Source organism: Providencia sp. (assembly GCF_052096715.1).
Classification (GTDB): domain Bacteria; phylum Pseudomonadota; class Gammaproteobacteria; order Enterobacterales; family Enterobacteriaceae; genus Providencia.
Map to the genome: position 1 here is coordinate 245,636 of NZ_JBQDNB010000001.1, position 57,671 is coordinate 303,306.

At 39.8% G+C, this 57,671-nt stretch carries 48 protein-coding genes (1 of these 48 cut by a window edge); 19 read left to right on the plus strand and 29 right to left on the minus strand.

The annotated features are described in order from the left end of the window. Positions 1 to 55: 55 nt before the first annotated feature. Together dxs and caiF are read left to right on the plus strand one after the other, a co-directional pair. Positions 56 to 1,924: a 1-deoxy-D-xylulose-5-phosphate synthase gene (dxs, locus tag ACTH6U_RS01140; protein ID WP_294109102.1), complete on the plus strand. Its 1,869-nt coding sequence runs from the start codon at positions 56 to 58 to the stop codon at positions 1,922 to 1,924. 613 nt (positions 1,925 to 2,537) lie between these two features. Beyond that, positions 2,538 to 2,939: a carnitine metabolism transcriptional regulator CaiF gene (caiF, locus tag ACTH6U_RS01145; RefSeq protein WP_294108426.1), complete on the plus strand. Its 402-nt coding sequence runs from the start codon at positions 2,538 to 2,540 to the stop codon at positions 2,937 to 2,939. Between the two features lie 79 nt (positions 2,940 to 3,018). Here the strand turns inward: caiF and caiE are convergent, their stop codons facing one another. The 6 genes from caiE to caiT all read right to left on the minus strand — a co-directional run bounded on the left by caiE (position 3,019) and on the right by caiT (position 10,124). Then, on the minus strand, positions 3,019 to 3,612 hold the full coding sequence (caiE, locus tag ACTH6U_RS01150; RefSeq protein WP_434720758.1) for a carnitine operon protein CaiE: 594 nt from the start codon (positions 3,610 to 3,612) through the stop codon (positions 3,019 to 3,021). A 24-nt stretch (positions 3,613 to 3,636) separates the two neighbouring features. Next, a complete protein-coding gene (gene caiD, locus ACTH6U_RS01155; protein WP_294108421.1) occupies positions 3,637 to 4,422 on the minus strand; it encodes a crotonobetainyl-CoA hydratase in 786 nt (261 codons plus the stop codon). 83 nt (positions 4,423 to 4,505) lie between these two features. Then, on the minus strand, positions 4,506 to 6,062 hold the full coding sequence (gene caiC / locus ACTH6U_RS01160; RefSeq protein WP_441828684.1) for a crotonobetaine/carnitine-CoA ligase: 1,557 nt from the start codon (positions 6,060 to 6,062) through the stop codon (positions 4,506 to 4,508). A 72-nt stretch (positions 6,063 to 6,134) separates the two neighbouring features. Next, positions 6,135 to 7,355 (minus strand): L-carnitine CoA-transferase, encoded by a 1,221-nt coding sequence (caiB, locus tag ACTH6U_RS01165; RefSeq protein WP_441831407.1) that lies wholly within the window; start codon positions 7,353 to 7,355, stop codon positions 6,135 to 6,137. Positions 7,356 to 7,425: 70 nt separating this feature from the next. Continuing rightward, complete coding sequence (gene caiA, locus ACTH6U_RS01170; RefSeq protein WP_294108415.1) at positions 7,426 to 8,568, minus strand: crotonobetainyl-CoA dehydrogenase; 1,143 nt, start codon at positions 8,566 to 8,568, stop codon at positions 7,426 to 7,428. 38 nt (positions 8,569 to 8,606) lie between these two features. Next, on the minus strand, positions 8,607 to 10,124 hold the full coding sequence (gene caiT, locus ACTH6U_RS01175) for an L-carnitine/gamma-butyrobetaine antiporter (RefSeq protein WP_294108414.1): 1,518 nt from the start codon (positions 10,122 to 10,124) through the stop codon (positions 8,607 to 8,609). Positions 10,125 to 10,656: 532 nt separating this feature from the next. Between caiT and fixA the strand changes: the two genes are divergently transcribed. The 5 genes from fixA to ACTH6U_RS01200 all read left to right on the plus strand — a co-directional run bounded on the left by fixA (position 10,657) and on the right by ACTH6U_RS01200 (position 15,417). Beyond that, positions 10,657 to 11,430: a putative electron transfer flavoprotein FixA gene (gene fixA, locus ACTH6U_RS01180; protein WP_294108412.1), complete on the plus strand. Its 774-nt coding sequence runs from the start codon at positions 10,657 to 10,659 to the stop codon at positions 11,428 to 11,430. An 11-nt stretch (positions 11,431 to 11,441) separates the two neighbouring features. Beyond that, on the plus strand, positions 11,442 to 12,383 hold the full coding sequence (locus ACTH6U_RS01185; protein ID WP_336430912.1) for an FAD-binding protein: 942 nt from the start codon (positions 11,442 to 11,444) through the stop codon (positions 12,381 to 12,383). 54 nt (positions 12,384 to 12,437) lie between these two features. Continuing rightward, entirely contained in the window at positions 12,438 to 13,724 is a 1,287-nt protein-coding gene (gene fixC / locus ACTH6U_RS01190; protein WP_441831408.1) for an FAD-dependent oxidoreductase FixC, read from the plus strand. After that, positions 13,721 to 14,008, plus strand: coding sequence for a ferredoxin-like protein FixX (gene fixX / locus ACTH6U_RS01195; RefSeq protein WP_336430909.1), 288 nt, complete (start codon positions 13,721 to 13,723; stop codon positions 14,006 to 14,008). The genes fixC and fixX overlap by 4 nt, the downstream gene beginning before the upstream one ends. A gap of 80 nt (positions 14,009 to 14,088) precedes the next feature. After that, positions 14,089 to 15,417, plus strand: a complete 1,329-nt coding sequence (locus ACTH6U_RS01200; protein WP_294109082.1) for an MFS transporter — start codon at positions 14,089 to 14,091, stop codon at positions 15,415 to 15,417. A gap of 210 nt (positions 15,418 to 15,627) precedes the next feature. Here ACTH6U_RS01200 and pgpA read toward each other — a convergent pair whose 3' ends face one another. From pgpA to queA, 11 genes are all read right to left on the minus strand, one after another. Further along, positions 15,628 to 16,128, minus strand: coding sequence for a phosphatidylglycerophosphatase A (gene pgpA, locus ACTH6U_RS01205; protein ID WP_434720753.1), 501 nt, complete (start codon positions 16,126 to 16,128; stop codon positions 15,628 to 15,630). Continuing rightward, a complete protein-coding gene (gene thiL / locus ACTH6U_RS01210) occupies positions 16,121 to 17,110 on the minus strand; it encodes a thiamine-phosphate kinase (protein WP_441831409.1) in 990 nt (329 codons plus the stop codon). The genes pgpA and thiL overlap by 8 nt, the downstream gene beginning before the upstream one ends. A gap of 148 nt (positions 17,111 to 17,258) precedes the next feature. Further along, entirely contained in the window at positions 17,259 to 17,675 is a 417-nt protein-coding gene (gene nusB, locus ACTH6U_RS01215; protein ID WP_294108399.1) for a transcription antitermination factor NusB, read from the minus strand. A gap of 28 nt (positions 17,676 to 17,703) precedes the next feature. Then, the gene (gene ribH, locus ACTH6U_RS01220) at positions 17,704 to 18,174 is read right to left on the minus strand and encodes a 6,7-dimethyl-8-ribityllumazine synthase (RefSeq protein WP_336430905.1); all 471 of its coding nucleotides are present in this window, start codon (positions 18,172 to 18,174) and stop codon (positions 17,704 to 17,706) included. 102 nt (positions 18,175 to 18,276) lie between these two features. Beyond that, the gene (gene ribD / locus ACTH6U_RS01225; protein ID WP_441831452.1) at positions 18,277 to 19,389 is read right to left on the minus strand and encodes a bifunctional diaminohydroxyphosphoribosylaminopyrimidine deaminase/5-amino-6-(5-phosphoribosylamino)uracil reductase RibD; all 1,113 of its coding nucleotides are present in this window, start codon (positions 19,387 to 19,389) and stop codon (positions 18,277 to 18,279) included. Between the two features lie 8 nt (positions 19,390 to 19,397). Next, complete coding sequence (gene nrdR / locus ACTH6U_RS01230; RefSeq protein ID WP_294108395.1) at positions 19,398 to 19,847, minus strand: transcriptional regulator NrdR; 450 nt, start codon at positions 19,845 to 19,847, stop codon at positions 19,398 to 19,400. Between the two features lie 267 nt (positions 19,848 to 20,114). Further along, positions 20,115 to 21,083, minus strand: coding sequence for a protein translocase subunit SecF (gene secF / locus ACTH6U_RS01235; protein ID WP_294108393.1), 969 nt, complete (start codon positions 21,081 to 21,083; stop codon positions 20,115 to 20,117). Between the two features lie 10 nt (positions 21,084 to 21,093). Beyond that, entirely contained in the window at positions 21,094 to 22,941 is a 1,848-nt protein-coding gene (secD, locus tag ACTH6U_RS01240) for a protein translocase subunit SecD (RefSeq protein WP_294108391.1), read from the minus strand. Positions 22,942 to 22,968: 27 nt separating this feature from the next. Next, positions 22,969 to 23,301 (minus strand): preprotein translocase subunit YajC, encoded by a 333-nt coding sequence (yajC, locus tag ACTH6U_RS01245; RefSeq protein WP_294108388.1) that lies wholly within the window; start codon positions 23,299 to 23,301, stop codon positions 22,969 to 22,971. A gap of 293 nt (positions 23,302 to 23,594) precedes the next feature. Next, complete coding sequence (gene tgt, locus ACTH6U_RS01250) at positions 23,595 to 24,722, minus strand: tRNA guanosine(34) transglycosylase Tgt (RefSeq protein ID WP_336430904.1); 1,128 nt, start codon at positions 24,720 to 24,722, stop codon at positions 23,595 to 23,597. A 102-nt stretch (positions 24,723 to 24,824) separates the two neighbouring features. Then, a complete protein-coding gene (queA, locus tag ACTH6U_RS01255) occupies positions 24,825 to 25,895 on the minus strand; it encodes a tRNA preQ1(34) S-adenosylmethionine ribosyltransferase-isomerase QueA (RefSeq protein WP_441831410.1) in 1,071 nt (356 codons plus the stop codon). Positions 25,896 to 26,347: 452 nt separating this feature from the next. On the opposite strand from queA, the gene ACTH6U_RS01260 reads away from it, so the two are divergent. From ACTH6U_RS01260 to ggt, 3 genes are all read left to right on the plus strand, one after another. Then, the gene (locus ACTH6U_RS01260; RefSeq protein ID WP_294108382.1) at positions 26,348 to 26,959 is read left to right on the plus strand and encodes an acyl carrier protein phosphodiesterase; all 612 of its coding nucleotides are present in this window, start codon (positions 26,348 to 26,350) and stop codon (positions 26,957 to 26,959) included. A gap of 180 nt (positions 26,960 to 27,139) precedes the next feature. After that, complete coding sequence (locus tag ACTH6U_RS01265) at positions 27,140 to 27,739, plus strand: peroxiredoxin C (RefSeq protein ID WP_294108380.1); 600 nt, start codon at positions 27,140 to 27,142, stop codon at positions 27,737 to 27,739. A gap of 274 nt (positions 27,740 to 28,013) precedes the next feature. Beyond that, positions 28,014 to 29,795 (plus strand): gamma-glutamyltransferase, encoded by a 1,782-nt coding sequence (gene ggt / locus ACTH6U_RS01270; RefSeq protein WP_294108378.1) that lies wholly within the window; start codon positions 28,014 to 28,016, stop codon positions 29,793 to 29,795. Positions 29,796 to 29,870: 75 nt separating this feature from the next. Here the strand turns inward: ggt and brnQ are convergent, their stop codons facing one another. From brnQ to phoB, 3 genes are all read right to left on the minus strand, one after another. Continuing rightward, positions 29,871 to 31,196: a branched-chain amino acid transport system II carrier protein gene (gene brnQ / locus ACTH6U_RS01275; RefSeq protein WP_294108376.1), complete on the minus strand. Its 1,326-nt coding sequence runs from the start codon at positions 31,194 to 31,196 to the stop codon at positions 29,871 to 29,873. 500 nt (positions 31,197 to 31,696) lie between these two features. Next, entirely contained in the window at positions 31,697 to 32,998 is a 1,302-nt protein-coding gene (gene phoR / locus ACTH6U_RS01280) for a phosphate regulon sensor histidine kinase PhoR (RefSeq protein WP_294108374.1), read from the minus strand. A 23-nt stretch (positions 32,999 to 33,021) separates the two neighbouring features. Continuing rightward, entirely contained in the window at positions 33,022 to 33,711 is a 690-nt protein-coding gene (phoB, locus tag ACTH6U_RS01285) for a phosphate regulon transcriptional regulator PhoB (RefSeq protein ID WP_336430902.1), read from the minus strand. A 344-nt stretch (positions 33,712 to 34,055) separates the two neighbouring features. On the opposite strand from phoB, the gene sbcD reads away from it, so the two are divergent. Together sbcD and ACTH6U_RS01295 are read left to right on the plus strand one after the other, a co-directional pair. Then, entirely contained in the window at positions 34,056 to 35,276 is a 1,221-nt protein-coding gene (gene sbcD / locus ACTH6U_RS01290; RefSeq protein ID WP_336430901.1) for an exonuclease subunit SbcD, read from the plus strand. Next, on the plus strand, positions 35,273 to 38,956 hold the full coding sequence (locus ACTH6U_RS01295; protein WP_441831411.1) for an AAA family ATPase: 3,684 nt from the start codon (positions 35,273 to 35,275) through the stop codon (positions 38,954 to 38,956). Before sbcD ends, ACTH6U_RS01295 begins: the two co-directional genes overlap by 4 nt. Positions 38,957 to 39,018: 62 nt before the next feature. On the opposite strand, the gene ACTH6U_RS01300 is transcribed toward ACTH6U_RS01295, so the two are convergent. Next, entirely contained in the window at positions 39,019 to 40,302 is a 1,284-nt protein-coding gene (locus ACTH6U_RS01300) for a cystathionine gamma-synthase family protein (RefSeq protein WP_294108367.1), read from the minus strand. A gap of 43 nt (positions 40,303 to 40,345) precedes the next feature. Beyond that, positions 40,346 to 41,380: an isopenicillin N synthase family dioxygenase gene (locus tag ACTH6U_RS01305; RefSeq protein WP_441831412.1), complete on the minus strand. Its 1,035-nt coding sequence runs from the start codon at positions 41,378 to 41,380 to the stop codon at positions 40,346 to 40,348. Positions 41,381 to 41,644: 264 nt separating this feature from the next. Between ACTH6U_RS01305 and ACTH6U_RS01310 the strand changes: the two genes are divergently transcribed. From ACTH6U_RS01310 to ACTH6U_RS01320, 3 genes are all read left to right on the plus strand, one after another. Then, complete coding sequence (locus ACTH6U_RS01310) at positions 41,645 to 42,505, plus strand: MetQ/NlpA family ABC transporter substrate-binding protein (protein ID WP_434720742.1); 861 nt, start codon at positions 41,645 to 41,647, stop codon at positions 42,503 to 42,505. Positions 42,506 to 42,914: 409 nt separating this feature from the next. Continuing rightward, positions 42,915 to 43,514 (plus strand): nitroreductase family protein, encoded by a 600-nt coding sequence (locus ACTH6U_RS01315; RefSeq protein ID WP_294108358.1) that lies wholly within the window; start codon positions 42,915 to 42,917, stop codon positions 43,512 to 43,514. 455 nt (positions 43,515 to 43,969) lie between these two features. Beyond that, positions 43,970 to 44,269: a hypothetical protein gene (locus ACTH6U_RS01320; RefSeq protein ID WP_294108356.1), complete on the plus strand. Its 300-nt coding sequence runs from the start codon at positions 43,970 to 43,972 to the stop codon at positions 44,267 to 44,269. 207 nt (positions 44,270 to 44,476) lie between these two features. Here the strand turns inward: ACTH6U_RS01320 and ACTH6U_RS01325 are convergent, their stop codons facing one another. Together ACTH6U_RS01325 and mak are read right to left on the minus strand one after the other, a co-directional pair. Further along, the gene (locus tag ACTH6U_RS01325) at positions 44,477 to 46,429 is read right to left on the minus strand and encodes a bifunctional 2',3'-cyclic-nucleotide 2'-phosphodiesterase/3'-nucleotidase (RefSeq protein WP_294349985.1); all 1,953 of its coding nucleotides are present in this window, start codon (positions 46,427 to 46,429) and stop codon (positions 44,477 to 44,479) included. A gap of 739 nt (positions 46,430 to 47,168) precedes the next feature. After that, positions 47,169 to 48,074: a fructokinase gene (mak, locus tag ACTH6U_RS01330; RefSeq protein ID WP_294108354.1), complete on the minus strand. Its 906-nt coding sequence runs from the start codon at positions 48,072 to 48,074 to the stop codon at positions 47,169 to 47,171. A 211-nt stretch (positions 48,075 to 48,285) separates the two neighbouring features. Between mak and rdgC the strand changes: the two genes are divergently transcribed. Together rdgC and ACTH6U_RS01340 are read left to right on the plus strand one after the other, a co-directional pair. Beyond that, entirely contained in the window at positions 48,286 to 49,191 is a 906-nt protein-coding gene (gene rdgC, locus ACTH6U_RS01335; protein ID WP_294108351.1) for a recombination-associated protein RdgC, read from the plus strand. Positions 49,192 to 49,531: 340 nt separating this feature from the next. Then, a complete protein-coding gene (locus tag ACTH6U_RS01340; RefSeq protein ID WP_294108348.1) occupies positions 49,532 to 50,044 on the plus strand; it encodes a GNAT family N-acetyltransferase in 513 nt (170 codons plus the stop codon). A 68-nt stretch (positions 50,045 to 50,112) separates the two neighbouring features. On the opposite strand, the gene yedF is transcribed toward ACTH6U_RS01340, so the two are convergent. The 4 genes from yedF to exbB form a co-directional block, all read right to left on the minus strand. Next, positions 50,113 to 50,352, minus strand: coding sequence for a sulfurtransferase-like selenium metabolism protein YedF (gene yedF, locus ACTH6U_RS01345; protein ID WP_294108346.1), 240 nt, complete (start codon positions 50,350 to 50,352; stop codon positions 50,113 to 50,115). Further along, a complete protein-coding gene (gene yedE, locus ACTH6U_RS01350; protein ID WP_441831453.1) occupies positions 50,349 to 51,563 on the minus strand; it encodes a selenium metabolism membrane protein YedE/FdhT in 1,215 nt (404 codons plus the stop codon). The genes yedF and yedE overlap by 4 nt, the downstream gene beginning before the upstream one ends. 1,747 nt (positions 51,564 to 53,310) lie before the next feature. Beyond that, complete coding sequence (gene exbD, locus ACTH6U_RS01355) at positions 53,311 to 53,736, minus strand: TonB system transport protein ExbD (protein ID WP_294108344.1); 426 nt, start codon at positions 53,734 to 53,736, stop codon at positions 53,311 to 53,313. A gap of 5 nt (positions 53,737 to 53,741) precedes the next feature. Next, positions 53,742 to 54,698 (minus strand): tonB-system energizer ExbB, encoded by a 957-nt coding sequence (gene exbB, locus ACTH6U_RS01360; RefSeq protein WP_441831413.1) that lies wholly within the window; start codon positions 54,696 to 54,698, stop codon positions 53,742 to 53,744. Positions 54,699 to 55,251: 553 nt separating this feature from the next. Between exbB and metC the strand changes: the two genes are divergently transcribed. Further along, positions 55,252 to 56,436, plus strand: coding sequence for a cystathionine beta-lyase (gene metC / locus ACTH6U_RS01365; RefSeq protein ID WP_434720738.1), 1,185 nt, complete (start codon positions 55,252 to 55,254; stop codon positions 56,434 to 56,436). Positions 56,437 to 56,620: 184 nt separating this feature from the next. Beyond that, entirely contained in the window at positions 56,621 to 57,292 is a 672-nt protein-coding gene (locus ACTH6U_RS01370) for a DedA family protein (protein WP_294108336.1), read from the plus strand. A gap of 98 nt (positions 57,293 to 57,390) precedes the next feature. On the opposite strand, the gene carB is transcribed toward ACTH6U_RS01370, so the two are convergent. Further along, positions 57,391 to 57,671, minus strand: partial view of a carbamoyl-phosphate synthase large subunit gene (gene carB, locus ACTH6U_RS01375; RefSeq protein ID WP_294108334.1) — the final stretch only. It continues 2,941 nt past the right edge of the window; the window shows 281 of its 3,222 coding nt (coding positions 2,942-3,222); the start codon falls outside the window, past its right edge; it ends in the stop codon at positions 57,391 to 57,393.

Here is a 57,671-nt window from a genome sequence, read left to right on the forward strand (position 1 = left end):
CCCTACAGCTTGAAGTATGACGGGTATTTTTTTATTAATTAAAAGTGAGCACCTAATGAGTATCGACATCGCTAAATACCCTACGCTGGCACTAGCCGAGACACCAGATGAACTTCGTCTGCTGCCTAAAGAGAGCTTGCCTAAGCTTTGTGATGAGCTTAGGCAATTTTTACTTAATAGCGTGGGACGTTCAAGCGGTCACTTTGCTTCCGGTCTTGGTGCCGTTGAGCTTACCGTGGCATTACATTATGTGTATAAAACTCCTTTCGACAACCTTGTCTGGGATGTTGGGCACCAAGCCTATCCACATAAGATTTTAACGGGTCGTCGCGATAGAATTGATACTATTCGCCAAAAAAATGGTTTGCACCCTTTCCCTTGGCGCGCTGAAAGTGAATATGACATTTTAAGTGTAGGTCACTCCTCAACCTCAATTAGTGCAGGTTTAGGTATGGCGATTGCCGCCAAAAAAGAGAATAAAAATCGTAAAACTGTCTGTGTAATTGGTGATGGTGCGATTACTGCGGGTATGGCTTTTGAAGCAATGAACCATGCGGGCGATGCAGAAACAGATATGTTGGTGATCCTCAATGATAACGAAATGTCTATTTCTGAAAATGTTGGCGCACTGAATAACCATTTAGCGCACCTACTCTCAGGCAAGCTGTATACTACGTTGCGTGAAGGTGGCAAAAAAGTTTTCTCAGGCATTCCGCCTATTAAAGAATTATTGAAGAAGACTGAAGAGCACATAAAAGGCATGGTAGTACCTGGTACTATGTTTGAAGAATTAGGTTTTAATTATATCGGTCCTGTTGATGGCCATGATGTCGTTGCCTTAACCCAGACCTTAAAAAATATGCGAGACCTTAAAGGTCCTCAATTTTTGCATATTATGACCAAAAAAGGTCGTGGCTACGAGCCGGCAGAAAAAGATCCTATCAGCTGGCATGCAGTGCCTAAATTCGATCCAAGCACATTCACACTACCTAAAAGTAAAGAAACAGGTCCCACATTCTCTAAAATTTTTGGTGACTGGCTGTGTGAAGAAGCGCGAGATGACGAAAAACTGATGGCTATCACACCAGCAATGCGTGAAGGCTCTGGTATGGTTCGTTTCTCAAAAGAATACCCTGACCAATATTTCGATGTTGCGATTGCTGAACAGCACGCAGTTACCTTTGCCGCTGGTCTAGCTATTGGCGGTTATAAACCGATTGTAGCAATTTATTCGACTTTCTTACAACGTGGCTACGACCAAGTGATCCACGATGTGGCTATTCAAAAACTGCCCGTCATGTTTGCTATTGATCGCGCAGGAATTGTTGGCGCTGACGGACAAACCCACCAAGGATCATTTGATATTTCATTCTTACGCTGCATTCCAACTATGATCATCATGACACCGAGTGATGAAGATGAATGTCGCCAAATGTTACATACAGGATATCAATACCAAGATGGCCCAACCGCAGTTCGTTATCCAAGAGGAACGGGAACCGGTGTGGAACTTAAGCCGCTATCGCCGCTACCAATAGGTAAAGGTATTATTCGTCGTCAAGGCGAGAAAATCGCTATCTTATGCTTTGGTACTTTATTAAGCCACGCATTAGAAGCCGCTGAGCAACTCAATGCCACTGTTGTTGATATGCGCTTCGTGAAGCCACTTGATGAGGCACTAATCCTTGATATGGCAAACAACCATGAATTCATTGTGACACTGGAAGAAAATGCCATCATGGGTGGTGCAGGTAGTGGTGTTAATGAATTTTTGATGCGTGAAAAGAAAATTTTACCGGTATTAAATCTTGGATTACCTGATTTTTTTATCTCTCAAGGCAGCCAAGAAGAGCTAATCTCAGAACTTGGTCTAGATTGCGTTGGCATTGTTCGCTCGATCACCACTTATCTCGACAAACCTTAATCTTTAATTCATTAGGCATTGCAATACGCAGTGCCTACTTCTATTTTATTACATAAAAAGCAAACCACACCGAAGAACAGCGTCACACTGCTTATGAGTAATAGTATTCATTTATATTACCATTTAAATATAAATAACTTTAAATCCTTTTTATTTACATTTTAAACGTATCTCAATATCATTCAATCTAATAAAAAAACATAATTAAAATTTATTTATAAGTAAAATAATTATTTTTACTTTTTATTAAAACAAGAACATCTGATTTAAATGTAAATATTACAAATAAAGGCATGCAAATTATTTTAAAATCTATTAGTATGAAGTGTATCACGGTGTTTCATGATAATTTAAATATTGAATTAATCTCATTAAACGCCCGCAGTCTGGGAATGCTTACCTTATGTATGCAGCGGCTTAGACATAAGAAAGCAAATTTATAAAAGTGATAATATTAACCGTGTTAATTTAACAAATTTAACCCGAAATTAATTAATCGATATATTTATATTCTTATTTAATAACTTAATAACAGTTATTCACCAGTCAAACTAAAATTAGCATATAGTTTCTCTTTATTAGAAGAATTTAATTATTAGATTTTGGAGTGCTTATGTGTGGACAATATATTAATGAACCCTTGTATTTATCTATTGCAAGTTGGATCTTAAAGCAAGACCGTTGGACAACAGCCCGAGAAATATCAAATAATTTTGATATTCCGCATCCTAATGCGGTCAATATTATCTCTTATATTCTTTCAGATGTGACTGAGATCCAATGTGAAATTAAAATGATCCCAAATAAACTTGCAGGTAGAGGATGTCAGTGCCAAAGGCTGATTAAAGTCAAAGGTATTGATAACCAACTCTATTCTCGTCTTAGAGGCTATCAATCTGAAAAAGTAACGCTTAGCTCTCCTGCTAAAATGGCAGCGGTTCCGCCTACTGAGCTTAATAGAGAACAAAAATGGCAGTGGATGCTGTCAAAAGCACAGCGCCGTGAAGCGATTTAATATTGATCCTGTAAAACGCAGGTTTATTGAATTTTTATAACTGCGTTTTACATTATCTAATCACGTAGAACTTATTTATTTACTGCCCTTTCGGTTTGACATCTGTTGTGCCGACTAGTAAAGGACGGTTTGCCTCGATCTCAGTTAATGGCATTGTTTCTTGTAATCCTAAATGGTATCGCCCCGCTAAATCTTGATATTCTTTGGTGTTTAAACGCTTCCAATACATTTCATCATCAGTGACTCGGCGAAGATAGCGAGCGGGACTGCCCACAAGAAGCTGCCTTGTTTCCCCAACAAACCCTGCTTTCACAAAGCTCATTGCCGCCACGATACTTTCATCGCCAATAACTGCACCATCCATAATCACACTGTGCATACCAATTAATGTATCACGACCAATAATGCAACCGTGCAGTATTGCGCCATGACCAATATGACCACATTCACGAACTATTGTTTCTACATTGCTGTATCCGTGCATAATGCAACCATCTTGGATATTTGCGCCAGCTTCAATAATTAAGCGTCCATAATCGCCACGTAAAGAGGCATGTGGCCCAACAAATACACCTTCGCCAATAATAACATCCCCAATAATAACAGCTGAGGGATGGATATAAGCGGTTGGATGAACCACGGGGATCACCCCTTCAAATGCATAAAAGCTCATAATGCCTCTATTATTACGTTAAGTTTAACGACCTTTCCAGTTTGGCTCTCTTTTCTCTGCAAATGCTAAAGGTCCTTCGGTCGCATCTTCAGAATGAAGAACATCTGGATAATTTGTTAACGTACCGCTGCGCATCAATTGATAGCCTTCCTCGACAGATAGCTCCGCTGTAGCACGGAAAATCTCTTTTAATGCGGCAACCGCTAATGGCGCACTCTGGGTGATTTGTTCAGCTATCTCACGTGCTTTAGTCATTAATTCATCGATAGGAACAACATAGTTAGCAATACCCCAGCGTAATGCTTCCTGCGCATCCATACGTCTGCCTGTCATCACCATTTCATTCACTATTGGCGCGGGTAATATTTTAGGTAAACGCAGGACACCGCCACTATCTGGTACAATACCTAATTGTGCTTCTGGCAAAGCAAAGCTGGCGTTTTCCGCACAAATAATCATATCAGCCGCGAGCGCAAGCTCAAATCCACCACCAAAGGCATAACCGTTTACCGCGGCAATAACAGGTTTATTCAGATTAAAAATTTCAGTTAACCCTGCGAAACCACCGGGGCCAAAATCTGCATCAGGGGCTTCGCCCTCAGCTGCGGATTTAAGATCCCAACCTGCGGAGAAAAATCGCTCCCCTGCCCCTGTAATAATCGCCACTCTCAGTGTTGGATCATCACGAAAATTCAAAAATACTTCACCCATTTTGAAGCTAGTTTTAGCATCAATCGCATTGGCTTTTGGTCTATCGAGAACAATTTCCAGTACCGATCCATTGCGTGTTACTTTTAATGATTCGCTCATAGTTCAATCCCTTAATTATTAAAATACCTTGTGCGTTAAAATTGAAAACTGACAATTAAAAGTAAAATGATCAGTTCGCTCAATTATTTCAGATGCCTTTTCAACACCTTACCAGAACAGTTACGAGGCAGATCCTGACGAACCTCAACCCATGATGGCACTTTAAATTTCGCCATTTGTTTCTCACAAAAGGCAAAGAACTCTTCCTCAGTCAAAATTGCGCCTTCTTCGAGTACAATAAATGCCTTAATAGCCTCATCACGAATATCATCGGCGACACCAATCACCGCCACATCGACAATAGCCGGGTGTGATGCAATGATATTTTCAATTTCACTACAAGACACATTTTCACCACCGCGTTTAATCATGTTGCAACTTCGATCGACAAAGTAAAAAAAACCGTCATCGTCTTGATAAGCAAAGTCGCCAGTATGTAGCCAATCATCGCTGTCATAAGCTTTTGCTGTTGCTTCGGGATTGTTGTAATAGGCTTTAAATAACGTTTTTCCTCGTTCACCTTTCACACACAGTTCACCAATAACCCCCGTAGCAACGGGCTGATTTTGTTTATCACGAATTTGTGCTTGATAACAAAAACCTACACGGCCAATAGATGGCCAACGACGCTTATCGCCAGGTCTATCTCCAATCAAGCCCACAATGGTTTCGGTCATACCATAAGACGTTAAAAGCCGAACACCAAAACGTTCAATGAACTGGTCTTTTTCTTCATCGCTAAGATTGAGATAAAATAAAACTTCACGTAGTTGATGATTACTTTCATTGTCAGCAATAGGCTGGCTCAATAAAGTTCGCATCATCATAGGAATACATTCAGTCACTGTGGCGCGATATTTGACTATTTGCTGCCAAAAACGACGAGCACTGTATTTTTCTAATAAAACGAAGGTGGCACCAACTGAAAAAGCTGCCATCGATGCAGTACATTGACAATCAATATGAAAAGCAGGCATGACAGTTAAATACACATCATCTGAACGTAGTGCGCACTGCCAAGAAGAGTAATATCCCGCAAAACGTAAATTATAATGGGTGATAACGACACCTTTAGGTTTAGATGTCGTTCCCGAGGTAAATAATATTTCAGCAGTATCACCAACATCGATTTCAATTAATTGCGTTAATTCTGGGGAGTGCTTAGCGAGTTCATGCATAAAATCTGATATGCCATCTTGTGGTTCAAGCGGCGTATCAGAAATAAGAAAAACATGCTCAAGTATTGTGCTGTTGTCATCTAAAATACGCTGATAAATATCAGCAAAATGAGGACGAGTGACGACCATCCGAGCTTGACAATTTTCCATGATCCAAGCACTTTCTTCATATCTAAATCTTGCATTCACCGGCACCATAATTGCGCCTATTTTTGCTAGACCAAACCAGCAAAAGAAAAATTCCGGGCAATTATCTAAATGCAAAGCAACTTTGTCTCCTTTTTGTATACCATGAGCTAAAAAGAGATTTGCAGTGCGGTTAATATGTTGATTCATTTGTGAATAACTTAACTCGCGTACATTCCCTTCACAGGATTCAAAGATAAGCGCAGTTTTATTTTTATAGGTATGAGCAAGGTCATCCCACATTTGGCGCAAATTTTGTTTACCGATTACATCCATCAATTGTTATCCCATCATTTCCCTGATGAATCTTCAGGCCAATTTAAGTTATTGACCTGATAATTCATTCAATTACTCAACAATTTTGGCCAGCCCCTTATCGACTAGCCCCCTAATATCATTTTCGTTATAACCAATATTTTTGAGGATATCGGTAGTATCCATGCCGTGTGATGGCATACCGCGCCAGATCTGCCCTGGATTATTTTTAAATTTAGGCATTACGTTAGGACCTTTACAGGTACGTCCATCCATTGCTTGCCACTCGGTAATGGATTCACGGGCAATATATTGTGGATTACTTTCAAGTTCAGGGATGGTCAAAACTTTCGCACTAGCAATGTTAATTTCAGATAACCTTGCTAGCACTTCATCTATCGAGCGAGCACCTAACCATTCGTCTAGCTTCTCTTCAACTAATGGGCCATAAGGGCATTCCACACGATGAATAAGCTGAGTGCCTTCTGGTATTTCAGGCGTTCCCAATAAATGCGCAAGACCAATGTCTTTAAAAATCTCTTGGATTTGCGAAATACCGACAATTTCCATCACGATATAACCATCGTTACAGCTATATAAACCACAACCTGCGTAGTACGGATCTTTCCCTTTGGTCATTCGTGGGCAAACTTCGCCACCATTAAAATAATCCATCATAAAATATTGCCCCATACGCAACATGACCTCGTACATGGCAACGTCAATACTTTCACCTTTTCCTGTTTCACGCGCTTTATACAATGCCGCTAATGCTGCGGTTGTTGCCGTCATACCTGAAAAATAATCAGCGGTATAAGGAAAAGACGGCATTGGCTGGTCTTTATCACCATTTTGAATGAGGTAGCCACTAAATGCCTGAGCAATAGTGTTATAGGCTGCAAGGTTGGTATATTGCGGATCGCCATATTGACCAAACCCAGACAAGTGAGTGATAACCAATTTTGGATTATGCTGCCAAAGGACTTCGTCGGTAATACCACGTCGGGCAAAGGCAGGCCCCTTACTTGCCTCAATGAATATATCGGTAGTTTCCATTAGCTTTAAGAATGCATCGCGCCCTTCATCCTTAAAAATATTCAGCGATAGTGCACGTAAATTACGGCGAGACAATTGTGGGTAGTTAGGCTGTACGCGAATCGTGTCTGCCCATGCGACGTTTTCTATCCAAATAACTTCAGCGCCCCACTCTGCAAACATTTGTCCCGCAAAGGGTCCTGCAATTTCAATCCCTGAAAAAACCACTCTGACACCAGAGAGTGGGCCAAACTGTGGCATTGGTAAATGTTCTGTCATGGTTAAATCTCCTGCGAAACTGGGTTGACCCACTAACTCAACGCTGAGCCAACCCGCGACAATTCAGCTATTAACGATACTGTTTCAGTACTGAGCGACCAAGTGTCAGTATTTGCATTTCATCAGAACCGCCAGAGACACGGTCAACACGCAAGTCACGCCAGAAGCGTGAAATTCGGTGTTCACCCGCTATACCAACACCACCAAGGACTTGCATTGCAGAGTCAACAACTTCAAATGCCGCATTTGCACAAAAGAATTTACACATGGCTGCATCACCAGAAGTGATTAAACCGTTGTCACTCTTCCATGCAGTTTCATATAACATGTTGCGCATTGAATTGAGCTTGATCGCCATATGTGCAAATTTTTCTTGAATCAGTTGATAACGACCAATGGCTTCACCAAATTGCACACGCTGATTTGCATAACGCGCCGCATCTTCAAATGCACACATCGCCGTACCGTAGTTGGTCAACGCCACCAAGAAACGTTCATGGTCGAACTCTTCTTTTACGCGATTAAAACCATTACCTTCACGACCAAACATGTCTTTTTCTTCAAGCTCGACGTTATCAAACGTGATCTCGCAGCAGCTATCCATGCGTAAACCCAGTTTTTCTAACTTGTTTACTTTGATGCCCGGTTTAGTCATATCAACAAACCATTCGGTAAAAATAGGTTTGTCAGGCGAACTTGCATCACGGCTCATCACCACCACATAAGGGGTATATGCACTACTGGTGATAAAGCATTTGCTACCATTTAAGTAAACTTTGCCATCGCGACGCGTATAATTAGTTTGCAAACTACCTACGTCTGAACCTGCACCCGGTTCGGTGATCGCAGAGTTCCACATTTGTTTACCTGTACCGCGAAATGCCATAATTTTATCAATTTGCTCTTGAGTTCCTTCTCTAAGCACCGTATTAAAACCACCCGGCAATTGATACAGCACATAAGTTGGCGCACCTAAGCGTCCAAGTTCCATCCAGATAGCAGCAACGGTAATAAACCCTGCATCTAAGCCACCGTGTTCTTCAGGGATCAGCAGGTTATCAATTTCCATATCGGCTAATGCTTTAACAAAGCGTTCAGGGTATTTACTGTCACGATCACACTGTGCGAAATAACCTTCCCAGTTTTCACTGGCCATCAGCTCTCTTACCCCGGCGACAAACAGTTCTTGCTCGTCATTCAATCTAAAATCCATATCAATAACCTCTTAAATGTTGTGTCTGTATAGGTAAATTAGTTGTCTTTCCAATGCACTTTTGCATCTTTAATAAAGGAGAGCGTTACCATGATGTTGACGAAAAAAAGTGGGCATCCTCCGGCAATGATTGCGGTTTGAATCGGTTTCAATCCCCCTAAAGCCAGTAAAACAATACCGATAACACCAACTAAGACCGACCAACCGATACGAATTAATAGCGGTGGCTCTTCGCCATCTTTCACTGCACGACAAGTCGACATGGCTAACGTATAAGAACAGGCATTTATCAATGTTACAGTGGCAATAAAGCAGAGGATGAAGAAGCCCCAAATTGTTGCAGTGCTCAATGGTAAGGCAGCCCATGTTTCAATGATGGCGCGGGCAACGCCGAACTCTTCAATCAGTTGTGGAATGTTAATTAGATTTTTATCAATCAGTTGCAGTGTGTTACTGCCTAAGATGGTCCAGAGCAACCACGTTCCTGCGGTCAGTCCTGCGACCATTCCTAGACACAGCTCACGTACAGTGCGTCCTTTTGAAATTCGCGCGAGGAAAATACTCATTTGGATGGCATAGATAACCCACCACGCCCAATAGAATACGGTCCAGCCTTGTGGAAAGCCGCCTTTACCAATTGGGTCGGTATAAAACAGCATACGTGGCATATACATCATTAAAGTGCCGATAGATTCAGTAAAGTAGTTCACCATAAAGCTGGCGCCACCAACGATAACAACCCATCCAAGCATTAAGAAACTGAGGTAGCTACGCACATCACTGGCAATACGTACCCCTTTTTGTAAACCAAATGCAACACAAATAGCATTCAATATTATCCAACAAAAAATAATGATGGCATCTAGCGCTAAGGTATGTGGGATACCAAATAAATACTGAATACACTCAGTAACAAGTGGTGTCGCCAAGCCTAAGCTGGTTCCCATTGCGAGAATTAAAGCAACTAGATAAAAGTTATCGACAATTGTACCGAACCAGCCATGAGCATGTTTTTCGCCCACAAGTGGCACTAACGTACTACTTGGTCTGATAACATCCATTTTTCGGACAAAAAAGAAATAGGCAAAAGCAACTGAAAGGAAGCTATAAGTCGCCCACGGTAAAGGCCCCCAGTGAAATAAGCTATAGGCGAGACCAATTCCTTTGGCTTGATTTGAATAAGGCTCAAAATCAAATGGCGGTGTTGAAATATAGTAATAAATTTCAATTGAGCCCCAAAAAAGTACCGCAGCGGAGGTACAAGATGCGAACATCATAAAAATCCAGCTCGCACGACTAAATTCTGGTTTTTCATCACCAAGACGTTTCTTGGCATAAGGACCAAAAATTAACCAGAACCAACCTCCGAACATGATAACCATGTACCATTCGAAGGCCCATCCCCACACATTAGTGACATAACTAAATACATCGTTGATAACGGCATTCGATGCATCTAAATCACGTACTGTTAACCAACACAATATTCCAACAATTATTAATGGCGGGAAAAAAACTTTAGGTTCTATTCCTGCCTTTTTGTTTTCTTTGCTCATAGGTGGATCCTAATTTATTATTTAATTTATAACCTTTAAAATAATAAATATTTAACATTCATGTAATAGTGTTTAAATAAATATTATTCCAACACACCCTCATTTATTTATCATTAAATTTAAATCAACTTAATTAATCATTAATTCACTATTCAAATCATGTCGGCTAGTCATTAACAATTCTGTTAGTAAGGTCACAATATTATTCGTGTTCATTAAATGTTATTGTTTTTTTAATTTAAACAACTCAAAAACCACAATAAATACAAATGGATAAAATATATTGTGACTTTAATGTTAATTAAAGCATTCAGTATTGGTGATTAGTGTACCAATATTGAACATTTCATCGCTAAGTGGATGATTTTTACAATATTGGTGAGTAGTGTAGCAACATGAAAACTTAAATCGCCTTTAATTTAAGGTTTTCAATATTGGTGACTTAGGTTTTATTTTTAAATATTAATTTAATGATAATTATATATTACTAAAACACAGACTATATCTATTAAACATATTTCCAGGAGATGTAATGAAAATTATTACATGCTATAAATCTGTCCCCGATGAGCAAGACATTATTGTTAATAGCTCAGATGGTTCTTTAGATTTTTCTCGTGCTGAGACTAAGATTAGCCAATATGATTTAAATGCAATAGAAACTGCAAATCAAATAAAAGCACAACAATCTGATAGCCAAGTTATTGCATTAAGTATTGGAGGCAAAGCGCTTACCAATATGAAAGGTCGTAAAGATGTACTATCTCGTGGCCCTGATGAATTAGTCGTGGTCATTGATGACCAATTCGAACATGCCCTTCCTCATCAAAGTGCAGTCGCTCTGAGTAATGCAGCAAAAAAAATTGGCTTCGATCTTATTATTTGCGGCGATGGTTCTGCCGATCTTAATGCTCAACAAGTCAGCATGCTACTGGGTGAAGAGCTCCAAATTCCAGCTATTAACGGCATTAAAAAAATTATTTCAATCACTCAAGACACACTTGTTGTTGAGCGTGAACTTGAAGATGAAATTGAAACTTTATCAATTACCTTACCTGCCATCATCGCCGTCACATCGGATATTAACGTCCCTACAATCCCTTCAATGAAAGCGATTCTTGGCGCAGCGAAAAAGCCAGTTCAAGCTTGGAATATTGCAGATATTGGCTTAGATGAAGTGCCTACTTTGTCAGCACAAGTCATCGCAGCACCAAAACAAAAAGTACGTCAACGTATCATTATTGAAGGTGATGGCGATGACCAAATTGCACAGTTTGCTGAACATTTAAGAAAAATCATTAATTAATTGGGGGAGTTATGAGCAAATTATCGACCGTTTGGGTATTCAGTGACATGACCTCTCGCTTAGCTGAATTAATGGGTGGCGCACTAACGCTTGGTGAACAAGTGAATGTGCTCGCTCTAGATGAAGCGCAAAGTACACTCGCGTTTCAACTTGGCGCTACGCACGTTTTTCAATTAGATGGCAAGCCCGACGACCGCATTATTGAAGATTATGCAGATACCATTGTGAGCGTCATCAAACAGCATGGCGACACAGGATTACTTTTATTACCAAACTCACGTCGCGGTAAGCTTTTAGCGGCACGTTTAGGTGCAAGACTGCAAGCTGCGGTGTCAAATGATGCAGCTTCTGTCACTGTTGATTCAGGCACTCCAGTAATCAAACACATGGTGTACGGAGGATTAGCCTTTGGTGAAGAAACGCTAAAAACAGTCTTTTCCGTTATCACCACAACGACAGGCACCTTCGAAGCAGCACAAAGTGATGCATCACGCACAGGAACAGCTCAATCGGCATCATGGGTGGCACCAAAACACGCAATTGCGCGTACCAATGTCCAGAAAAAAGAAAGCAGCTCAGTTGAATTAGATAAAGCTCGCCTAGTCGTCAGCGTAGGGCGTGGGATCGGTAGCCAAGAAAATATTGCTATCGCACAAGCACTCGCAACAGCAATTGGCGCTGAAGTTGCCTGTTCACGTCCTGTCGCCGAAAACGAAAAATGGATGGAACATGAGCGTTATGTCGGAATTTCTAATTTGATGTTAAAACCCGAGCTTTATCTTGCTGTCGGGATTTCTGGTCAGATTCAACATATGGTCGGCGCCAATGGCGCACAATTCATTGTTGCAATTAATAAAGACAAAAACGCACCTATTTTCCAATTTGCAGATTATGGAATCGTCGGAGATTTATTCAAGATCCTCCCGGCATTAACTCACCAACTGGCTAATTGACCTTAAAACAGTAGGGAAATCCTCCCTGCTGTTTTCGTAAATTTTGGAGAAACTATGTCCGATGATATTTTTGATGCAATCATTGTAGGAGCCGGTCTTGCAGGTTCCGTTGCTGCACTGGTTCTCGCCCGTGAAGGTGCTTCAGTTCTCCTAATCGAACGAGGAAACTATGCAGGCGGGAAGAATGTCTCAGGTGGGCGCATGTATGCTCACAGTTTAGAAAGGATCATACCTGGATTTACCCAAGAAGCGCCCATTGAACGCATGATCACCCGTGAAAAACTATCTTTCATGACGGATACTGGCGCCGTTACCGTTGATTATCAAAATGGGGCAGAACAAAACCCAAATGAGACTTCTTGGTCAGTGTTACGTGGAAAACTCGACCCTTGGCTAGTAGAACAAGCTGAAAATGCAGGCGCTCAATGTATTACAGGCATTCGAGTCGATAAGCTGGTTGAACAAGATGGCAAAGTTATTGGTGTTGAAGCAGATGGTGACGTTCTCGAAGCGAGAGTCGTGATCCTCGCTGATGGCGTCAATTCATTACTCGCAGAGCAACTTGGCATGACTAAACCTGTTAGTGCTGAACATGTCGCTGTTGGTGTTAAAGAGCTTATTGAATTACCAAAAGAAGTATTACAAAACCGCTTCAATCTACAAGATAAAGAAGGTGTGGCTTGGCTATTTGCAGGTTCCCCTACAGATGGTTTGATGGGTGGTGGCTTTTTATATACGAATGATTCAACCATTTCACTCGGACTCGTTTGTGGGTTACATCACCTTAAAGAGGCTAAAAAATCCGTTCCTCAGATGTTAGAAGACTTCAAACAACATCCTATCGTTGCGCCTCTTATTGAAGGGGGAAAAATGATTGAATATGCAGCTCACGTTGTACCTGAAGCCGGACTAAAAATGCAATCAGAGTTAGTCCGTGATGGCGTATTAATCGTGGGTGATGCTGCGGGTATGTGCATGAATTTAGGCTTTACCATTCGAGGAATGGACTTAGCGGTTGCCTCCGGCGAAGCTGCTGCGAATACGGTACTTAATGCCATGAAAAGCGCAGACTTTAGCAAACAAGGCTTAAGTGAATACCTTAAGTTACTGAATGATGGTCCATTACGTGATATGAAAATGTATCAAAAAATGCCTGATTTCTTGGACAACCCTCGTATGTTCGGTGCCTACCCGGAGATGGCCGTGGGTATCGCTAAAAAACTGTTCACCATCTCAGATGAAGCCCCAATTCCTTTACGTAAAACCATGATACAGCATGCAAAAAGAGTCGGTTTTATGAATCTGCTCAAAGATGGAATAAAAGGAGTGAGAGCGATATGAGTGCGCCTGTAAACGTAGATGTCAAACTCGGGATTAATAAATTTAATGTCGATGAAGAAAACCCACATATTGTCATAAAACAAAGTCCAGACATGCAAATTCTGGAAGTATTAACCAAAGCTTGCCCCGCAGGCTTATATAAAAAACAAGATGATGGTTCAGTTCGTTTCGATTACGCCGGCTGCCTAGAATGTGGAACTTGTCGCATTCTTGGGCTAGACAGTGCCTTAGAAAAATGGGAATACCCACGCGGCACATTTGGTATTGAATTTCGTTACGGCTGATTTTGCTAGGCGTAACTCTCGAGGCTTAAACTTTCAGCTTCGAGAGTTTTACTTATTTGTCTAGGCTGACTCAGGGACTTATAATGCAACCGAAAAATTTTGATGATATTCAATTCTCCTCCGTGCATCGCCGCATCATGCTATGGGGCAGCGGAGGACCTTTTCTTGACGGCTATGTATTAGTCCTCATTGGTGTTGCTTTAGAGCAATTAACTCCACTACTCAGCTTAGACAGCGAATGGATTGGTTTACTTGGTGCCGCCACTTTAGCTGGACTATTCATCGGTACGTCTCTGTTTGGTTATATTTGTGACCAAGTAGGGCGTCGAAAAATGTTTTTAATTGATATCGTTGCTATTGGCGTTATTTCAGTTGCAACCATGTTTGTCTCAACGCCTTTGCAACTACTATTAATGCGTTTTTTAATCGGTATTGTGATTGGCGCTGACTACCCTATTGCCACGTCAATGATCACCGAATTTTCAAATACTAAACAAAGAGCTTTTGCGGTCGGTTTCATCGCGGCCATGTGGTACGTCGGTGCAACCTGTGCCAATCTTGTCGGCTACGCATTATATGATGTACAAGATGGTTGGCGCTGGATGCTCGGCAGTGCTGTCATTCCTTGTGTCGTTATTTTAATTGGTCGTTTTGATTTGCCCGAATCTCCCCTGTGGCTAATACGTAAAGGTCGAATCAAAGAATGTAATCAAATGATGACCAAATTATTTGGCCAACCGGTTATTTTTGAAGCAGAAGCCCCTCAAAAAACACGATTTATTCAATTGTTTAATAAACGACATTTTTCCTTTGTTCTATTTACTGCCATCATTTGGACTTGCCAAGTGATCCCGATGTTTGCCATTTACACCTTTGGCCCACAAATTGTTGGTTTACTCGGTTGGGATCAAGGTAAAAGTGCCGCGCTTGGTAATGTGGTTATCAGCTTATTCTTTATGTTAGGTTGCATCCCAGCCATGTACTGGTTAAATAAAATGGGCAGGCGTCCATTACTGATTGGTAGCTTTGCACTAATGACCATAGCACTGGCCATCCTTGGATTATTTTCCAATCTCGGTATTTGCTTAGTTATCATCATGTTTGCCGTCTATGCTTTTTTCTCCGGGGGGCCCGGTATTTTACAATGGCTCTATCCGAATGAACTGTTTCCAACCGATATTCGCGCTTCCGCGGTCGGCGTTATTATGTCAATTAGCCGTATCGGTACTATTTTCTCGACATGGGCCTTACCAACGTTCATTAGCGAATATGGCATCAACAACGTGATGTTAATGGGGGCAGGCGTTTCGTTACTTGGACTGGTGGTATCGGTATTATTTGCGCCAGAAACCAAAGGATTAACCCTAGCACAAACATCAGTAATGGAAATGGGACGCAAGAAAAAATAGTAAAGACTCTTATAATAGGTAATAGGCTTTTAATTAGACATTAGATTTAACCATAACAAGTACTTTCAGTTTTAACAAAATTTATACTCTAAATAATTCAAGTTGTAGGTAGGCGGCAAGCGAGCTAATCCTTAGGAGCATACATAAGTATGTGACTAAGGTTAGCGAACGAAGCCAACACCCCTACAACTTGAAGTATGACGAGTATGATTAATTCGCAGAAAATGGCATCACATCATATATAACCAACAACCATATGGTGATATACGCAAAAATTGCCGCAATAATATCATCGATCATAATGCCGAAACCGCCACCGACTTTTCTATCAAAAATACGAATAGGCCACGGCTTCCACATGTCATAAATACGAAAAATAAAAAATCCAGTGATTACCCATTCAAAATTTAGAGCTGGAATAGCCATCAAGGTTATCCACATGCCAATAAATTCATCCCAGACAATGCTGCCATGATCATGAACTTTCATGTCATCTGAAGTGCGTTGGCAAATCAAGCATCCAATCCAAAAGCCGACCACAATGATAACCCAACAACTCCAGATTGGCATTTTTGCCATTAATAGCCAAAAAGGGATCGCGGCTAACGAGCCCATTGTCCCCGGCACAATAGGAGACAAACCACTTCCGAACCCCGTCGCCAACAGGTGCCACGGATTACGCATACTTAGCCGTTTCTTTGCTTCATCCATAAATACCTTCCGAAACAAAATGATCAAAACCTTTTAGGCTGATATCCACCGCTTGGTTATGACAAAAATAGCTGATCCCTTCGGATTGTGGCTTAATTTGGCCAATACAAGTGAAACCTGAGCCTGTATGTGCCAATGCCACTTCTAAAGCGCCTCGATTTATCTCAGGAACAGTGAAACAAAGTTCGTAATCTTCACCGCCACTTAATGACCAAGTGCGCGCTTGCTCCGTTGTACAGCTTTGTTTTAATGCTTCTGACTGCGGTAATGCATCAAGATTAATCCGCGCACCACAGCCACTAGCTTTAAGCACATGGTTAAGATCAGACACTAAACCATCTGAAATATCGATTGCTGAAGACGCTAGATTTCTCAATGCTTGTCCTTGCAAAATTCGTGGTTGAGGTCGTAAATGTCGCCCCACTAACCATTCTTTATGCTGTAAGTTTTCAAGATGTAACCTATCTTGAAGTATAGCAAGTCCTGCTGCACTATCACCTAATGTCCCTGTCACATAGATCCAATCACCATTACGTGCGCCTGAACGTGACAGAGCCTTACCAACAGGTACTAAACCATGAACAGTGTAAGTTAAGCTCATTGGCCCACGAGTGGTATCACCACCAATTAATTGCATTCCATAATAATTGAGTTGTTCAAATAAACTATCACTGAAAGACGCTAACCAGTCACTATCGATTGAAGGTAGTGTAATTGCTAAAGAAACCCAAGCAGGGTCTGCGCCCATAGCAGCTAGATCGCTTAAATTTGATGCTAATGATTTATAAGCAAGGTCAGCAGGAGAAATATTAGGAAGGAAATGAATACCAGAAACTAAAGTATCAGTACTAACAGCTAATTGCTGTTTTTCCGGGATAGTCATCAACGCACAGTCATCACCAATACCGATATTTACATCACGTCGGTTTGTCGTTTGACGATTAAAATAACGCGCGATGAGGTCAAATTCGCCATATGACATGGTAGATTTTCCATTTTCGCTATACCTACTTTCATGTTACTTGAAATCAAGCCTATTACCTGAAATCAAGACACAAAAATACGAAGGTAGACCAAAATTCAGCCTACCTATTTATACTCTAGTGTTACAGGGGGGAACCCTGAATTTTTTATTTTTTACGACGAACTACAGGTGCTGCTTTATCTAATACACCATTAACAAATTTATGGCTATCTTCTGCACCGAATACTTTAGCAAGTTCAATACCTTCATTGATTGCAACTTTAAAAGGTACGTCTTGGCGATAGCTCAGTTCATACATAGAAATACGCAGAATCGCTTTTTCAACTTGGCCTAGCTCTTCAAGTTGACGAGACAAATAAGGCATCATCAGTTGATCAAGCTTAATTGCATTATTTGCAACACCTGACAACAATTCACGAAAATAAGGTACGTCTACGTCCGACATATCCTGTTCAGCAATAAATTCATATTCCACATTGGCAATTGGATTACCAGATAACTGCCATGAATAGATGGCCTGTACAGCACACTCACGAGCGCGGCGACGAGCAGCAGGTTTCACAAGATTCCCCTTAAATAAAAAAACTATATCAGCCTTTTATGGCTTTCATTACATTAATCATTTCTAATGCAGTCAATGCAGCTTCTGCACCTTTATTACCGGCTTTCGTACCTGCACGCTCAATCGCTTGCTCGATATTTTCAGTCGTTAACACGCCAAACGTGACAGGTACATTACTGTTCAACGCAACATGAGAAAGACCTGAACTACATTCACCCGCAACAAATTCAAAATGCGCAGTACCACCACGGATAACGGTACCTAAAGCAATAACTGCATCATATTTATTGGTTTCAACCAGTGCTTTTACGGCTAACGGTAGCTCATATGCACCTGGGACCCACACGACAGCAATATTGTCTTGAGAGACTTGACCAATACGCTCTAACGCATCAATCGCACCGTCCAACAGACTATCATTAATAAAATTGTTAAAACGAGCGATAGCGATAGCAACACGCGCTTGTGGCGCGGCAACAACACCTTTGATTACGTTCATAGTCGTCCTCTAATATTAATTATAACCCGCGGGGCGCGGATTTTATCACATTCTTTCATCGACCGTGCGAGTGATTTTCAGCAAACGGTTAAAAAAATACAATTACCCTATTGGTCGGAGCCTAACTCGTAGGTCATTTCCGACTTTGGTCACATCAGTAAATTCAAATTTTGGCGCATCGGATAAGGCTGCTAATGCTGGAAAGTTCACTAGACCGCGCGCGCTATCACCCAATAATTTAGGCGCAATATACACAATGAGTTCATCGACTAAGCCCAGTTTTAACAAGGCACCTGCAAGTGTCGGTCCCGCTTCAACCCAAATGCTATTCACATTTTTCTTAGCGAGTTGCATCATTAACACAACTAAATCGATACCATTGTCATCCGCAAGTACTGAGAATTGTTCAACCTGACCTTGCCAAGTAGCATTAACGTCAGGCTTTGAACGTATTAACCAACATTCACCCTCTAACTGAGTCACTTTATGCTCAGGTGTCACCCGATTATGATTATCTAACACTATGCGGATAGGTTGGCGCAACTGAGTTTCTGGGTATATTTGTTGTATTTCAGTTGGTAATTCATTCCAACGCACCGTTAATGAAGGATCATCAGCGATAACCGTGTTGCTAGTGGATAAAATTGCACTGGCCTCAGCACGTAAAAGTTGCACATCTTGCCTTGCCGCTGGGCTAGTTATCCACTTACTTTCCCCTGACTCGAGAGCTGTTTTACCATCTAAAGAAGCCGCAAGTTTTAACTGAATGTACGGAAACCCAGTCCGCATACGCTTTAAAAACCCGCGATTAAGCGCTTCTGAATCTTCTAATAAAATATTACTCGCAGTCTCAATACCCGCTTTAGAAAGCATATACAAGCCACGACCAGCGACTTGAGGATTAGGATCTTGCATTGATGCAACAACACGGCTGATACCCGCATTAATCAAAGCTTCTGCACAAGGTGGTGTACGACCATGATGGCTACAAGGCTCAAGGGTCACATAAGCCGTTGCCCCTTGTGCTTTTTCACCGGCCATCCGTAAAGCATGAACTTCCGCATGAGGCTCTCCGGCTTTCTGGTGATAGCCTTCCCCGACGATTTCGCCATCACGCACAATAACACAACCAACATTAGGGTTAGGAGATGTGGTAAAGCGACCTTTTTGGGCAAGTTCAAATGCCCGAGCCATATAAATGCGGTCTTGTTCAATCATCTAACTTAATCCTGTAATTTCGCTATTTCTTCACCAAATTCCCGGATATCTTCGAAGCTCCGGTAAACAGAGGCAAAACGGATATAAGCCACTTTGTCTAATTTTTTCAGTTCATCCATCACCAAACTACCAATCAATTTTGAAGGTACTTCTCGTTCACCAGTGGCGCGAAGCTGAGATTTGATAGAGATAATGGCTTGTTCTATAGCATCAGAACTAACAGGGCGTTTTTCTAAGGCTTTTTGCATCCCTCGATTCAATTTCTCTTCATCGAAAGGTTCACGGACTTCATCACTTTTAATTACCCGTGGCATCACCAGCTCGGCTACTTCAAAAGTGGTGAAACGTTCGTGGCAAAGCAGACATTGGCGACGTCTACGTACTTGGGAACCTTCACCAACGAGACGCGAGTCAATAACTTTCGTATCTACAGCGGAGCAGAATGGGCAATGCATAGCGTTTCCTGATTCTGTTTTCGGGTAGATAGTTTACCCTAGACTGGAATGAAAAACACCCTGTAAGGTAACTTACAAGGTGCTCGTGACTCTTCATACTTCTTATTGTGAGGTTGTTAGCTTCACTCCGCTACCCTAGTCACATACTTATGTATGCTCCTAGGGATATCGTCGCTTGCTGCCTACTCACAACAAGAATTATTTTGAGTATTAAATGCGATTCAAGTACTGAAAATCAATTTAATGTTGCTTAATAATTTTTCGAAATTAAGGCAATAAAGACTGTTGGTCGGCGCCTTCTTTCTCGACTTTCGCCTGAATTAAGTGCTCACGTTTCATACCCATTTTCAGTGCCAGTGCAGAAGCAACATAAATAGATGAAACAGTACCGATAGTCACACCGATTAACATAACCAGTGAGAAACCTTCCAGCATGCTACCACCAAACAAATACAGCATCAGAACGACCAACAAGGTTGTTGCTGAGGTCATAATGGTACGGCTCAATGTTTGAGTCAAAGAGACGTTCATAATTTCGTAAGGTGTACCACGACGAATTTTACGGAAGTTTTCACGAATACGGTCAGATACCACGATACTGTCATTCAGTGAGTAACCAATAACTGACATCAATGATGCCACAATGGTCATATCTACCTCTATATGAAATAGAGATAAAATACCCAATGTAATGACAACGTCATGAGCAAGTGCAATAACAGCACCCGCTGCCAAACGCCACTCAAAACGGAATCCAACATAAATCAAGATACAAATCAGCGCAGCCAACAAAGCTAAAGCACCAGTTTGAGCAAGTTCTGCCCCAACACTCGGCCCAACAAATTCGATACGCTTAACCGTTGCTTTATCATCCACATCAGTATTGATGATAGTGATGATTTCTTTACCAACTTCCTGACCCGCTGAGCCTTCAATTGGCGGTAAGCGGATCATGATATCGCGGCTACTACCGAAGTTTTGGATAAGCGGATCTTTGTGAGCCGAATTCGAAAGGCTATCGCGAATTTTATCCAAATCAGCAGGCTGACTTAAGTTGATTTCAATTACTGTACCACCGGTAAAATCAAGGCCCCAGTTAAAGCCTTTAACACCAATAATGGCAATAGAGGCGATCAGTAATATAATTGAAATACTAAAGGCAACGTTGTCCCAGCGCATAAAGTCATAGACTCTACGCCCGTGGTTTAATTGTTCAACAGTATAATCCTGTGCCACAACGTGCTCCTTAAATTGACAGCTTGTTAATACGTTTACCGCCGTACAGTAGGTTCACAATTGCACGTGTTCCTATAATAGCTGTAAACATAGAGGTTGCGACACCTATAGCTGTCGTAATTGCAAAGCCTTTAATCGAGCCTGTACCTACTGCATAAAGAATAATTGCAGTAATTAGTGTCGTTAAGTTTGCATCGATAATACTTGAGAAAGCGCCTTTATACCCTTCATGGATCGCTTGTTGAACCGATCGCCCATTACGTAGCTCTTCTTTGATACGTTCATTAATAAGAACGTTAGCATCGACCGCTACCGCAAGGGTTAGAACGATACCTGCAATACCTGGCATGGTTAATGTTGCTCCTGGTAACAGAGACATCACTCCCACAATTAATACCAAGTTTGCCATTAGGGCACTACTCGCTATCAAACCAAATTTACGATAATAAATAATCATAAACAAAATAGAAGCTAATAGACCAGCAAGACAAGCTTTCAAACCTTGTTCAATATTCTGTAGACCAAGGGTTGGACCGATTGTACGCTCTTCCACTATTTGGATTGGCGCAATCAATGCACCCGCACGAAGCAGTAAAGAGAGCTGACGCGCTTCATTGCCGTTATCAATACCTGTAATACGGAATTTACTGCCAAAACGCGCAGAAATACGAGCCGCATTAATCACTTTCTCATCTTTTACCAAGATTGAACGACCGGCTGCATCTTTTTTGCCACTGTCTTTATATTCGACAAATAGCGTCGCCATTAGTTTGTCTTGATTATCACGAGTAAAGTCAGACATGATAGAGCCACCAGCGCTATCGAGACTAATACTGACTTGTGGTGCGCCGTTTTCATCCATTTCAGACGTTGAGTCTGTAATATGATCACCGGTTAAAATGACACGCTTATACAGGATGTATGGCACCCCATTACGATCAGATTTAACCTCTGAATCACCTGGAATACGACCAGTTTCAGCCGCTGAACTATCAACGCTAGTATTCACTAGACGAAATTCAAGTGTCGCGGTTGCACCTAAAATTTCTTTAGCGCGTGCGGTATCTTGAATACCGGGTAACTCAACGACAATTCGATCGGCACCTTGACGTTGAACTAAAGGTTCTGCAACGCCTAATTGGTTTACACGATTACGAATGATGGTGATATTTTGTGATACTGCATAGCTACGAGCTTCACGTAAACGCTCATCTGTCATAACAGCAATCATTGTGTTATTGCTGCCATCAGAAAATACGAGGTCTGGGTATTTACGTGCTAGCGTTTTCTCAGCTAAGCTACGATCATCTGAGTTACGAAAACGGACTTCGACACTATAATCATCGCTTTTACGAATAGAAGAGTACGCAATTCCTGCTTGACGCAAGTCATTACGCAAACCATCCATGTTTTGTTCCTGCAATTTACCTAATGCAGTATCCATATCAACTTCCATGAGGAAGTGAACCCCACCACGAAGGTCAAGACCTAGCTTCATCGGCTCACCGCCGACAGCTTCTAGCCATTTAGGCGTAGCAGGTGCAAGGTTTAATGCAACAACAAACTGATCACCTAACGCATTCATAATAACTTCACGAGCGCGTAATTGAACGTCTGAGTTGTTAAATCGGGCTAAAATTGCCCCATTTTCAAGAGTAATCGACTTACTCTGTATTTTATCAGTCTCTAAAGACTTTTGGACTTGGATCAGCGTTTGTTCACTGGCGGCGGTTCCCCGCACACCAGTGATCTGAACAGCCGGATCCTCACCATATAGGTTTGGAAGTGCATAAAGCAAACCGATGAGGATCGCAACGATCAACATCAGATACTTCCACAAAGGATAACGGTTTAGCACGGCAGTTCCCTTCGGGACAAATCAGAATTAAATAGCTTTCATGGTGCCTTTAGGTAACACGGCAGCAACGAAATCACGTTTGATAGTTACTTCAGTATTCTCGCTCAGCTCAAGTACAACATAACCTGTCTCAGAAACTTTAGTAACACGTCCGATTAAACCGCCAGTAGTCAAAACTTCATCACCTTTAGCGATAGATTCCATCAGTTTACGATGTTCTTTAGCACGTTTTTGTTGTGGGCGCAGGATCATGAAGTAAAAAATCAGCGCGAAAACAACAAGCATGATAACCATTGTATATGGGCTACCTTGCCCTGGTGCGCCTGCAGATGCCGCAGCTTCAGAAATAAAAAAACTCATTCAACTTTCCTCATTGTTATTGAAAGCAATCTAAAACATACACTCTAAGTAATTCAAGTTGCATATAGTACATATAAATCAAAAGAATACATATGCCACTTGAAGTAAGACCTACTACGAACTCTAAATAGTGCAAGTTGCATGAAGACGACAAATAAAGCCATTCCGATAAACATAGAAATCTATGCCACTTATGTCACAGTGATTCGGATAGCTAGACGTCATCAACGCTTAAGCAGCTTGAAGTATGACCTACTTATGCTACACAGGTTATGACAACTTCGCACTTAAATTCATTCTAGATTTAACGAAGGTTGGCTTTTACCAATCTTCAAATAAAAATCTTTCGCGAACTCTTCAAAATTACCCTCTTCAATCGCTTGACGAATACCAGCCATCAAACGTTGATAATAGCGTAAATTATGAATTGTGTTTAACCTTGCACCTAGGATTTCATTACAACGATCAAGGTGATGCAAATAAGCACGGCTATAATGGCGACAAGTATAACAATCACATTCAGCATCGAGTGTTGAAGTGTCTGACTTATACTTAGCGTTACGAATTTTTACCACGCCGTTAGTCACAAATAAATGACCATTTCGTGCATTTCGAGTTGGCATCACACAATCGAACATGTCAATACCACGACGAACACCTTCAACTAAATCTTCTGGCTTACCAACGCCCATCAAATAGCGAGGTTTATCCGCTGGAATTTGAGGACAAACATGCTCTAAAATACGATGCATATCATCTTTTGGTTCACCAACGGCAAGGCCGCCTACAGCGTACCCATCAAAGCCGATTTCTACCAGTCCCTTAACAGAAATATCACGTAAATCTTCGTAAACACTACCTTGAATTATGCCAAATAATGCATTTTTATTATTGAGCTCATCAAAACGTTGGCGACTACGCGCTGCCCAACGTAAGGACATTTCCATTGACGTTTTGGCATAGTCCCAATCTGCCGGATATGGCGTGCACTCATCAAAAATCATCACGATATCTGAACCGAGATCGTACTGAATTTCCATTGATTTTTCAGGACTTAAGAAGACGTTATCCCCATTAATTGGATTACGAAAATGTACGCCTTCTTCTTTAATTTTACGCATCGCACCAAGGCTGAAGACTTGGAAACCACCGGAGTCCGTCAAAATAGGTCCTTGCCATTGCATAAAGTCATGGAGATCGCCATGTAACTTCATGATTTCTTGCCCTGGACGTAACCATAAATGAAAAGTATTGCCCAACAGGATTTGAGCACCGGTCTCTTTCACTTCTTCCGGCGTCATTCCTTTGACCGTACCATAGGTTCCAACTGGCATGAACGCAGGGGTTTCTACAACGCCGCGTTCGAAAACTAGACGACCACGACGTGCATTGCCATCGGTCGTGTGTAATTCATATTTCACATTGCTCTCCTAACATCAGAAAAACAGTCTGATGTTGTATATTAACTTAAGTAAATCAGTCACTATCAATAAGCCAACAGCGTCGCCGTCGCTGATTGAAAGTTATTCGCCCACTTGCTCAAAACGAGCGTTGGAATTTGGCGTGATGAACATTGCATCACCATAACTAAAGAAACGATATTTTTGTGTTATCGCTTCTTGATAAGCTCTCATGGTATTTTTATATCCCGCAAACGCAGAAACTAACATAATCAGTGTCGATTCCGGTAGGTGGAAATTAGTGATGAGCGCATCAATCACTTGATATTCATACCCTGGATAAATAAAGATTTGGGTATCATCAAAAAATGGAGCAATAAGTGCATTTTGGCTGGCTTTCGCGGCACTTTCTAATGAACGCACAGAAGTTGTCCCAACAGCAACAACACGATTTCCTCGCGCCTTGCAGGCCAATACCGCATCAACCACGTCTTGAGGCACTTCTGCATATTCAGAATGCATAATGTGATCTTCAATAGTATCAACGCGAACGGGTTGGAATGTACCGGCCCCGACATGCAGTGTCACAAACGCCATTTCAACACCTTTTTGACGCAGTGCTTCTAATAAAGGCTCATCAAAATGCAAACCGGCTGTTGGTGCAGCTACCGCACCTGGACGCTGGCTATATACTGTTTGATAAAGCTCTTTATCAGATTCTTCATCAGGGCGAGCAATATAAGGCGGAAGAGGCATATGACCGATTTGATTAAGAATGCTAAGCACATCTCGTTCATCATCAAAACGCAGTTCAAACAAAGCCCCATGGCGCGCCAACATTGTCGCTTTAACGCTCTCATCATCCCCTAATAAAAGCTCTGCGCCTTCTTTCGGTGCTTTTGAGGCTCTTACATGCGCTAGCACGCGATGTTCATCAAGCATACGCTCAATAAGCACTTCAATTTTACCGCCACTCACTTTTCGCCCAAACAATCTTGCAGGAATAACACGCGTGTTGTTAAACACTAGCAGATCCCCTTGCTCCAGCTTTTCAAGAATATCGGTAAAAACACCCTGCGTGAGCTTTCCTGTCTCACCATCAAGGCTTAACAATCGACATGAGCTGCGCTCTGTCTGAGGATAGTGGGCTATAAGTTCTTCTGGTAACTCAAAAGTAAAATCGGAAACACGCATTGTATTGACATCAATCTAAAAAAACAGGCGACTAGTCTAGTGCCGACCTGCCTCTAGCGCAAGATATAAGCGTAAAATCGCCGAAAAAAGCACCATTATTTAACAAATATTGAAGTAAAATTAAAAATTACTGCTCACAGACCCAATCACCAGCTCAATTATTCCCACTTTAGCTTTCTAATCTTTAATTTTCTCGTTTTTAGATTCAGTACAATCCCCATGAATTTCAGATTAAAGCAAGGCAGCAAGCAAACTGAGCCCTAGAAGCAGCGACTAGAGCGAACAAAAGATATCAGGATATCCTATAGATGTCCTATGGATTTCAAATCACAGGTAGGCGGCAAGATAAAAATATCCCGATGAGCATACAATAGTATGTGATTCGGGTATTTTTACGCAGCCAACACCCCTGTGAATTGAAAGACGACGGACATTAGGGGTATAGTAAGAACATGAATTATCTCGCTCACCTCCACCTAGCCCACACAGCCCAAAGCTCCCTACTGGGCAACATATTAGCCGACTTCGTTCGCGGCAACCCTACAGGTCTTTACGAGCCTGACGTTGTCTCGGGCATCTATATGCACCGTTCTGTAGACAAAGCTACCGACTCACACCCATTAGTCAAACAGGCTCGCGCACTCTTTCGCCCCGATTACCGGCGAGTAGCGCCTATTACGCTTGATTTAATTTGGGATCATTTTTTATCTTTACATTGGTCTAAAATCGAAGCATCAATCACACTACCTGAATTTGTCAGTATGGCTCGAAATACCATTGAGCCGAATCTTTGTCATACGCCTGAAAAATTTCAGGAGTTAAATGAATATATGTGGCCCCAGCAATGGCTGACACGTTATAGTCAAAAGGACTATATTGGTAAATCACTTAACGGAATGGCGAGCAGACGACCAAAACTCAGTGCGCTTAGCGGCTCTTTCGATGATTTTTTGCTACAGTATGGGCAGCTTGAACAAATTTTCTTTCAGTTTTATCCACAAATGATGAGTAAAGCGCAACAACAACTTTTTGCACAATCCCTCACAATTAATGAGTTAAAGTAAATTAATGCTTGAACTTTAGTGAAATAAAACTATCTTATTGATATTAGGTAGCTAAACCATTACTATTGATAGGTAAAAACTATCACAATGATTGGTTTTAATGTCTTTCTTACTAAGAGATAATTCCTTATCATCTTATAATCTATAAAAACCTTTAATTCACACTCATAGGAGTAAATTATGGTTCTGGTTACACGTCAAGCCCCCGACTTTACTGCAGCAGCTGTTCTTGGTAACGGCGAAATTAATGAAAATTTCAATCTGAAAAAACATATCGATGGCAAGCCTGCTGTCATTTTCTTCTGGCCAATGGACTTCACTTTTGTTTGTCCATCAGAGTTGATCGCATTTGATCACCGTTTTGAAGAATTCCAAAAACGCGGCGTAGAAATCATTGGTGTTTCTTTTGACTCTGCGTTTGTTCATGATGCATGGCGTAAAACGCCTGTAGATAAAGGCGGTATCGGTGAAGTTAAATATCCGATGGTTGCTGATATCAAACGCGAAATCATCAAAGCTTACGGTATCGAGCACCCAGAAGGTGTTGCACTGCGTGGTTCTTTCTTAATTGATAAAGAAGGCGTTGTCCGTCACCAAGTCGTTAACGACCTGCCATTAGGCCGTAATATTGATGAAATGTTACGTATGGTTGATGCACTGCAATTCCACGAAGAGCACGGTGAAGTTTGTCCAGCTCAGTGGGAAAAAGGCAAAGAAGGTATGAATGCATCTCCTAAAGGCGTTGCAGACTACCTGACTAAGAATGCTACTGCTCTGTAATTAAAACTGATTCAGTCTTTTAAAAGCGGATTTAGATCAAAGGTCTAAATCCGCTTTTTTTTAAAAAAAACCTCTCCATATGCAACTTAATAACCCTTTTTTGTAACAATTATTTCAAGTATCTCCCACTAGTTAATATTTCTTAACTCAAATGTTCAACCCTTCCCACCATTTCGTGCTATAAATTATAGACACAAATAATTAACAAATTATTTTTATTTAAATAACAATCAACGCAAATAGATATCACATCCACTGCTATCCGGAGATACTAATGATAAAAAAATCATCGGCACCCTCTGTGCTACTTCGCTCTTTATCTGTACTTTCTTTGCTTGTCTCAACACAACTGTATGCGGCTTCAGAGCCCGCAGTTGAAGCACAAAAAGGTATGGTTGTTTCATCCCAACATTTAGCCTCTCAAATTGGCGCTGACATTTTAAAGTCTGGTGGTAATGCCATCGATGCCGCTGTCGCGGTAGGCTATGCTCAAGCAGTTGTAAATCCCTGCTGTGGCAATATTGGTGGGGGTGGTTTCATGACAATTCACCTTGCCGATGGTAAAGACCTATTTATCAACTTCAGAGAGACTGCCCCTGCCGCCTCTAACGCAGATATGTATTTAGATAAAGATGGAAAATTAATCAAAGATGCGAGCCTGTACGGCTACCTAGCTTCCGGGGTTCCCGGTACAGTCAAAGGCTTAGATTATGCATTAGAAAAATATGGCACGATGAACCGCCAGCAAGTCATGGAACCTGCGATTAAACTTGCCAGAGACGGCTTCACGTTAACTCGAGCGGATACCGATGTTTTAGACACCACGACAGAACGATTCAAACAGGACCCCGAAGTGGCCCGCATATTCTTAAAACCAGATGGAAGCACTTACCAACCCGGTGACAAACTCGTACAAACAGATTTAGCTAATACTCTTGAAAAAATTGCTAAAAATGGCCCTTCAGCCTTCTATGAAGGTGATATTCCAAAAATTGTTGAAGAAGCCGCCAAGAAAAATGGTGGAATTCTCACCGCTAAAGATTTTGCAAACTACACCATCAGTGATACTACACCAATTAGCTGTACCTATCGCGGCTACAAATTTATCTCTGCACCACCACCGAGTTCTGGTGGAGTCACTATCTGCCAAACTCTCAATATTTTAGAAGGCTATGACTTAAAAGAAATGGGGTTCAATTCAGCTGATTACGTTCATACACTCACTGAAGCAATGCGCCATACCTATATGGATCGCAATACCTTCTTAGGTGACCCTGAATTCGTCAATAACCCAACAGATAAACTGCTCAGCAAAGCTTATGCAGAAGAGTTACGCAAAGAGATCAAACCGAATCAAGCCACTGCATCCACACAGGTACAACCGGGTATCGGTCCACATGAAAAACCAGAAACTACCCATTATTCTGTCGTTGATGACAAAGGTAATGCCGTTTCCACCACTTATACGATTAATGGGCGTTTTGGTTCTGTGGTTATTCCACCCGGAACAGGCTTTTTCTTAAATGATGAAATGGATGACTTCACCACTAAAGTAGGTGAAAAAAATCTTTATGGCTTGGTACAAGGGGAACGAAATTCTATCGCCCCCGGTAAGCGCCCACTATCTTCCATGAGCCCAACAATCGTGACGAAAGATGGTAAAGTTTTCTTAGTGCTCGGCTCCCCGGGTGGTTCAAGAATTATTTCAATTACCTTGCAAACCGCATTGAATATTATTGATCACGGAATGCCACCACAAGAAGCGGTCAATGCGCCCAGAATTCACCATCAATGGCTACCAGATGAAGTTTACTATGAGCAAAGAGGCTTATCTAAAGATAGCTTAGTGTTACTAGATAAAATGGGATACAAGATGGTTGAACAAACACCTTGGGGTGCAGCCGAACTGATTATGGTTGGGATACCTGAAGGCGCGGGTGTTAGTACCAAATCATCAGGTAACGACTCAGCGGTTTCAGGAAAAGTACGAGAGGGCTTTATCTACGGCTCTAATGATGTCCGTCGACCAGCAGGTAGCGCAGTAGGTGTTAATTAATGCATTAATTAACTGAGACTATAAATGATAAAACCCACTGATTAGTGGGTTTTATCACAATACAAGCACAATTAATTAAGCTTGTTTATGCACAACTGAAGGTGAAATAAATCTATCGCAAAGCACTGCAACAACCAATACCACTAAAGATGGTAATAACCACATAAGGTCTTGCTTATACAATGGAATCGACGTCATCCATTCTGGGATATACGTTTTCAGGTTATCCGAGGCTTTCACTGCGCCAATTAATCCCACTACAAAGCTTGTCAGCATCGTTGGTGCAATCACGACCGTTGGATTTCGCCACCATCTCAGCGTAAAACTCATTAATATAAGCACAATACAAGGTGGATAAATCGATACCAACACAGGTAATGAGAATGCAATTAATTTGCTCAGGCCTAGGTTAGAAACAACCATCGAGAAGAGGCCCAATATCAACACTAAGCTACGATAAGAAATCGGCACATAGCGACTGAAGAATTCGGCACATGCACAAGTTAGCCCAACTGCGGTCACCATACAAGCAACGAAAATCAATACCGCAAGGAAGAAACTACCGTAATCGCCAAAGGTATATTGCACATAAGTATGCAAAATATCTGCGCCATCCGCCGGATTCGGAATCAAAGAACCACTGTTTTCACCGAGTTTGAAAAGTGAAAGATAAACCAGTGTGAGCAGAACCCCCGCTATTAACCCAGCCCACATAGTGTAACGGGTTAACAATGACGAATTATCAATACCTCTTGAACGTGCTGCATTCACAATCACAATACCAAATACCATCGCCCCAAGTGTATCCATGGTGAGATAGCCATTAATAAAGCCATTTGAAAATGCCATATCGCGATATTCGATAGTAGACGGGATAGGAGAACCGGCAGGCCATAACACCGCAGCAACACCTAGAAGCGCAAGTGCGAGCATTTTAACGGGTGCAAGTATATGACCGACGCTATCGAGTAATTTGCCTGGGTAAAGTGAAATACCAATCACTAAGACAAAATAAACCACGCTGTAAATCAATAATAACATATCAGATTCACCACCAAACAATGGGGCGATACCGACTTTATACGATACGGTGGCGGTTCTTGGTGTTGCGAATAATGGACCGACGGATAAGTATGCGACAACAGCGAGTAATAATCCGGCTTTTTTACCTACTGGAGTACTTAACGCTTCAATACCACCACCCACTTTTGCCAGTGCGATAATGGTTAAAACGGGAAGACCGACACCAGTAACCAGAAAGCCAAGTGCAGCCGTCCAAACTTGTTCACCTGCTTGCAAACCAACCATAGGAGGGAAAATGATATTTCCTGCTCCAACAAATAACGCAAAGGTCATAAAACCTAACGCGATAATATCTCTTGATGATAAACGATGAGCCATATTATGTTAATTTTAAGTAACGAAAATAAAAAGATATGGGTATTTAACTAGCAACCCTTTGAAATTTATATGACGAGATAGAATTCTGATAAAACATATCATTAACAATATAAAATATATGATTTATTAAATCATTTGAAATGAAACGTTAAAAAACAGAAAAAACCGCCAATAACTGACGACAAGTAAAACTTTTATAGGGCAAAAAGGCAATAGCAAACCCCAAAACAAGAATAAACAACCAAACTAATTTTCAGAACTAGTGATTACTGTCAGTAAAATTAGAATATCCGTTATATGATTTGTTTAAAAAATCATCACTTAATCATTTTATCACTCATCGTTTTTATTAAAAGGTAGGATAAGATAAAAAAATATAAATAGTTTTAGGGAGAATATGTCGCGATTATTAAATAAATTGCGAATTTAATAAATATCACAGATAAATTCACCTTACTAACCCTATGATTAATATTAATAAGGTGATTATTTTCCCTGTTTTAGCTTTTTTTATCAGACACAATTAAAACAGGAGGGAGTGTAAAAGAAAATTCACTACCTTTACCTAATTGACTAGTAATTACGAGTTGACTGCTATGGTGCTGAACTGCATGTTTCACAATAGCTAATCCAAGCCCCGTTCCACCACCACCTTGGCGCGAACGCGCTTTATCCACTCGATAAAAACGCTCCGTCAAACGCGATATATGCTCCGTAGGGATACCAGGGCCATTATCACTGACACTAAAACGAGCACCATGACTGGTTTTCTGCCAATCAACCCGTATTTTAGTTCCCTCAGGTGTGTGGTTAATGGCATTGTACACAAGGTTAGCAACGGCACTACGTAGTTGCTCTTCATTGCCATTTACGCGTAATTTTTCATCAACATTAAACTCAAATTGGTGCTGGCCGTGACTCAGACTCAGCGCTTCTTGTTCAATCATCTTAAGAATAACGGGAATATTAACTTGTTCGTCCAGATTAATATGAGGGGCGATTTCAATTCGTGATAACTGCAATAACTGCTTGATCAGATTATCCATTCGATAAGCTTGCTCTTGCATCACATTCAAGGCTTTTTTGTTAACCGCAGAGGTCCCTTCTTGATCATCCATCACTTCAAGATACCCTTGAATGACCGTTAATGGTGTACGTAATTCATGACTCACGTTAGCAAAAAAGTCTCTACGAGCCTTTTCTAATCGTCGTTTTTCCGTCACATCCCGGGCAACCATTAAAAGCTGCCCCTCAGTGTAAGGCAAAATACGAAACTCGACAATTTCACCACTGTTAAGCTCAATTGTCAGCGCTTGATCATAACTCTTAACCGTAAAATAGCGGCTAAAATCAGGATAACGCAACAGATTAAAAATATGCTGCCCATTATCTTCAGGCCAACGAAAACCTAATAAATGCTGCGCATGGCGATTACACCAAAAAATATTACCTTCCGTTGTCATCATCACTACCGCATCGGGTAATGATTCAGCCCCGCTGCGAAAACGCTTAATTAGCTGCCCTAGCTCACGACGACGTTTACGGTTACGTTGCTGCATTTGATAAATGCCATAAAATATTGGCTCCCAACCCCCTTTACCTGCGGGTGGAAGCATGCTTTTATCTAACCATAACCAATAGGATAATTTTAGCAGGTTATACCCGTGCCAAAATAATGCAGCTAGCAAAGAAATGACTAAAAGCCATGCTAGATGGCCTATAAATACTGATAATATGAGTGCGGGTAAAATAAATAAAAACAGCCCCCAAATTAGCTGTTTTATGGATAAACGTTCAAGCACTTGGGTCTCTCCCTAATGAATTCTCAGTAACGAACAGAGAAACGGTATCCAGTACCACGTACTGTTTGTACCATTTTATCATGCCCTTCTGTTTCCAGTGCTTTTCTTAAACGACGAATATGAACATCTACGGTTCTATCTTCAACATAAACATTGGCTCCCCAAACATTATTTAATAGCTGTTCACGGCTATAAACACGCTCCGGATGAGTCATAAAAAAATGTAATAATTTATATTCGGTTGGTCCCATATCGATAGGAATTTCACGACAAGTAACACGATGAGAGGTTGGGTCAAGCATCAAGCCATTCATTTCAATAATATCTTCTGTCGCCATTGGCGAAATTCGGCGTAAAATCGCTTTTACGCGAGCAATCAATTCTTTTGGCGAAAAGGGTTTGATTAAAAAATCATCCGCGCCCACTTCTAAACCTTTCACGCGATCCTCTTCCTCACCTCTGGCAGTCAACATCATGACAGGGACATCGCGAGTTGCGCTATCACGCTTCATATGTTTAATAACCTGAATGCCAGAGCCACCTGGGATCATCCAATCGAGTAAAACTAAATCAGGTAACGGGTCAACAAGCTGCGCAATTGCAGAGTCATAATCATCAGCTTCAATCGGCTGAAAACCATTCTGTTCCAATACAAAACAAACCATTTCACGGATGGGCGTCTCATCTTCAACAACTAGAATGCGTCTTGCCATGATTGTTCCTGTAAATAAGAAGATATTTTTAATGTGAACGCATTATGCGTCACTTTTATGACAGAATTATGACTATTATCGGTGATGACTGACATTCCACCTAATAATTACAGGAAAAGATCATCTAAGTGAAACATTAATCACATAGCGCAATATAATTATCATCCATTTGCAGACTAATAATTATCTTACTGTAATAACAATTTTAACGGCTTTATTCACATCACAGCATCATTTTCCATTGCATAACACTCCATCGTATTACCGCGATAAGGTATACTGACCGACAGAATATCGAGTCCTCTTCACTAATAAAATGGCACAATCACAAGGAATGATAGCTCATGCGCATGATCCACACTTCTGACTGGCACCTTGGCCAATATTTTTTCACTAAAAGTCGTGCCGCTGAACATCAATGTTTTTTAAATTGGCTTATTGAACAAGTTACGCTCCATCAGGTTAGCGCAGTGATTGTCGCAGGGGATATTTTTGATACTGGCTCACCGCCGAGCTATGCACGAGAACTCTATAATAAATTTATCGTCGATTTACAAAAAACTGGATGCCAGTTGGTTATTTTAAGTGGAAACCACGATTCCGTTTCCGTTCTCAATGAATCCAGCTCTTTGCTGGCTTACCTCAATACCAGCGTAATAACCTCTGGCGCTGAACCTAATATTATTACTTTAATGGATAACCAAGGATTGCCTAGCGGCCTCGTCTGCGCCATCCCATTCCTGCGCCCTCGAGACATTCAGATAAGTATTGCGGGACAAAGTAGTGAAGAAAAACAATTATCACTGCAAACGGCAATTCATGACTATTACCAAGCCAGCTACCAACTTGCCGTCGCACAACGAGAAACACTAGGCCTTGATATCCCGATTATCGCGACAGGGCATCTCACCGTTGTCGGCGCAGCGCTGACAGATTCAGTCCGCGACATTTATATTGGCACACTTGACGCGTTTCCTTCTGGCGCATTTCCACCCGCAGATTACATTGCCCTAGGGCATATTCATCGACCCCAAGTCATTGGTGGCCAACAACATATTCGTTATTGCGGTTCACCAATTCCATTAAGTTTTGATGAAGCACAACAACAAAAAAGTGTCTGTCTGGTTGAGTTTAATGGCAGCACGCTTACTGATATCACTCAATTACCAATTCCAATTTCGCAGCCACTACAAAGTGTCAAAGGGTCTCTAAAAGAAATCCAGCAACAACTGGAAGTTTGGCAAGACTATCAAGGTGATAAACCGGTATGGTTAGATATCGAAGTCGCGTCACAAGACTATCTTTCAGATATCCAACAACGTATAGAAGCCTTAACCCAAACCTTACCAGTTGAGGTCGTATTACTGCGCCGAGCACGTAAACAAAAGCAAGGACAGCAAAGTGTATTAGCCAATGAAACACTCAATGAATTAACTGCTGAAGAGGTCTTTTTACGCCGTCTTGCAGAAGAATCACTTGACGATGCCGAACAAGAACAACGCTTGCGACAACTGTTCAAACAATCCTATGACGCACTACGTTCAGAACAAGAGGGTCAAGCATGAAAATCCTGAGTCTTCGCTTAAAAAATATTAATTCACTAAAAGGCGAATGGAAAATTGATTTCACGCAAGAACCTTTTGCTAGCCAAGGATTGTTTGCGATAACTGGTGCGACCGGTGCAGGTAAAACCACCTTACTGGATGCGATTTGTCTCGCGCTTTACCATCAAACACCTCGTTTAGGCTCTCTATCTGCTAGCCAAAATGAGCTCATGACGCGCCATACGGGCGAATGTTTAGCGGAAGTTGAATTCGAAGTAAAAGGTGTTGCTTACCGCGCATTTTGGAGCCAACGTCGTGCAGGCGGTAAATCTGAAGGAAACCTTCAACAGCCTAAAGCCGAGCTAGCGACGGTAGCTGATGGGCAAATACTTGCGGTTAAAGTCACTGAAATTAGAGAGCGGATCACTCAAATTACGGGACTCGACTTTGGTCGTTTCACTAAATCGATTCTACTTTCCCAAGGGGATTTTGCCGCCTTTTTAAACGCAACAGAAAAAGAACGCGCTGACCTTTTAGAAGAGATAACAGGGACTGAAATCTATAGCCAAATCTCAATTTATATTTATAACCAACACAAACAGGTCAAAACCGAATTAGACTTATTGAAGGCGAGAGCACAAAGCATTAATTTGCTGACTGAATCTGAGCACCAACAACGATTAGAACAACAAACAGTACTCGCACAACAAGAAGCTCAAGTTAATCATAAAAAAAATCGTCATCAACAAGCCATAAATTGGTGGCAACAACAGCACCAACTGACTCTACGCTTACAACAATTACAAGCAGAGCTAGACAAGTCAGAACAGGATTTTCAGGCTGCAAAACCCAGTCTACAAAAATTAGCAGACAGCGCTCCCGCAGAGGCTTTGCGTCCTTTATGGCAAGATGTTCAGCGCCAACAACAGTCGTTAGCTGAACACAATGAAAAGCAACAATATCTTCAACAAAGTCTTGAGGAAATGCAGAAACAACTTGCACCACTGAAAGCAAAACAAGATCAAGCTAATAATGAAAATACGCAATTTTTGGCGTATATGCAGCAGCAGAATAAATTAATTGATAACGAAGTTCGCCCGTTGGATAACCAAATAACGCATCTTAACCAACAACTCAGTGAACTTTCTAAGCTTGTAACCCAATTTCAGTCTGAATATGACCAAAAACAACAGTCTATCAATGAAGCCGAGGTGAAGTTACAACACGCAAATAACCAACTGAAACAACTAAATGTTTTTCTAAAAGAAAAACAAAAAGATGCAGAAATTAGCGGGCAACTAGGCAGTTGGAAGCAACAAGCACGTTACCTCAATGAACTTACTGAACAGCTCTCGATACTAACCCAAAAGCAGCACAAAATTTCACAAGAACTACAAGTATTACAGGCAGAAAAACAAACGCAATCCGCTCAGTTGACGCAAACGCAAACGGCTTTAGACAAAGAAACTGACGCGTTTAATCAATTAGAAAATAACTATAAAAACTGCCAAGAAAAACAGAATATTAATGAAGTAAATCACACTATTGTACAACTACAAACCAAGCTACAACATGCGCAATTATTACCCTTTATATTATCACAGTGTCTCGCTCAACAAGTTCAATCACAAAAGCAAGCAACACAGCAGATTTTATTAATTGAATCAATTGCTCAAACTGAAAAAGAATTAGCATCAGTACAAACTAATATCAGCAATTTACAGCCCCATATTCAAGATCTCACACAACAACTGCAATTAGAGCAAAAAATTGTTAGCTTAGAAAAAGAGCGCCAGCAACTCATTGAAGGCTCCCCGTGTCCACTTTGTGGCTCTCACGAGCACCCTGCGGTTGAGGCTTATCAATTAATAAAATCCTCAGATACACAACAGCGCTTAAAACAACTCACTGAGCAACTCGATAGCAATAAGATCAAATTATCAGAGCAACAATCGTACTTACAAAATCAAAAGTTGCGTCAAAGTGAAAATTTACAGCTCAAAACACAATTATCCGAACAGCTTGATGAATTAAATCAAAAATGGCGTAGTACCTGTGAGCAAGCACTTACTACAGAATTAGCGCAAACCGAACAAGCGGTTAATTTACTTCTTGCTGATTTAAAAACACAGTTATCCACACAACAAAAAGTGATTACGGATTTCACGCTATTAGAACGCGATTATCAGCAGGCTAAAAATCAATTAAATGAGCAACAAGCGCTCGTTAAACAACAGCAAGCCACTCTCGCATTACTCGAAGAACGTCTTAAATATCACGCTCAGATGTTTGATGAGATGCAAAAAGAACAAAATCAGCTACAACAACGCAAAAATGAACAAACAGAGCAATTACAGTCAGCCCTCACTCAATTTCAGTTAATATTGCCCGAAAATAATGATTTTGATGCATGGTTCAGCAACATTGAACAACGCAGTCAATTCTACGAATCACAAAAAATAGCGGCACAGAAACTCACGCAACAAATAGATGTCAGTAATGCGACATTGGCGGCTGAAATAGCACAAAAAACGCAATTATTGAAACAGCTCGAAAATGGAAAACAACAGCAATTACAATGCAGTAATGAGCTGATTGAGAAAAAAAATCAACGCCAAAACTTATTAAATGGACTCACTGTCAGCCAATTTATTGAAGGGATGCAAGAAAAACAAACTCGTTTAGCCCATCAATTAGAACTCTTAACCAAAAATATCAATGACATTGAAAGAAATATTTCCGTCCTCAATGGCAGCCATCAAGCCATCATTGAATCGGTTAAGAAAATCACTCAATTATTGATAAATGCACAAACACAATTTAATAAAGCATTAACCCAAAGCCCATTTGATTCACAGCAAATCTTCCTCAATGCATTACTAGCCACTGAAGAAAAAATACAATTAGAACAGCTAAAACAAAATATTAGCCAAGCATTACTGCAAAGCGAAACCCGTCATAAAGAAGCTTTACTGGCGCTAACCGCCCATGAACAACAACGTCTTGAAGATTTTACAGGCATTTCACAAGAGCAATTAAAACAAGCAATTGCTCAATTTGATGAAGAAATAAAAAATCTTAATCAAGAACAGGGTAGAATTATCAGCCAGTTAGAAACGGATAAACAGCAGCGCCACCAGCAACGAGATTTACTACAACAAATTGAAGATGGACAGCTCAGTTATGATGATTGGAGTTATCTCAGCACGCTCATTGGCTCCGCCGAAGGGGATAAATTCCGCCGTTATGCACAAGGCTTAACACTTGATTGTCTCATTACCTTAGCCAACCAGCAGCTCGATAAATTACACGGCCGCTATCTACTACAACGTAGTCATCAAACTAACCTTGAACTACAAGTTATCGATGGGTGGCAAGCTGATAGTCTCAGAGACATCAAAACCTTATCGGGTGGTGAAAGCTTCTTAGTCAGTCTCGCATTAGCCCTAGCACTATCCGATATGGTGAGTAACAGAACCCAATTAGAGTCACTATTTTTGGATGAAGGCTTTGGCACACTCGATGCCGAAACATTAGATATCGCTCTCGATGCATTAGAAAGTTTAAATGCATCCGGTAAAACGATTGGGGTTATCAGCCACGTTGAAGCCATGAAAGAACGAATTCCAGTGCAAATTCCGGTGAAAAAAGTGAATGGTCTCGGATTTAGCGAGTTGCCAGCGCAGTATCGAATCAATTAACCCACTATGATTTAGCCAAATAAATGGCAGAGAGTTTAAATTCTCTGCCATCATGGAGTAAGTTAAACTGCGTCTAGCGCTAGCTGTAACGCATATTTCAAATCATCGACATTTTCAATGCCAATAGATAAACGCACTAAATTATCGCTGATGCCGATATTTTGACGAACAGTTTGCGCTACCCCTGAATGCGTAGTCGATGCAGGGTGGCTCGCTAATGACTCTGTACCCCCTAAGCTCACCGCAAGTTTAAATAACGCCAAATTATCTAAAAAACGAAAGGCATCGGCTTCATTTTCGCCAACATTGATTGAGAATGTAGAGCCTGCGCCTGAGCATTGTTGTTGATAAGCTCGATACTCTGCACTGTCTTTCGGCAAAAATTCAGGAAAATGAACTTTACCGACTTTAGGATGCTGGTTGAGAAAATGGGCCAAAATTTTTGCATTATCATTGGCTCTTTCCATCCTAAGTTGCAGTGTTTCTAAAGATCTCCCCAACATCCAACTTGAGTGTGGGTCGAGCTGTGTCCCAATCGCATTACGCTGCGCTTTGACTTTTTTGACTAAATCGCGACTTCCGACAACGGCACCCGCAACCAGATCAGAGTGCCCACCGACATATTTTGTTAGTGAGTACACACTTAAGTCAGCACCGAGCGCAATAGGTTTCTGGAATATAGGCCCCAGTAACGTATTATCACAAATCAATAATGGAATTTCGCCATTTTGTTGATGTGCAATTTGCTTGGCAGCTTGACTGAGCAGTTGAATATCCACCACCGTATTTAGCGGATTTGATGGTGTCTCAATATAAATCGCCGCAATTTTTTTACCTGCCCCAATCCCTTTTACTACATCAAGAATAGCCGCTAAATCACAACCATTTTGAAAAGGAACTGAAGTAATACCAAACCGTGTTAACGTATTCAAAAATAAGGTTTCAGTACCACCATATAGAGGTTGAGAGTGTAGCAATACATCGCCAGGTTTTAAGACTGCCATCAAGCAAGTCGTAATAGCCGACATACCTGATGAAAATAAAGCAGCACTTTGCGCCCCTTCATAAAGAGCCAATCTATCTTCAACAATTTCACTATTGGGATGATTGAAACGCGAATAAACCAAACCTTGTTTTTGGTTATCAGGCGCTTGTACGCGCCCGCTAACCAAGTTAAAAAAATCTTTACCTTCTTGAGCCGTTTTAAAGACAAAAGTTGATGTCAGAAACACAGGAGGTTTTATCGATCCTTCCGATAATTGTGGGTCATACCCATAGCTCATCATTAATGTTTCAGGGGATAGTTCTCTCCCATTTAAATCTTTTTTATCGCTTTTATCTGACATTCACAAGCTCCAACTTTTTATTCATAAATCATCACATTATCAGTTATACAATATTACTATTGTTAATAATTTGCTCGTACTCGTGAGGATAAAATTGGCGAGTAACAGATAAATGGGAACGCAAACGGCCTTTAATGACATTTTTGCCTAAATTGGTAAATAATGGATTTAAAGGATCGCTATCAGGCCCCAACGCTTGTTGAGCTAAATAGGAAGGTAGCGGCAATAAGGGAACTTCATCGGCAAAAACACTTGGGGTAATAAAATAAGCGATAGAATAACGTGAATCGCTATTTTTCCCCCTAACAACCTGATGAACATTTGCACGTAAATAACCATTGGTTGCTAATTCAAATACCTCACCAATATTTACTACAAATGCATCTTCTAATGGTGCAACATCTATCCAACCATTATCTGTCTCAACTTGTAATCCACCGCTATTATCTTGCCAAAGCAGTGTCAAAATCCCCGCATCTTTATGGGCACCAACGCCTTGCTCTCCCTCATGATTATCAGTACGAGCAGGATAATGAATTAATTTTAATAAATGCTGTGCCGGTTCGGCGGTAACACTATCGAAACTGTTTTCAGGCAACTCAAGTGCAACTAAAAAGGCTTTAATTAATTTAATCGCGATATCTCGCATCTCTTTTTGCCATGCAAGCGCTTGTGTTTTCAACTCAGGCAATGCTTGTGGCCACTGATTTGGTCCTTGTAAATTCAGCCAAATTGGATCTTGGTCGGTTAATTGTAAAGCTGGCAATTCCTCACCAATATCAATTTGTTCACGAAAGTCAGGTTGATTTCGCGTGCTCTCTTGTGTTGAGGCTGTATATCCGCGAAAGTGTCTTGAATGACTCATTGAGATTTGTTCTTTGGCATCCTTTGGCAAAGCAAAAAACTGTTTTGTTATTGCCAACAATTGCTCCCGAGTTTCAGGCGTAAAATTATGTCCAACAAGGTAAAAAAAGCCAATTTCCCGCGCAATGAAGCGTAATTTCTTATAAAAATCTGCTTGCGTCTCTGGGTTATCAAGTTCATTCAAATCAATAATAGGTAATTGAGTCGCTGACATATTTAATCCTTTTCACTCTCTGTATTTATAGAATATGACTTTAGTGAATAATAAAAATAGCTATTCATCTATTTAACAGTCGATTAAATACCAACTTTAAAAATACTAATAATAATATAAAACTATATCGATATAACCATTTCAATGAATAGATACTTTCTAATCCATATAACAAAAAACACAAATAAATAATTAAATATTATTTATAAAAGTAAGATCTTGTCTGATTAGATATTACTAACAAATAACTAATGAGAATTTAAAATGAAAAAAATAACTGCATTAATATTGGCATTGTCGGTTTCTGCTTTAACGGCTTGCTCACCTGAGGACAGCACTGCTGAAAAAGCACCTCAACAAAAAGATCCCAAACAAAAAATCATCGTTGGCAGCCATGGCAGTGATGCTGATATCTGGAATTTTATCGCGGAATCTCAAAGCGCTAAAGATGCAAATTTAGATATTGATGTTAAAATCATTGACGATGGGATCACCTTGAATGTCGCCACCATCGATGGTGATGTGGATGTCAATGCCTTTCAATCGTGGGGATTTCTAAAAGATTTCAATAAAAATCATGATAATAAGCTCGCACCAATCTTCACGACTTATTTTGAACCGATGGGGATCTATTCTGTAAAATATAAAAATTTAGCTGATTTACCCAACAAAGCGATTGTTGCGATCCCAAACGATGCAGCCAATCATGCAAGAGCACTTAAACTATTAGAGAACTCAAAGTTAATCAGCTTGAAACCTGAATTCAATCAAGCCACGGGATCTATTAGTGACATTACAAATAATCCTAAAGAATTAGTCTTTCGACAAATAAAATATGCACATGGTCCTAGAGCGCTACCGGATGTAGACATTGCAGTAATCGGAAATACAGCTGCACAAGAAGGTGGACTTAACGTTTTAAAAGACTCTTTATTTAGAGAGCAAAACGATGACACCATTAAAAATAATATTAATATATTAGTTACTAAATCTGATAATAAAAACGATCCTAAATTTGCTAAATTAAACGATCTCTATCATAGCGAAGCCGTAAAGAAATATATTGATGATAATTTTGGCGGTACAAAAATACAAATTAAAAAGGATCTCAGCGAATTGAATTAACCTTAATACATATCATTAACCGAGAAGCATAGATAAACGATGTGACTCGGTTAAAATCGATTAGTCAATAATCATGTAACTTTCAGTGTGATGAACATTAATGGAAACAAAAAATCTCATCAATATGTCTTTTTCTATCCTTTTTCCTCAATATTTTTATACTCTCTATCCCATTTTTTGCCCACTTGATGATAGAAATATTATTTTGTAAGATACTATTTCATATATCACTCTGATTTAAATGAAGTTAATCTCTTTAAGATCTACACGCAAAAATTTGAACCTTATCGTTAAATTTTTTTCCTATGATTTTTAAGCTATCTCGCTATAGTAATAACCATCGAAACAATCTGCGGCTTCTGAGATTTATTCAATAACTGCCGTGTGCTAACTAAAGCTAGGAGACAACATGTCTAACGCATTTATCGAAATGATTAAAAACCGTCGTACAATTTATAACCTTGGCGATGCATTACCCGTATCTGAAGAGCATGTCACAAAATTAATTAAAGAAGCGGTTAAACATTCTCCATCTTCATTTAACTCACAGACTTCTCGCGTCGTTGTTTTATTTGGTGCTGAACATAAGAAACTGTGGAATATGGTGAAAGAAACTTTGCGCGCTATCGTTCCTGAGCAAGCTTTTGCAGGTACAGCACAAAAAATTGATAGCTTCGCTGCTGGCGCTGGCTCTATTTTATTTTTTGAAGATAAAGATGTAGTTACTGGGTTACAAGAGCAATTCCCATTATATGCGGACAATTTTCCTGTTTGGTCTGAACAAGCAAGTGGTATTGCTCAATTTGCCGTATGGACTGCATTAGCACAAGAAAATGTCGGTGCATCTCTACAGCACTATAATCCGATTATTGATAGCCAAGTTCAAAAGGAATGGAATATTCCAGCTAACTGGATATTACGCGCTCAGATGGTATTTGGTTCAATTAATGAGCCCGCTGGCGATAAAGGCTTTATGGATGACGAAGTTCGTTTCAAAATTTTCAAATAAGCACTAGCTTTAAATTAATTTTCATCTGAGTTCTCTCACTTATCTTATTATTGAGAGAACTCAGTTTTAATCAATTTAAGTTGATAATATATGCCAATATCAGGGTAAAATAATACTTAACAAATAAAACAACAATAATAAATAAACCTATCTTAAATTAGTTGTAATATTTTCTTATTTATAAATAAATAATATACTTAAAAACATTAACGAAACAAACATTCCTCATTACAACCCCCCTATTAACATATCTATATATTTAATTGATTTTCAATCAATCGAACAACATTTAGCTTATGTTTTTTTGATTTAAAATCAATACATTAAATCACACCAAAGATATTTTTAAAATAATTTCCATTTTTTATTATGTATTATCAATATTTGAACTACACTAAATATAAGAGCAAAATTGCACAGTTAAATGTTAGTTAGTGCTATTATCGAGGTGGACTATGAAACGTTTATCTTTATTTACAACCATTGTAGCAATACTCATTTCAAGCAGTTCCTTTAGTTATGCAACTTCTAATTCTACAGGAGGAACAATCTCGTTTTCAGGCTATGTATATGAGCCTCAATGTGAAATAAATTTAACCAATAAAAGTCAAATAAATGTTCAGTGCTTTAGAAATGGTAAAAACATATCGACGACTGGCTCATTGAAAGATGGGAAAAAAATAGAGTCTGACTATGTAAAAGTTGAATATGATAGAACAAGAAAATTACCTATGTTGAATGTAATTTATGAATAAATTAATGAAATTCGAAATAATCATAATTCAGGATACTTAATTTATTATCAGTTCTAAGTATCCTGAATTTTATTAATAATCTAAATTTAACTTATTCGCAAATTAACAACCGTAATTAAGGTAAATAACCTTAACCGCTTTTTCAATATACTGCATATGAAAAAGCCTACCAATCCTTGGTAGGCCATTATATCTCAACTAAGATAATTACTTCTCAGTTAAGTCTACTTGATAAATTGCAAAACCGATTTCATCAGTACCCACTTGCTTCATAGGATATTGAGCATGTTCTTTAATGAATTCAGCTGCTTTATCGCTTGGTGAAGTTTCAAAACGAACATCTAACTTCTTATCCGTTTTAATTGGTGTGAATGACCAATTATTATCAGCCTTAGACGTTATTTCACCTTTCTCTTTAGAAACTTTCGCAATATAAGCCGCTAAGATTGAACGGTTTTCATCTGGAGAAGCAAACGCAATGTTGTTATCGCCTGTTCCTGCAAATTTACCGCCGTATCCACGATAGTTGTTGGTAGCGACTAGGAATGTTGCTTTCGGATCAATTGGCTTGCCTTGGTAAGTGACATTTTTGATTCTATTCGCATCTTTATTTACAGTTTGGCAATCAACATCGTATTTAGCAGGTTGCGTTAAATCAATTTGATAATTAACACCACTAATTGTATCAAAATTATATGTTCTGAAACCGCCCCAGTTAATCAAACTTTGTGGTGCTGTTGATTGTGGGTCAATTTGATTAAACATACCTGCCGAGCATTCTAACCACTCAACCACATCTGCACCTGTTGCTTTTACAACAACTAAAGTATTTGGATAGAGGTAAAGATCCGCAGCATTACGGAAGGTTAGATCACCCTTTTCAACTTCGATAAATTCAGATGGTGCATTTTTACGACCGCCCGCTTTAAACGGTGCTGCCGCAGCTAATACCGGCAAATCTGCAAGATCTGGATCGCCTTGAATAAAGGTTTTGGTGTAATCAATCTGTGCATCATTAACAATTTGAACAGTTGGATCGCTTTGAACCAAGGCCAAATAACTGTACATATTTTCAGATGCTTTACCAATTAACTTACCGACGAAGTCACGAGTACCTTCGTGTTGTTCATTGATAATTTTAACCAGGCTTTCATCACGCTCTACGAGTGCCTTTTTATTGGCTTTATCATAGACAGGGCGCGCATGTGCCGCTGCATCAACAACTTCCCAGTTACCTTTGTCATTGTTGACTACAAGATCAACCACACCTAAGTGATCGCCCCACTGACCCGGCATTACTGCTGGAACGCCATTAACGGTTCCTTTAGTGAGATCAACGCCTTTGATGTCTGCAAACTCTTTACTTGGGAAAACCCCATGTGAGTGGCCAAACATGATGGCATTAATACCCGGTACTTCACTGAGATAATAAACCGAGTTTTCGGCCATTGCTTTGTATGGCTCTTGTGAGAAGCCTGAGTGAGGGATAGCAACAATAATATCTGCTCCCTCTTTTTTCATTTGAGGAACGAATTTTTTAGCTGTTTCAGTAATATCATTAACAACCACTTTTCCTTCTAGATTTGGCTTATCCCAAATTAGAATTTGTGGTGGCACAAAGCCGATATAACCAATTTTTAGATTATGCGTTTTACCATCACGATCCTTAACTGGGGTATCAACAATGATATAAGGATTGAAATAGTTTTTACCTGTTTTCGCATCTATAATATTGGCATTAATATATGGGAATTGTGCACCTGCAATAGCTTTTTGCAGGTATTCTAAACCAAAGTTAAATTCATGATTACCAAAGTTACCCACGGTATAACCCATGGTGTTCATCAAACTATGTGCAGGGTGTGACTCCCCTTTTTTCAAGCCTTTGCCTGCCATGTAATCAGCAAGCGGGCTACCTTGGATCAAGTCACCATTGTCGACTAGAACGGCATTAGTCGCTTCTTTTTTAGCGGCTTTAATCAAAGTCGCTGTACGTACCAAGCCAAACTGCTCTGTTGGCTTATCTTTATAATAATCAAAATCAATCAGATTACTGTGAACATCTGATGTTTCCATAACACGTAAATCAACAGTTGCTGCATTCGCATTAAATGCGACTAGCAAAGCAAGCGATGATAATTTCAATACTTTATTCACTATGAATCCCCTTAGCTGCCCTTAACGAGACAAAGTTGCCTCTCGAATCGTTATATTCAGTTCTAGCCCATTGGTTAAATAAACAACGAAATTAGGACTACAATTGTCTACAATGTGCATTACTTCAATTTTTAATGATATTACACTGCAAACAGTAACCATTAAATGTGACTAAATCACGGTTTTAGTCTTTTTATAGACCCCGACTTTAATATCGGTCACAAAAATGAATTAATGTTGAGTTATAAAGCCAAAATTATTGAAGTTATATGAACAATAACCGACTCAATTTTAGTGCTGAAATAAAGGGGTGTGATTTACATCACTTATTGCAGCAATACGGCAATAAGTATCATTAAAAATAGAGTCAGAAAAATTAAACTTGTGGCAAATAAGCTATATCAGAAATTTTTATTTAATTTAACCTAAAGTCCTTCATTTGAATATTTGCTAAAAACTCATCACCTCAGACTCTTCGCTTGAGTTTTTGTCTAAAGTTTTTTACCTGAAATTTTATACTCTAAATAATTCAAATTGTAGCTGAGCGCAGCCAACACCCCTACAGTTTGTAGTTTTCGCCTAAAGTTCTTCACTTAAATTTTTATCTAAAGTTCTTTACCTGAAATTTTATACTCTAAATAATTCAAATTGTAGGTAGGCGGCAAGCGAGGATATCTCGGGGAGCATACACAAGTATGTGACCCGAGTAGCTGAGCGCAGCCAACACCCCTACAGTTTGTAATTATGACGAGTATAACCATGCGGCGCCGCGCACCCCGCTCGAATCTCCATGCACCGCTTTTCGAATTGGCGTATCACACTCTCGACCAAACACCCAATTGCGGATCTTTTCTGGCAGTGCATCATACAAACTATCGACATTGCTCATTCCCCCACCTAACACGATGACGTCGGGGTCCAGCATATTAATTGCTTGAGCCAGTGCTTTTGCTAAACGTGTTTGGTAGTGGTCCATCGCTATGGCGGCTTGTTTATTGCCTTCTTGCGCTAACTTAACAATTTCCAAACCTGTTTTTTGTTCCCCTGAAAGCTTTTTATAATCAGCGATAAAGCCTGTACCTGAAACAAATAACTCTGTACAACCAGTTAGGCCGCAGTAGCAAATCTCATCATCGAGAAATAATCTGTCTTTATCATCCTGCCAAGGTAGAGGATTGTGTCCCCATTCACCGGCAACTCCATTTCCACCTGAATGAACTTGCCCATTGATAGCAATTCCTGCGCCGCAACCGGTTCCAATAATGACGGCAAAAACAACTTTAGCGCCTGCGCCTGCACCATCGACCGCTTCAGAAACAGCAAGGCAATTAGCATCGTTTGCCACCTTTACTGGACGTTCAAGCAACTTAGACAAATCTGCATCAAAGTATTGCCCATTTAACCATGTTGAATTGGCATTTTTCACTTTCCCCGTCACAGGAGAAAGAGTCCCTGGAATTCCAACACCTACAGTACCTGTCATACCGGTTGCTGCTTCAGCCTCATTAACTAAGCCTACAATTGCATTCAATGTGGCTAAATAATCCCCCCGCGGGGTCGGTATACGCTTTCTAAACAAGGAGTCACCCGCATCATCTAATGCAATCACCTCTATTTTTGTGCCGCCTAAATCAATACCGATTCTCATTGTGACTCTCTCTTATTATCAATTTTACATATCATTGCCTATATACATTATTGATATCAATATGCAGAAAGTAAAATTGAGAGACGATTGATAAAATTAACTAAAAAGAAAGATAATTGCTAAATGACATTTTTTTTCGCTTAATAACTGACAATTCGCTATCATAGCTCCCGGCTATAACTGGCAATTTTTCAACAAAGGTAGGTTTTTCATGTGGTTCAAGAATATATTGGTCTATCGCCTAAATCGTGATTTGGCGCTCTCTGCGGATGATTTGGAAAGACAGCTTGCCCCGCTAGCCTATCAGCCATGTGGCAGTCAAGATATGATGAAAACAGGTTGGGTATCCCCTATGCGCGGTGCAGATGCACTGACTCATGCAGCAGGCAATCAAATTCTTATTTGTGCAAAAAAAGAAATGAAAATGCTGCCATCTCCTGTCATTAAGCAAGAATTACAAGATAAAATTGAAAAGATTGAAGCAGACCAAGGCCGTAAACTGAAAAAAACAGAAAAAGACGCCTTAAAAGATGAAGTCGTCCATACCTTACTACCTCGTGCTTTTAGTAAATTTAGTAAAACTTACATTTGGATTGATACCGTCAATCAATTAATTATTGTCGATGCCGCAAGTGCCAAACGAGCTGAAGATAACTTAGCTTTATTACGTAAAAGCTTAGGTTCATTACCCGTTGTTCCTCTAACTTTTAAAGATCCTATTGAACTCACACTCACTGAGTGGATCCGTTCTGGATCTTTACCTCAGGGTTTTGCCGTTATGGATGAGGCAGAGTTAAAGGCTATCTTAGAAGAAGGCGGTATTATCCGCTGTAAGAAACAAGATCTCATTTCAGATGAAATTGCGACCCATATTGAAGCGGGTAAACTCGTCACTAAATTAGCCATAGATTGGGAAGAAAGAATTCAATTTATGTTATCTGAAGATGGTTCTCTAAAAAGATTAAAATTCAGCGATACCTTAAAAGAACAAAATGACGATATTGGCAAAGAAGATTATGCGCAAAAATTTGATGCTGATTATATCTTAATGACTGGTGAATTGAGTGCATTGATTGCTCGCTTAATCGATGCCCTTGGTGGCGAAGCCGAGCACTAGTTTTATCGTACCAGACTTTTGTGGTACCAATTATCTATCGCTCCATTTTCGCCCATCGAACTCATCTCACAATGGCAACTTACCTTAAACGTAAGTTGCCATTACTTTTTAGACACAACCTGCATAGCCATAAGGAAGTCATTGACTGGCAGTGCAATCTCTGGTTGATTGAATTATCGCTATATTCATCATGATACTAAATATAGAGCTGTTGCCTATATCGTTTCGAATTATGTTGTCTACATATAGCAACTTCATCGCAATGTTTTTATTCAAAAAAATAATAAATAAATTTCTCCATCATTGGAGTTGTGGTCAATATTCAATCGAAGGAAATGTTATGAAAGAACTCATTGAGCCTGAGGTGGATGAAAATTCCCTTGTCACCCTGCAAAAAGTAACTGCAGACAATTTTTCTGAAATTTGCCTGTTAAGTCATACACTAAGTGAAGCACAACGCAACATGGTAGCTGATAATGCCTATTCAATGGTTGAAGCCCAATTTTCAAATTGTGCTTGGTACCGCGGTATATACGCCGATGATACGCCCGTTGGATTCATTATGCTGCATTCAGGTTTAGATGACGATGAGCTCGAATATAACGGCATCATGCTCTGGCGCTTTATGATTGCAGAGCCTTATCAAAAACTCGGTTTTGGCCGTGAAGCGTTAATTCAAGTGATCAGTTATTTGAAAAATAAAGGGTATCCACGTCTGTATAATAGCTGCGGAGAAGGCGAAGAAAGCCCATTTGAATTTTATAAAAAATTAGGATTCATACCAACAGGCAACTATGTTGATGATGAATGTGAACTGGTACTCGATATTGTTAGTTGGAAAAGCGGTAAATAAACCAAAAGTTTAATAAATACAAAATTAAAATGGCGAGTATTAATGCTCGCCATTTTGACTCACAATCACTATTTTTGAATTAAATAGCGAATTGTTGGCCCATCTTGTTGAATATCCAGCACGGTATAACCATAGTTTTTAGCATCTAGCGGAATATTATTAATTGATTGTGGGCAATCACTCACCACCTCCAATATTTCCCCAGACTTAAGCGATGGCATCGCTTCAAGTGTTGCCACGGCAGGATAAGGACAAGGTTCACCAACCATATCCAAGCGATAATCTGGAACTATATCTTTCTTATTCATAATGCCTCCACTGATGTGTTAACCGATTTTTGAGCACGCTTACGGAAAAAGTGTTTTTCCCACAGCAACATCAAGGCGAAAGCGATGGCTAATAATAAGTAAGTCACGATTAAACCGCCTTCGGGACCAAATGTTTCAAGTAAATTAACCTTATCAAAGTCTGTTGCCAACCAAGGCGCCAAATCATCCCAATAATAAGCCAGGATTGTTGCGCCAATGATATTACCAAAACCGACCCACCAGTAATGAACTTGACCTTCAACGGCACGATACATCCAGCCAGTTTCACAACCCCCAGCCAGCACGATACCAAACCCAAACAGCAATCCACCAATAACCGCATTCGGACCTGCCCAAAGTATTTTTGGCGTCGCACCTAATTGTACGTAGCTAAAAATACCAATGGCACTAACCGCCATGCCGATAATAATGGCTTTTGCCATATGCGTACGTCCGGTGATCCATAAATCACGAAAAGCGGAAGTAAAACAAATTTGAGCGCGTTCAATCAATAGACCGAAACCAATTCCACATAATATCGCAAAGCCCATTACAGGCGCGTCGAATAAAGTATAAAGACCCCACGCCATTGATAAAGTGAAAACAATCATGCCTAATCTGAAACGTCTTTTAGCAACATCCTGTCTTTGCGTCAAAGGTGACGCTGCGCTAACTTTTTGCAGCTTAACGGGAATTCTAAACATGGGCATTAATGTAAATTTTGCACCAAAATAAGAACCTGCCGCAGTAGCCACTGCAAAATACCACGCATGCAAAGAAAACTGAGGGATCCCAGTAAAAAATGCCGCTAAATTACACCCCATTGCTAGGCGTGCACCAAAGCCTGCAATAATTCCACCAATAATCGCCTGAAAAATCCTAATTCGATGTTGAGGCATACGCAATTTAACGTTATTCGCCCATAGTGCTGCCGCAATACATCCTGCAAACATACCGATGATCATCACACCATCAATTCGATCTAGCGGGCTTCCTTCAAAACCAATAACTTTAAAATAGCCCCAGTTTTGTGGCTCAGCACCGAATAGTTGAAGAACGTGTCCACCCCAACGTGTGAATTCACCCGTAACAGCCCAGAAAGTGCCAGTAAGTCCAAAATAATAAGTAGACAAAATACCTGCGGCAATAACAGCAGGAAGGGGTTTCCAAAAAGCGATGAGATAGCGAGATTTGAACTCAAACCAAGTCATTGTAACTTCCAATTCATTCATACCAGAACCTGGCAAAGAATTTCGCTGTTGTATAAATGTGTTACATAACACCCCCACAGCGAAGAGGTGCACATCATACTCCGATTAGTAATTTCGTGAAGAATAAATATCACAAAGTGTTTAAAAATATTGCTCAATTGGATGTACATCAAAGATTGCCAATCACTTCATTCATTTTTACTCACATACTGTTAGTATTTTGAGTTCAAACTAACATAACTAATGAGAAAATCGCCTTCAATGATATTGATCTCGATTATAAAAAGAGAATAAATTACAAAAATATAATGGTAATAGAAAATATCGTTAATCACGATTTTTTTGCAAAAAAAAGCGTTATCTTTTAGATAACGCTGGAAATGTAGTCTTATTTTATTTATAGAGGAGTATAATATGAAACTGCCGTTTTACGGCATTGCTTGCTATGCGTAGTCTGAAGTCAGCCCATTGACCCCAGTAATAACATTTAACTTAATAAGTACTATGCTTTATTTGAAATACAGCTCGATACATAAATTGAGCAAAATTATCTATTTTAATATAAAGTCCCATTTAAATTACATTAAGACTTTATTCATTCCCTAGCATAAGTAAATTTCAAAAATAAACATTTCAATATTAGCAAGTATTAAAAAGTGTTTCTAAATGTTATTGATTGCATTATAACGCAACAATTATGTTGCGCAAGTGTTTTTTAAAATCACCCAAAACCACTAGAAATAAAATTAAAAATGATAAAAATCAATGAAGTATAAACTAAGCAATCGAGTAAATCATTTATTTAAAATAATTATAGTCATTAATATAATTTTAACTAAAAAATTATATTGAGTAATAAATTAATTTTTCAATTAAAATAATTTATGTTAAGTAGAGCTTAAAAATAATGTCACCTGCTTCTTTGATTTTCAAAATTATATTAATAAGCATAAATTAAACTTACCCTTTAAATGGATTTTTACTTAGTTAATACCGTATCTTCTTTCTGCTTTTTCATAAAGAATAATATTAAATTTATTTTATCCTTATAAAAATCAAACATTTTTAGGCTATCTATACAGATGATTTATTTTATTTGACCGAGTATTAATACTTATAAGTTGTCGTGCTAACACATACCCTTACTTATTAAATGGTTTATTTTTCATTATCACTTTCCATACAATCAAACCAATAATATAGGCATCGATAGAATTTAAATCTCTCATAACGCTAATTTTAAAACAAAGAAATAACAGATAGGGATTAGAAATTTTTAATAATTTAACAATAAATGCATTAAAATATAATGACTTGGATTTCAATTTAATATTAGCAATAGAATCGAAATTTCATTTTTCATTATTAAGTTTAATAATACAAATTATTTTCTTGATACCACCACTTTAAATACCCAAATAAAGAGTACGGAATTCAATAACTTTTATATTGAATTATCTTTTAGTGCCCACTATAGGTTATTAAAATACAAGGAAGCATTGCAGATTTAACAAAGCAATAAAAAAAATAGCAGACTTACTAGTGAATGGTCTCTTTCGTTCTTCTAACCTAATGGGATTTGAACTCAGGATTGGAAAAAATAGGAATAAACTAACTCGTTATTAACTAAAAATAAAACGCGCCTTATATCTATCATTTTAAGTGAAAAATACACTAAAATTTAGAAACAAGACGCGCAATAAAAAATATAATTCTATTTGTCATACTATAACTACGGTGCTATGACTTATTTAGAAGAAACCGCTTCCATACCAACCAAACCAATCTTAAGGTAGCCTGATTGACGCAATGCATTCATCACATCCATCATTGTTTCATAATCAACGCTCTTATCCGCTTGGAAAAAGATTGTTGTTTCTTTATTGGTATTTGTTGCTTGGTCTAGCATTGCAGAAAGCTGCTCTTTTGATACCGCTTGATCACCAATAAATAACTGATTATCAGCTTTAACTGTCAGAAATACAGGTTTCTCTGGACGCGGTTGTGGTTTCGCCGTCGAGGCTGGCAAATCAACTTTAATATCGACCGTCGCCAAAGGCGCTGCAACCATAAAGATAATCAGCAAAACTAACATAACATCAATAAAAGGTGTTACGTTGATTTCATGCATTTCACCACTGTCATCTTGCTCGTCACCTAAACGCATTGCCATAATCGTTACCTTGCTTTGCTATTGGCCAGATCGAGATCGCGACCAAGTAATAATGCGGCTTGTGCAGCGGTATCACCAACTTGACCACGGTAGTTATTAATCATTCGGGCAAAAATATTGTAAATAACAACCGCAGGAATAGCAGCGATAAGTCCAATTGCAGTTGCCAATAAAGCCTCGGCAATACCCGGAGCAACAACAGCAAGGTTAGTTGTCTGTGAATGAGCAATCCCAATAAAGCTATTCATGATCCCCCAGACAGTACCAAATAACCCCACAAATGGAGAGATTGCACCTATTGTTGCTAAATAACCATTACCGCGCCCCATATAACGGCTAATCGCCGCTACAGCTCTTTCAAGTCTAAATGCTGTACGCTCTTTAGTACCTGATAAATCAGTACTATTTACTGAAAGTATTCTTTCAGATACGGCTTCGTTTAATAGCATACGAGTAATACTATTCGCTTTAAAACCATCGGCAATACTCACTGCTTCATCGAGTGATTTAACTTGTGCGATAGCTTTGGTCTCGTCTTTCAAACGGCGACGAGCAATTAAAATTTCAATACCTTTAGAGAAGAACAGAGCCCAAGTAATCACAGATGCGATAACTAAACCAATCATCACTGTTTTAACAACGTTATCTGCGTTTTGGTACATACCCCAAACTGATAAGTCTTTATCAAACCCACCAAGTTGATTTTCTGTCGCAATTTCAATACTTTCACTAACAACAGTATTGCTCTCTACCGCACCTGAATTAGGAGCTATTGAAGGTGCAGGTGCAATCTCAGCATTTGGTGAAGTTGTTGGTGTGGAAGTGGGTGTAGCCGAATTATTAGAAGGCGATGTTGACGGTGTATTCTGAGCTGCAGCAGGTGCTGTTGCTGGGGCAGTTTCAGCGACTGCCGTTCCCATCAAGCCAATCGCCAATAGAATAGAAGCTGTTAGTTTACGCATCAGTTGGCCTTTACTCTCTTCTTTAGTGTTGTATAAAAAAATTCATATCGATGATTGTGCCATTCATCGACTAACCTTTAAAAGCGAAATTTGATTCGCGATATATATCTCTTTTAAAAAGACGAGCAGATGATATCAAACATAGCGCGAATTGATAGTAATTATCATTAGTATTCGCGATTTTTTTACTATTTTTTGTTTTCCAACCAATAAGCCCTCGCCGATGATGAGGTTATTTGAGTTATTACCTAACACATTCAAAATAGACAAAACTAATCATTCTTTAAACATTTTATCTTACATACCACCTGATTATATATTTATTCTAAGTAATTCAATCTGTAGGTAGGCACACCTCGAGGAGCATACACAAGTATGTGACCCGAGTAGCTGAGCGCTGCCAACAACCCTACAGGTTGAAGTATGAAGAGTATAAATATGAAGAATAATCAAGTTGCGACATAACCCTTGCACTCATCTAAGCAAATCATTTAACTTCAATATATTAAATAGCCACCTCTAAAACAATTTAGGATAAAGGAAGGTATATTACATGGCAAAAATTAGACCTGAAACGCAATTAGTTAATCTGGGTAGAAACCCTAAATATACTCAAAAAGGGGTTAATCCTATTATCCAAAGAACCTCTTCTGTTATTTTTAGCTCTCTAGAAGAAAAACGACATGCGACTCGCCATCGTGCTGATGGGGTACTTTTTTATGGTCGCCGTGGTACCCAAACACATTTTGCTTTCCAAGAAGCAATGGCTGAGCTGGAGTGTGGTGCGGGGAGTGCGCTTTATCCTTCTGGCGCAGCAGCAATTACTAATGCCATTTTATCATTTGTCTCAACGGGCGATCACATCTTAGTGACGGGTTCTGCATACGATCCTACACAAAATTTTTGTGACAAAATGCTCACAAAACTCAATATTGAAACAACCTACTTTGATCCTTTAATTGGTGCTAACATCACCAGTCTTATTCGCCCTAATACTCGCATTGTCTTTTTGGAATCGCCAGGTTCTATCACCATGGAAGTGCATGACATTCCCGCTATTGTTAAGGCTATTCGTGATAAATCGCCTGAAATCATTATTATGATTGATAATACTTGGGCTGCGGGTGTATTACTTAAACCGTTATTATTAGGTGTCGATATTTCTATTCAGTCTGCGACTAAATATATTAATGGCCACTCCGATGGCATGTTAGGGGTCGCAGTCGCAAATGAACGTTGCCTCGAAGCATTGCGTGAAAACTCTTACCTTTTAGGTCAAACCGCTGATCCTGATACGGTTTATATGGCAGGAAGAGGACTCCACACATTAGCCACTCGCTTAAAACAACATGAAACGAATAGTTTAATCGTTGCTAATTGGCTTGCTAAGCACTCCGAAGTTGAACAAGTTTTTCACCCCGCATTGCCAACTTCACCAGGGCACGAATTCTTTGCCCGTGATTTTGCTGGCTGTAATGGGCTCTTTTCTTTTCAACTAAAAGATCGTTTATCAACAGAACAATTCAGTGCATTTTTAGATAATTTCACCCATTTTAAAATGGGTTATTCATGGGGAGGCTATGAATCGCTTATTTTAGGTTATCAAAAAGAAGATTTATTGAGTATGCGTCAATATGATTTCAAACCCAATGACGGTACATTTTTCCGTATTCACGTTGGCCTTGAACATCCACAAGACTTGATTGATGATTTACAATTGGCATTTGAACGACTCTAACCATTAAAACTATCAATGCGTTTATTCACACTATTGTTGACAGAAATTCATCAATGATAGTGTGTAATATCCAATAACATATTTATCTTCAAATAACCTAATAACCCAAACAAATCAAACCCACGATATTTTTTTCCTGTAAGATAGTTTAAGAATTGGCTTTTATGTAAAAACAGGAACAATTATGGAAGTCCTACGCGAAATCGTACAGGCACTTTGGCACCACGATTTCCTTAAACTATCCAACCCTGAAGTCCTTTGGGTTATTTATACCGTACTTTTTGTTGTCATTGTTTTAGAAAATGGCGTTCTTCCTGCCGCTTTTCTTCCCGGTGATACTCTACTTATTCTTTCTGGTGCATTAATTGCAAAAGGTGTTCTACACTTTATTCCCACTGTTTTATTGCTAGCAACGGCGGCAAGCCTTGGCTGCTGGCTTGGTTTTCTACAGGGAAGATGGCTAAGTGACACTAAAACGGTCAAGCGCTGGTTATCTCAAATACCGGAAGAATATCATGCGAAAGCAAATAATATGTTTAATAAACAAGGGCTTTACGCACTACTTATTGGGCGATTTTTAGCTTTTGTTCGTACACTATTACCTGTACTTGCGGGCCTTTCCGACTTAAGTCACCGCCGTTTCCAATTATTCAATTGGTTAAGTGGTTTATTGTGGGTCGGTATTATTGTCACGCTAGGCTATGCCTTAAATCAAATTCCATTTGTAAAACAACATGAACAAATCGTTATTAGTGCATTAATGATTATCCCCGTCGTGTTACTACTCGCAGGGTTAATTGGTTCGATAGTCATGTACTGGAAACATCGCAAAGCACTCAATAAAAAAGAAAGCTAATCAAAAATTAGCTGTCTACTATTTTTTATATCCCGATCGTACATAAAAAAACCTCAGTTGTTTTTCAACAACTGAGGCTATCATCAGCGTCACAGTAATTATTTAATTAATGCGTGCATCTCTTGTACGGAAATCACTTTTTCGGTTGGGTCTGCACTTAAAGACATCGTTGTCGCAAAACCACCATTTAACGTGGTGTCATAATGCACTTTATATTGCAGCGCGCTACGGCGGATCAATTTAGAATCTTCAATAGCTTGACGACCTGCGGTGGTGTTAACAATGTAATCGTATTCACCATTTTTGATCCTGTCTTGAATATGCGGACGACCTTCATGAACTTTGTTAACTAAGCGCGGGTTAATACCAGCCTCACCCA

Excerpts from the sequence above, each read along its gene's own strand:
- caiA (WP_294108415.1), bottom strand. The coding sequence starts at position 8,568 with ATGGATTTTAGATTGAATGACGAGCAAGAACTGTTTGTCGCCGGGGTA.
- ACTH6U_RS01320 (WP_294108356.1), top strand. The coding sequence starts at position 43,970 with ATGAAACGTTTATCTTTATTTACAACCATTGTAGCAATACTCATTTCA.
- caiB (WP_441831407.1), bottom strand. The coding sequence starts at position 7,355 with ATGACAGAACATTTACCAATGCCACAGTTTGGCCCACTCTCTGGTGTC.
- fixA (WP_294108412.1), top strand. The coding sequence starts at position 10,657 with ATGAAAATTATTACATGCTATAAATCTGTCCCCGATGAGCAAGACATT.
- ACTH6U_RS01370 (WP_294108336.1), top strand. The coding sequence starts at position 56,621 with ATGGAAGTCCTACGCGAAATCGTACAGGCACTTTGGCACCACGATTTC.
- fixC (WP_441831408.1), top strand. The coding sequence starts at position 12,438 with ATGTCCGATGATATTTTTGATGCAATCATTGTAGGAGCCGGTCTTGCA.
- brnQ (WP_294108376.1), bottom strand. The coding sequence starts at position 31,196 with ATGGCTCATCGTTTATCATCAAGAGATATTATCGCGTTAGGTTTTATG.
- thiL (WP_441831409.1), bottom strand. The coding sequence starts at position 17,110 with ATGTCATATGGCGAATTTGACCTCATCGCGCGTTATTTTAATCGTCAA.
- caiC (WP_441828684.1), bottom strand. The coding sequence starts at position 6,062 with ATGGATGTAATCGGTAAACAAAATTTGCGCCAAATGTGGGATGACCTT.
- ggt (WP_294108378.1), top strand. The coding sequence starts at position 28,014 with ATGATAAAAAAATCATCGGCACCCTCTGTGCTACTTCGCTCTTTATCT.
- sbcD (WP_336430901.1), top strand. The coding sequence starts at position 34,056 with ATGCGCATGATCCACACTTCTGACTGGCACCTTGGCCAATATTTTTTC.
- queA (WP_441831410.1), bottom strand. The coding sequence starts at position 25,895 with ATGCGTGTTTCCGATTTTACTTTTGAGTTACCAGAAGAACTTATAGCC.
- nrdR (WP_294108395.1), bottom strand. The coding sequence starts at position 19,847 with ATGCATTGCCCATTCTGCTCCGCTGTAGATACGAAAGTTATTGACTCG.
- ACTH6U_RS01340 (WP_294108348.1), top strand. The coding sequence starts at position 49,532 with ATGAAAGAACTCATTGAGCCTGAGGTGGATGAAAATTCCCTTGTCACC.
- ACTH6U_RS01295 (WP_441831411.1), top strand. The coding sequence starts at position 35,273 with ATGAAAATCCTGAGTCTTCGCTTAAAAAATATTAATTCACTAAAAGGC.
- fixX (WP_336430909.1), top strand. The coding sequence starts at position 13,721 with ATGAGTGCGCCTGTAAACGTAGATGTCAAACTCGGGATTAATAAATTT.
- yajC (WP_294108388.1), bottom strand. The coding sequence starts at position 23,301 with ATGAGTTTTTTTATTTCTGAAGCTGCGGCATCTGCAGGCGCACCAGGG.
- dxs (WP_294109102.1), top strand. The coding sequence starts at position 56 with ATGAGTATCGACATCGCTAAATACCCTACGCTGGCACTAGCCGAGACA.
- exbB (WP_441831413.1), bottom strand. The coding sequence starts at position 54,698 with ATGCGTAAACTAACAGCTTCTATTCTATTGGCGATTGGCTTGATGGGA.
- ribH (WP_336430905.1), bottom strand. The coding sequence starts at position 18,174 with ATGAACGTAATCAAAGGTGTTGTTGCCGCGCCACAAGCGCGTGTTGCT.
- phoB (WP_336430902.1), bottom strand. The coding sequence starts at position 33,711 with ATGGCAAGACGCATTCTAGTTGTTGAAGATGAGACGCCCATCCGTGAA.
- exbD (WP_294108344.1), bottom strand. The coding sequence starts at position 53,736 with ATGGCAATGCGTTTAGGTGACGAGCAAGATGACAGTGGTGAAATGCAT.
- ACTH6U_RS01310 (WP_434720742.1), top strand. The coding sequence starts at position 41,645 with ATGAAAAAAATAACTGCATTAATATTGGCATTGTCGGTTTCTGCTTTA.
- caiT (WP_294108414.1), bottom strand. The coding sequence starts at position 10,124 with ATGAGCAAAGAAAACAAAAAGGCAGGAATAGAACCTAAAGTTTTTTTC.
- ACTH6U_RS01300 (WP_294108367.1), bottom strand. The coding sequence starts at position 40,302 with ATGTCAGATAAAAGCGATAAAAAAGATTTAAATGGGAGAGAACTATCC.
- ACTH6U_RS01315 (WP_294108358.1), top strand. The coding sequence starts at position 42,915 with ATGTCTAACGCATTTATCGAAATGATTAAAAACCGTCGTACAATTTAT.
- ACTH6U_RS01265 (WP_294108380.1), top strand. The coding sequence starts at position 27,140 with ATGGTTCTGGTTACACGTCAAGCCCCCGACTTTACTGCAGCAGCTGTT.
- ACTH6U_RS01185 (WP_336430912.1), top strand. The coding sequence starts at position 11,442 with ATGAGCAAATTATCGACCGTTTGGGTATTCAGTGACATGACCTCTCGC.
- yedE (WP_441831453.1), bottom strand. The coding sequence starts at position 51,563 with ATGACTTGGTTTGAGTTCAAATCTCGCTATCTCATCGCTTTTTGGAAA.
- rdgC (WP_294108351.1), top strand. The coding sequence starts at position 48,286 with ATGTGGTTCAAGAATATATTGGTCTATCGCCTAAATCGTGATTTGGCG.
- yedF (WP_294108346.1), bottom strand. The coding sequence starts at position 50,352 with ATGAATAAGAAAGATATAGTTCCAGATTATCGCTTGGATATGGTTGGT.
- caiE (WP_434720758.1), bottom strand. The coding sequence starts at position 3,612 with ATGAGCTTTTATGCATTTGAAGGGGTGATCCCCGTGGTTCATCCAACC.
- ACTH6U_RS01260 (WP_294108382.1), top strand. The coding sequence starts at position 26,348 with ATGAATTATCTCGCTCACCTCCACCTAGCCCACACAGCCCAAAGCTCC.
- ACTH6U_RS01305 (WP_441831412.1), bottom strand. The coding sequence starts at position 41,380 with ATGTCAGCGACTCAATTACCTATTATTGATTTGAATGAACTTGATAAC.
- mak (WP_294108354.1), bottom strand. The coding sequence starts at position 48,074 with ATGAGAATCGGTATTGATTTAGGCGGCACAAAAATAGAGGTGATTGCA.
- caiD (WP_294108421.1), bottom strand. The coding sequence starts at position 4,422 with ATGAGCGAATCATTAAAAGTAACACGCAATGGATCGGTACTGGAAATT.
- caiF (WP_294108426.1), top strand. The coding sequence starts at position 2,538 with ATGTGTGGACAATATATTAATGAACCCTTGTATTTATCTATTGCAAGT.
- metC (WP_434720738.1), top strand. The coding sequence starts at position 55,252 with ATGGCAAAAATTAGACCTGAAACGCAATTAGTTAATCTGGGTAGAAAC.
- pgpA (WP_434720753.1), bottom strand. The coding sequence starts at position 16,128 with ATGGATGAAGCAAAGAAACGGCTAAGTATGCGTAATCCGTGGCACCTG.